Annotated in this window: 64 protein-coding genes, 1 riboswitch and 2 other annotated features (2 of these 67 cut by a window edge); of the genes, 20 read left to right on the forward strand and 44 right to left on the reverse strand. The window is 35.7% G+C overall.

From position 1 onward, the window contains the following. The 7 genes from AC1Q8M_RS21280 to AC1Q8M_RS21310 form a co-directional block, all read right to left on the reverse strand. A protein-coding gene (locus tag AC1Q8M_RS21280) for a methionine ABC transporter ATP-binding protein (protein ID WP_000601791.1) crosses the window boundary here: on the reverse strand, positions 1–433 show its 5' end (the start). The gene continues 593 nt to the left of window position 1, outside the view; only the first 433 of its 1,026 coding nucleotides appear in the window; its start codon is at positions 431–433; its stop codon lies off the left edge, out of view. A gap of 177 nt (positions 434–610) precedes the next feature. Continuing rightward, positions 611–718, reverse strand: a riboswitch (SAM riboswitch). 125 nt (positions 719–843) lie between these two features. Next, positions 844–1,188, reverse strand: a complete 345-nt coding sequence (locus AC1Q8M_RS21285) for a hypothetical protein (protein WP_098683842.1) — start codon at positions 1,186–1,188, stop codon at positions 844–846. Positions 1,189–1,340: 152 nt separating this feature from the next. Beyond that, on the reverse strand, positions 1,341–1,649 hold the full coding sequence (locus tag AC1Q8M_RS21290) for a thioredoxin family protein (protein WP_002025020.1): 309 nt from the start codon (positions 1,647–1,649) through the stop codon (positions 1,341–1,343). 3 nt (positions 1,650–1,652) lie between these two features. Further along, positions 1,653–1,997, reverse strand: a complete 345-nt coding sequence (locus AC1Q8M_RS21295; protein ID WP_000640870.1) for a toprim domain-containing protein — start codon at positions 1,995–1,997, stop codon at positions 1,653–1,655. Positions 1,998–2,487: 490 nt separating this feature from the next. Further along, positions 2,488–2,871, reverse strand: a complete 384-nt coding sequence (gcvH, locus tag AC1Q8M_RS21300; protein WP_000026896.1) for a glycine cleavage system protein GcvH — start codon at positions 2,869–2,871, stop codon at positions 2,488–2,490. Between the two features lie 41 nt (positions 2,872–2,912). Further along, a complete protein-coding gene (locus AC1Q8M_RS21305; protein WP_000218968.1) occupies positions 2,913–3,278 on the reverse strand; it encodes an arsenate reductase family protein in 366 nt (121 codons plus the stop codon). A 494-nt stretch (positions 3,279–3,772) separates the two neighbouring features. Next, complete coding sequence (locus tag AC1Q8M_RS21310) at positions 3,773–4,300, reverse strand: hypothetical protein (protein ID WP_000826910.1); 528 nt, start codon at positions 4,298–4,300, stop codon at positions 3,773–3,775. A gap of 144 nt (positions 4,301–4,444) precedes the next feature. On the opposite strand from AC1Q8M_RS21310, the gene AC1Q8M_RS21315 reads away from it, so the two are divergent. Further along, entirely contained in the window at positions 4,445–5,092 is a 648-nt protein-coding gene (locus AC1Q8M_RS21315; RefSeq protein ID WP_098365882.1) for a phosphatase PAP2 family protein, read from the forward strand. A gap of 65 nt (positions 5,093–5,157) precedes the next feature. Here AC1Q8M_RS21315 and AC1Q8M_RS21320 read toward each other — a convergent pair whose 3' ends face one another. The 10 genes from AC1Q8M_RS21320 to AC1Q8M_RS21365 form a co-directional block, all read right to left on the reverse strand. After that, entirely contained in the window at positions 5,158–6,171 is a 1,014-nt protein-coding gene (locus AC1Q8M_RS21320; RefSeq protein WP_000666168.1) for a PTS sugar transporter subunit IIC, read from the reverse strand. A gap of 22 nt (positions 6,172–6,193) precedes the next feature. Continuing rightward, positions 6,194–7,144 carry an L-lactate dehydrogenase gene (locus AC1Q8M_RS21325; protein ID WP_000820647.1) on the reverse strand — a complete coding sequence of 317 codons (951 nt, stop codon included), beginning with the start codon at positions 7,142–7,144 and terminating at the stop codon, positions 6,194–6,196. A 242-nt stretch (positions 7,145–7,386) separates the two neighbouring features. Continuing rightward, on the reverse strand, positions 7,387–7,638 hold the full coding sequence (locus tag AC1Q8M_RS21330) for a spore coat protein (RefSeq protein WP_001002982.1): 252 nt from the start codon (positions 7,636–7,638) through the stop codon (positions 7,387–7,389). Between the two features lie 13 nt (positions 7,639–7,651). Beyond that, positions 7,652–7,837, reverse strand: a complete 186-nt coding sequence (locus AC1Q8M_RS21335; protein WP_001180555.1) for a hypothetical protein — start codon at positions 7,835–7,837, stop codon at positions 7,652–7,654. A gap of 143 nt (positions 7,838–7,980) precedes the next feature. Continuing rightward, the gene (locus tag AC1Q8M_RS21340; protein ID WP_001232991.1) at positions 7,981–8,694 is read right to left on the reverse strand and encodes a CPBP family intramembrane glutamic endopeptidase; all 714 of its coding nucleotides are present in this window, start codon (positions 8,692–8,694) and stop codon (positions 7,981–7,983) included. 465 nt (positions 8,695–9,159) lie between these two features. Beyond that, the gene (locus AC1Q8M_RS21345) at positions 9,160–9,708 is read right to left on the reverse strand and encodes a TetR/AcrR family transcriptional regulator (RefSeq protein ID WP_098361537.1); all 549 of its coding nucleotides are present in this window, start codon (positions 9,706–9,708) and stop codon (positions 9,160–9,162) included. 3 nt (positions 9,709–9,711) lie between these two features. Then, positions 9,712–10,434, reverse strand: coding sequence for an MBL fold metallo-hydrolase (locus tag AC1Q8M_RS21350; protein ID WP_098365881.1), 723 nt, complete (start codon positions 10,432–10,434; stop codon positions 9,712–9,714). Between the two features lie 138 nt (positions 10,435–10,572). Then, positions 10,573–12,357, reverse strand: coding sequence for an acyl-CoA dehydrogenase FadE (locus AC1Q8M_RS21355; protein ID WP_000416293.1), 1,785 nt, complete (start codon positions 12,355–12,357; stop codon positions 10,573–10,575). Positions 12,358–12,702: 345 nt separating this feature from the next. After that, entirely contained in the window at positions 12,703–13,875 is a 1,173-nt protein-coding gene (locus AC1Q8M_RS21360) for an acetyl-CoA C-acetyltransferase (RefSeq protein ID WP_001206331.1), read from the reverse strand. Positions 13,876–13,896: 21 nt separating this feature from the next. Next, positions 13,897–16,278 carry a 3-hydroxyacyl-CoA dehydrogenase/enoyl-CoA hydratase family protein gene (locus AC1Q8M_RS21365; protein WP_000486359.1) on the reverse strand — a complete coding sequence of 794 codons (2,382 nt, stop codon included), beginning with the start codon at positions 16,276–16,278 and terminating at the stop codon, positions 13,897–13,899. 237 nt (positions 16,279–16,515) lie between these two features. Here AC1Q8M_RS21365 and AC1Q8M_RS21370 point away from each other — a divergent pair, with 237 nt between their 5' ends. Continuing rightward, the gene (locus AC1Q8M_RS21370) at positions 16,516–16,662 is read left to right on the forward strand and encodes a YuzL family protein (RefSeq protein ID WP_001096344.1); all 147 of its coding nucleotides are present in this window, start codon (positions 16,516–16,518) and stop codon (positions 16,660–16,662) included. A 97-nt stretch (positions 16,663–16,759) separates the two neighbouring features. After that, entirely contained in the window at positions 16,760–17,599 is an 840-nt protein-coding gene (locus AC1Q8M_RS21375) for a D-alanyl-D-alanine carboxypeptidase family protein (RefSeq protein ID WP_023523353.1), read from the forward strand. A 22-nt stretch (positions 17,600–17,621) separates the two neighbouring features. On the opposite strand, the gene AC1Q8M_RS21380 is transcribed toward AC1Q8M_RS21375, so the two are convergent. From AC1Q8M_RS21380 to AC1Q8M_RS21395, 4 genes are all read right to left on the reverse strand, one after another. After that, a complete protein-coding gene (locus AC1Q8M_RS21380; protein WP_000436780.1) occupies positions 17,622–18,539 on the reverse strand; it encodes a proline dehydrogenase family protein in 918 nt (305 codons plus the stop codon). Between the two features lie 311 nt (positions 18,540–18,850). After that, on the reverse strand, positions 18,851–19,096 hold the full coding sequence (locus AC1Q8M_RS21385) for a YusU family protein (RefSeq protein WP_001290594.1): 246 nt from the start codon (positions 19,094–19,096) through the stop codon (positions 18,851–18,853). 48 nt (positions 19,097–19,144) lie between these two features. Then, positions 19,145–19,447 carry an MTH1187 family thiamine-binding protein gene (locus AC1Q8M_RS21390; RefSeq protein WP_001018860.1) on the reverse strand — a complete coding sequence of 101 codons (303 nt, stop codon included), beginning with the start codon at positions 19,445–19,447 and terminating at the stop codon, positions 19,145–19,147. A 77-nt stretch (positions 19,448–19,524) separates the two neighbouring features. Beyond that, positions 19,525–21,525, reverse strand: coding sequence for a methyl-accepting chemotaxis protein (locus AC1Q8M_RS21395; RefSeq protein WP_000946363.1), 2,001 nt, complete (start codon positions 21,523–21,525; stop codon positions 19,525–19,527). Between the two features lie 186 nt (positions 21,526–21,711). Between AC1Q8M_RS21395 and AC1Q8M_RS21400 the strand changes: the two genes are divergently transcribed. Continuing rightward, on the forward strand, positions 21,712–22,470 hold the full coding sequence (locus tag AC1Q8M_RS21400; protein WP_053563419.1) for a TrmB family transcriptional regulator: 759 nt from the start codon (positions 21,712–21,714) through the stop codon (positions 22,468–22,470). Between the two features lie 146 nt (positions 22,471–22,616). Here the strand turns inward: AC1Q8M_RS21400 and AC1Q8M_RS21405 are convergent, their stop codons facing one another. The 4 genes from AC1Q8M_RS21405 to AC1Q8M_RS21420 all read right to left on the reverse strand — a co-directional run bounded on the left by AC1Q8M_RS21405 (position 22,617) and on the right by AC1Q8M_RS21420 (position 26,090). Then, a complete protein-coding gene (locus AC1Q8M_RS21405; protein ID WP_053563418.1) occupies positions 22,617–23,129 on the reverse strand; it encodes a tellurite resistance TerB family protein in 513 nt (170 codons plus the stop codon). 105 nt (positions 23,130–23,234) lie between these two features. After that, positions 23,235–23,408, reverse strand: a complete 174-nt coding sequence (locus AC1Q8M_RS21410) for a hypothetical protein (RefSeq protein WP_097912934.1) — start codon at positions 23,406–23,408, stop codon at positions 23,235–23,237. 79 nt (positions 23,409–23,487) lie between these two features. Then, positions 23,488–24,726, reverse strand: coding sequence for an MFS transporter (locus AC1Q8M_RS21415; protein WP_141505378.1), 1,239 nt, complete (start codon positions 24,724–24,726; stop codon positions 23,488–23,490). Between the two features lie 53 nt (positions 24,727–24,779). Continuing rightward, positions 24,780–26,090, reverse strand: coding sequence for an APC family permease (locus AC1Q8M_RS21420; protein ID WP_023523356.1), 1,311 nt, complete (start codon positions 26,088–26,090; stop codon positions 24,780–24,782). A gap of 65 nt (positions 26,091–26,155) precedes the next feature. Further along, positions 26,156–26,392, reverse strand: a binding site (T-box leader). A 166-nt stretch (positions 26,393–26,558) separates the two neighbouring features. Here AC1Q8M_RS21420 and AC1Q8M_RS21425 point away from each other — a divergent pair. Then, the gene (locus AC1Q8M_RS21425) at positions 26,559–26,786 is read left to right on the forward strand and encodes a hypothetical protein (RefSeq protein WP_098365880.1); all 228 of its coding nucleotides are present in this window, start codon (positions 26,559–26,561) and stop codon (positions 26,784–26,786) included. Positions 26,787–26,867: 81 nt separating this feature from the next. On the opposite strand, the gene AC1Q8M_RS21430 is transcribed toward AC1Q8M_RS21425, so the two are convergent. From AC1Q8M_RS21430 to AC1Q8M_RS21440, 3 genes are all read right to left on the reverse strand, one after another. Further along, the gene (locus tag AC1Q8M_RS21430; RefSeq protein WP_098836002.1) at positions 26,868–27,683 is read right to left on the reverse strand and encodes a hypothetical protein; all 816 of its coding nucleotides are present in this window, start codon (positions 27,681–27,683) and stop codon (positions 26,868–26,870) included. Between the two features lie 129 nt (positions 27,684–27,812). Then, a complete protein-coding gene (yidC, locus tag AC1Q8M_RS21435; RefSeq protein WP_000920524.1) occupies positions 27,813–28,595 on the reverse strand; it encodes a membrane protein insertase YidC in 783 nt (260 codons plus the stop codon). Positions 28,596–28,623: 28 nt separating this feature from the next. Further along, the gene (locus AC1Q8M_RS21440; protein ID WP_000394930.1) at positions 28,624–28,908 is read right to left on the reverse strand and encodes a hypothetical protein; all 285 of its coding nucleotides are present in this window, start codon (positions 28,906–28,908) and stop codon (positions 28,624–28,626) included. Between the two features lie 276 nt (positions 28,909–29,184). On the opposite strand from AC1Q8M_RS21440, the gene AC1Q8M_RS21445 reads away from it, so the two are divergent. Beyond that, a complete protein-coding gene (locus AC1Q8M_RS21445; RefSeq protein ID WP_000530043.1) occupies positions 29,185–30,078 on the forward strand; it encodes a YitT family protein in 894 nt (297 codons plus the stop codon). Between the two features lie 110 nt (positions 30,079–30,188). On the opposite strand, the gene AC1Q8M_RS21450 is transcribed toward AC1Q8M_RS21445, so the two are convergent. After that, positions 30,189–30,710 (reverse strand): GNAT family N-acetyltransferase, encoded by a 522-nt coding sequence (locus AC1Q8M_RS21450; RefSeq protein ID WP_098361541.1) that lies wholly within the window; start codon positions 30,708–30,710, stop codon positions 30,189–30,191. Between the two features lie 460 nt (positions 30,711–31,170). Here AC1Q8M_RS21450 and AC1Q8M_RS21455 point away from each other — a divergent pair, with 460 nt between their 5' ends. Then, complete coding sequence (locus AC1Q8M_RS21455; protein WP_001077773.1) at positions 31,171–31,557, forward strand: DUF3938 domain-containing protein; 387 nt, start codon at positions 31,171–31,173, stop codon at positions 31,555–31,557. 248 nt (positions 31,558–31,805) lie between these two features. Here AC1Q8M_RS21455 and AC1Q8M_RS21460 read toward each other — a convergent pair whose 3' ends face one another. From AC1Q8M_RS21460 to AC1Q8M_RS21480, 5 genes are all read right to left on the reverse strand, one after another. Then, positions 31,806–31,946 (reverse strand): DUF3985 family protein, encoded by a 141-nt coding sequence (locus tag AC1Q8M_RS21460; protein ID WP_000404758.1) that lies wholly within the window; start codon positions 31,944–31,946, stop codon positions 31,806–31,808. A 96-nt stretch (positions 31,947–32,042) separates the two neighbouring features. Beyond that, complete coding sequence (locus AC1Q8M_RS21465) at positions 32,043–33,095, reverse strand: zinc metalloprotease (RefSeq protein WP_002083694.1); 1,053 nt, start codon at positions 33,093–33,095, stop codon at positions 32,043–32,045. A gap of 42 nt (positions 33,096–33,137) precedes the next feature. Next, positions 33,138–33,845 carry a DUF3169 family protein gene (locus AC1Q8M_RS21470; RefSeq protein WP_000837722.1) on the reverse strand — a complete coding sequence of 236 codons (708 nt, stop codon included), beginning with the start codon at positions 33,843–33,845 and terminating at the stop codon, positions 33,138–33,140. Beyond that, on the reverse strand, positions 33,835–34,056 hold the full coding sequence (locus AC1Q8M_RS21475; RefSeq protein ID WP_000776173.1) for a helix-turn-helix transcriptional regulator: 222 nt from the start codon (positions 34,054–34,056) through the stop codon (positions 33,835–33,837). The genes AC1Q8M_RS21470 and AC1Q8M_RS21475 overlap by 11 nt, the downstream gene beginning before the upstream one ends. Positions 34,057–34,285: 229 nt before the next feature. Then, complete coding sequence (locus tag AC1Q8M_RS21480; RefSeq protein WP_000454754.1) at positions 34,286–34,900, reverse strand: DedA family protein; 615 nt, start codon at positions 34,898–34,900, stop codon at positions 34,286–34,288. A 401-nt stretch (positions 34,901–35,301) separates the two neighbouring features. Between AC1Q8M_RS21480 and AC1Q8M_RS21485 the strand changes: the two genes are divergently transcribed. From AC1Q8M_RS21485 to AC1Q8M_RS21510, 6 genes are all read left to right on the forward strand, one after another. Beyond that, positions 35,302–35,745 carry a DUF3978 family protein gene (locus AC1Q8M_RS21485; RefSeq protein WP_000388762.1) on the forward strand — a complete coding sequence of 148 codons (444 nt, stop codon included), beginning with the start codon at positions 35,302–35,304 and terminating at the stop codon, positions 35,743–35,745. Between the two features lie 30 nt (positions 35,746–35,775). Next, entirely contained in the window at positions 35,776–36,237 is a 462-nt protein-coding gene (locus AC1Q8M_RS21490) for a L,D-transpeptidase (RefSeq protein WP_000735058.1), read from the forward strand. A 364-nt stretch (positions 36,238–36,601) separates the two neighbouring features. Then, a complete protein-coding gene (locus AC1Q8M_RS21495; RefSeq protein WP_000148834.1) occupies positions 36,602–37,267 on the forward strand; it encodes a response regulator transcription factor in 666 nt (221 codons plus the stop codon). Further along, positions 37,245–38,687 (forward strand): sensor histidine kinase, encoded by a 1,443-nt coding sequence (locus AC1Q8M_RS21500; RefSeq protein ID WP_000201961.1) that lies wholly within the window; start codon positions 37,245–37,247, stop codon positions 38,685–38,687. The genes AC1Q8M_RS21495 and AC1Q8M_RS21500 overlap by 23 nt, the downstream gene beginning before the upstream one ends. A gap of 141 nt (positions 38,688–38,828) precedes the next feature. Next, positions 38,829–39,731 (forward strand): EamA family transporter, encoded by a 903-nt coding sequence (locus AC1Q8M_RS21505; protein ID WP_000357148.1) that lies wholly within the window; start codon positions 38,829–38,831, stop codon positions 39,729–39,731. A 67-nt stretch (positions 39,732–39,798) separates the two neighbouring features. Next, the gene (locus tag AC1Q8M_RS21510) at positions 39,799–40,053 is read left to right on the forward strand and encodes a hypothetical protein (RefSeq protein ID WP_098855487.1); all 255 of its coding nucleotides are present in this window, start codon (positions 39,799–39,801) and stop codon (positions 40,051–40,053) included. 41 nt (positions 40,054–40,094) lie between these two features. Here the strand turns inward: AC1Q8M_RS21510 and metG are convergent, their stop codons facing one another. Then, positions 40,095–41,729 carry a methionine--tRNA ligase gene (gene metG / locus AC1Q8M_RS21515; protein WP_098855486.1) on the reverse strand — a complete coding sequence of 545 codons (1,635 nt, stop codon included), beginning with the start codon at positions 41,727–41,729 and terminating at the stop codon, positions 40,095–40,097. Positions 41,730–41,779: 50 nt separating this feature from the next. Next, positions 41,780–42,050, reverse strand: a binding site (T-box leader). A gap of 114 nt (positions 42,051–42,164) precedes the next feature. On the opposite strand from metG, the gene AC1Q8M_RS21520 reads away from it, so the two are divergent. The 4 genes from AC1Q8M_RS21520 to AC1Q8M_RS21535 all read left to right on the forward strand — a co-directional run bounded on the left by AC1Q8M_RS21520 (position 42,165) and on the right by AC1Q8M_RS21535 (position 47,414). Beyond that, positions 42,165–42,983 (forward strand): class I SAM-dependent methyltransferase, encoded by an 819-nt coding sequence (locus tag AC1Q8M_RS21520; protein WP_098361543.1) that lies wholly within the window; start codon positions 42,165–42,167, stop codon positions 42,981–42,983. A 414-nt stretch (positions 42,984–43,397) separates the two neighbouring features. Continuing rightward, a complete protein-coding gene (locus tag AC1Q8M_RS21525) occupies positions 43,398–45,092 on the forward strand; it encodes a methyl-accepting chemotaxis protein (protein ID WP_098361544.1) in 1,695 nt (564 codons plus the stop codon). 212 nt (positions 45,093–45,304) lie between these two features. Then, the gene (locus AC1Q8M_RS21530) at positions 45,305–46,996 is read left to right on the forward strand and encodes a methyl-accepting chemotaxis protein (protein WP_097924567.1); all 1,692 of its coding nucleotides are present in this window, start codon (positions 45,305–45,307) and stop codon (positions 46,994–46,996) included. Between the two features lie 100 nt (positions 46,997–47,096). Then, complete coding sequence (locus AC1Q8M_RS21535; protein WP_000076418.1) at positions 47,097–47,414, forward strand: metal-sulfur cluster assembly factor; 318 nt, start codon at positions 47,097–47,099, stop codon at positions 47,412–47,414. Positions 47,415–47,464: 50 nt separating this feature from the next. Here the strand turns inward: AC1Q8M_RS21535 and AC1Q8M_RS21540 are convergent, their stop codons facing one another. The 7 genes from AC1Q8M_RS21540 to AC1Q8M_RS21570 form a co-directional block, all read right to left on the reverse strand. Continuing rightward, entirely contained in the window at positions 47,465–49,114 is a 1,650-nt protein-coding gene (locus AC1Q8M_RS21540) for a M4 family metallopeptidase (protein ID WP_033685825.1), read from the reverse strand. Positions 49,115–49,271: 157 nt separating this feature from the next. Further along, positions 49,272–49,970 carry a pirin family protein gene (locus AC1Q8M_RS21545; RefSeq protein ID WP_017657013.1) on the reverse strand — a complete coding sequence of 233 codons (699 nt, stop codon included), beginning with the start codon at positions 49,968–49,970 and terminating at the stop codon, positions 49,272–49,274. A 51-nt stretch (positions 49,971–50,021) separates the two neighbouring features. Beyond that, positions 50,022–50,432 carry a MarR family winged helix-turn-helix transcriptional regulator gene (locus tag AC1Q8M_RS21550; RefSeq protein WP_098361545.1) on the reverse strand — a complete coding sequence of 137 codons (411 nt, stop codon included), beginning with the start codon at positions 50,430–50,432 and terminating at the stop codon, positions 50,022–50,024. Positions 50,433–50,543: 111 nt separating this feature from the next. Next, positions 50,544–50,978 carry a DUF3920 family protein gene (locus tag AC1Q8M_RS21555; protein WP_000422799.1) on the reverse strand — a complete coding sequence of 145 codons (435 nt, stop codon included), beginning with the start codon at positions 50,976–50,978 and terminating at the stop codon, positions 50,544–50,546. Between the two features lie 136 nt (positions 50,979–51,114). Next, positions 51,115–51,708 (reverse strand): undecaprenyl phosphate transporter UptA, encoded by a 594-nt coding sequence (uptA, locus tag AC1Q8M_RS21560; protein WP_000900218.1) that lies wholly within the window; start codon positions 51,706–51,708, stop codon positions 51,115–51,117. 79 nt (positions 51,709–51,787) lie between these two features. Continuing rightward, positions 51,788–52,987: a cation:proton antiporter gene (locus AC1Q8M_RS21565; RefSeq protein WP_000380223.1), complete on the reverse strand. Its 1,200-nt coding sequence runs from the start codon at positions 52,985–52,987 to the stop codon at positions 51,788–51,790. A gap of 4 nt (positions 52,988–52,991) precedes the next feature. Then, positions 52,992–53,486: a cation:proton antiporter regulatory subunit gene (locus tag AC1Q8M_RS21570; RefSeq protein ID WP_001026075.1), complete on the reverse strand. Its 495-nt coding sequence runs from the start codon at positions 53,484–53,486 to the stop codon at positions 52,992–52,994. 409 nt (positions 53,487–53,895) lie between these two features. Between AC1Q8M_RS21570 and AC1Q8M_RS21575 the strand changes: the two genes are divergently transcribed. The 3 genes from AC1Q8M_RS21575 (at position 53,896) to AC1Q8M_RS21585 (ending at position 56,607) form a co-directional block, all read left to right on the forward strand. Continuing rightward, the gene (locus tag AC1Q8M_RS21575; protein ID WP_492334192.1) at positions 53,896–55,329 is read left to right on the forward strand and encodes an alanine/glycine:cation symporter family protein; all 1,434 of its coding nucleotides are present in this window, start codon (positions 53,896–53,898) and stop codon (positions 55,327–55,329) included. Positions 55,330–55,498: 169 nt separating this feature from the next. Next, positions 55,499–55,939: a Dps family protein gene (locus AC1Q8M_RS21580; RefSeq protein WP_001041895.1), complete on the forward strand. Its 441-nt coding sequence runs from the start codon at positions 55,499–55,501 to the stop codon at positions 55,937–55,939. Between the two features lie 470 nt (positions 55,940–56,409). Further along, positions 56,410–56,607 (forward strand): hypothetical protein, encoded by a 198-nt coding sequence (locus AC1Q8M_RS21585; RefSeq protein ID WP_000656311.1) that lies wholly within the window; start codon positions 56,410–56,412, stop codon positions 56,605–56,607. A gap of 107 nt (positions 56,608–56,714) precedes the next feature. Here the strand turns inward: AC1Q8M_RS21585 and AC1Q8M_RS21590 are convergent, their stop codons facing one another. After that, the gene (locus AC1Q8M_RS21590; protein ID WP_016079796.1) at positions 56,715–57,218 is read right to left on the reverse strand and encodes a DinB family protein; all 504 of its coding nucleotides are present in this window, start codon (positions 57,216–57,218) and stop codon (positions 56,715–56,717) included. A 414-nt stretch (positions 57,219–57,632) separates the two neighbouring features. After that, positions 57,633–57,671: the 3' end of a hypothetical protein gene (locus AC1Q8M_RS21595; RefSeq protein ID WP_016513205.1), read on the reverse strand. The gene runs 243 nt beyond the window's last position; only the last 39 of its 282 coding nucleotides appear in the window; the start codon falls outside the window, past its right edge; the stop codon is at positions 57,633–57,635.

Here is a 57,671-nt window from a genome sequence, read left to right on the forward strand (position 1 = left end):
GTCCCCCGCTCAGCTGAGATGGGTACGCGTCTCCTCTTCCTTCTAATCCAACAAGATGAATTAATTCATCAACACGTTTTCTTCTCTTCGTTTTATCAACACCTGCAATTTCAAGTGGAAACTCTATATTTTCACGTACAGTTCGTGACCAAAGTAAGTTAAAGTGCTGAAAAATCATTCCGATTTCTTGCCTTGCCTTACGAAGTTCACTTCCTGTAATTGCTGATATAACACGATTCGCAATTGTAATTTGGCCAGAAGTCGGTTTCTCTAACTGATTAAACAATCTGATTAAAGAACTTTTCCCAGCGCCGCTATATCCGATAACACCAAATATTTCGCCTTTTTCTATTTTTAAATTGGCGTTATCTACAGCAGTGACATCACCGCTTTTCGCCTTATATATTTTCCTTACATTCTCTAATAGAATCATGATGTTCACCCCTTTTTTGTTTAGATAGACTCCGCATTTTTTTATTTTTGATGCGTGTAGTCCACCGCTATCACTACTTTTATTATTTGAATGTCCTCCACATTCAAACAACAAAAAACCTTTCCGCTTTAGAGAAGCAGAAAGGTTTATATGCGTATATAACAACATTATCCCTCTCTCTCATCTCTCAAAGCATTCGCTTTGCAGGAATTGGCACCATTTCAACATAAGTTGACGGTTGCCGGGCTTCACAGGGCACAGTCCCTCCACCTCTCTTGATAAGAGAAATCAGATTCAATTTTCGTCTGATTTGAAATTTATGAAATTGTCTATATTTTATGACTTGAATTGTATCAATATACGCTCACCATGTCAACAGAAATTTTCGCAAAAAATGAAACTTCAGAATTTTAAGCACCTACTGACATCGGTTTACATATATGAAACATCGATTCCACTAATAACATCGTTCGGTACGTTCCTGAATATTGTACACGTCCATCATTCATTAACATTTGCAATCGTACATTTCCATTCACCAATTGCTCTATATCTTTTTCATCTAAGCAAATGATTTGTTCCGTTCCTCTTTCCTCTTGTAGCAGCTCTATATAATCTCTTGAAATTTGTAACGAACAACTTTCATCTCTAAAGCGGAAATTAACAGTTTTCTCCTCTTGTCTTAAAAGCGGCTCTAAATGATATTGACCATTAGCGTAATTTACAAATGATTGAAGCAAAGAATATAATTTCACCCTAAATCACATCCTTCATATCACTTTCTATTACATACCATTCCCTCTCAATAAAGAGCAATCCTGTTATTTTCGCTCGACAAATACTGTATCCATCCTGCATCTCGACATATTTCCCAAGAAATATGTCGAGGCGGCAAAAATTTTGCCGCCTACTTTAATTCCGTATATAAATATTCAACCGAATGAAATGCATATATCTTCTTCATCAGTGTCCCATTTTCAAAAACAAGTAAACAAGGTACACTTTCAATCCCATACTCTTTCGCTAAATGCGGAGCATAATTTAAATCTAACATCCCAATTTTGAGGCCTTCAATTGTCATCTCAACGACTGTTAACATCTTTTTTGCTAATTGGCATGTTCCACACATTGGAGTATATACATATAACACTGTTTTTTCTTCATTCTCTATTAGGGCTGTAGCTTCGGCTCCTGTCCAATCGATCACTTCTATCATTCCTTACCGTAAATATTCTGTATAAACGTCAATGTCGGCTCCCCATAATACATTTGCTAAGTGTGTAGATGGCGCAGTTGCCACTTCTCGGTACGAGCGATCAATATAGATATGCTCGGCTTGCGGAAATTCTTTTCGAAATTGTTTCCTTAACTTTTCTCCAGCATCATCAGCATCCACTAGCACATACACTTCCTTATCAAAAAACTGATCAACGAGCTCATCCATTTTCGACAAACCAATTGTACCATTTGTACAAACAATTTCCACTGGTTCACGAATAATAGATTCAATCTTTCTTCTATCTGATGTACCTTCTACAATAATGACTTTTTCCACATAAATCATATGTCATCACCCGATCACCATATACTATACAACCTTGAACTTAGTATATAGTATATTCGTTATTTTCATGTTGTTTCCTGTTTATTTTTGCAAAAGAAAAGCGAAACCGACTGTTTAGCCCTGTTGGCTAAGGTTCTTCCGTACAGAAGACGCTTTTTGTCTTCTCGTGCGGAAGGTTCTTAGACATGAAGGGCTAGGAGTTGGAGCTAGACAATGAAAAGCGCAAGCGGCTCATTTAGATTGTGATGGGGATGGAGCTTCTGACGTAGAGGCGCTTTTTGCCTTGTAGGAAGAAGCGAAGCCACCGAACAATCTAGTCGCTGGAGCTAGACAACGAAAAACAAAAACGGCTAGACCTGCATAAAGATTAAACGAAAAAGTTTTTTCAAAAAACGTTCTCCTACACGATAATTAGTATATGATTCTACATTCATTATTTTACACAAAATAAAAAAGGACAGCACAAAGGCTGTCCTTTAGTCGACTATAATTAGTCTTGGTTTGTCATTTCTGCATATTTTTCTGCAGTTAATAACTTCTCAACTTGGCTTGCATCAGAAAGTTCAACTTTAACCATCCATGCACCCTCGTATGGAGATTCGTTAACAAGTTCTGGTTGGTCACTTAATTCTTCGTTTACTGCTACAACTTTACCGCTTACAGGTGCGTATAACTCAGAAACTGTTTTAACAGATTCTACGCTTCCGAATGGCTCGTCAGCTTCGATTGTTGCACCTACTTCAGGAAGTTCAACGAATACGATATCACCTAGCTCACCTTGTGCAAAGTGAGTGATACCGATAACAACTTCATTACCTTCAGTTTTTACCCATTCGTGTTCTTCAGAGTAACGTAAATTATTTGGAATGCTCATGACTGTACCTCCAGTGAATGTATTAATTATGTAAAAATACCTTATTGGTACTTTTTCCACACACTTTCAAACTGCTCTTCGTTAAAACCAAGTGTTACATTCGTTCCATCTGTTACAATTGGACGTTTGATCAACATGCCATCAGATGCTAAAAGCTCATACATTTCGTCTTCGCTTGCATCTTTCAACTTATCTTTCAGACCAAGTTCACGGTAACGCATTCCACTTGTATTAAAGAATTTTTTTAATGGTAATTCACTTTTTTCATGTAAATTACGTAAATCTTCTTTTGATGGTGGATTTTCAACAATATGAATCATCTCATATGCTACATCGTTTGCCTCAAACCATTTCTTTGCCTTTTGACATGTGCCACACTTTGGATATGAATAAAATGTTACTGTCATAAATTCACCTACTTTTTTACTAACCTTTACCTTTATCATATAGAAAACGTTTTATTATTTCAAACCATTATTCGCTAAACTTTTACTTATTTCGTGATAATTTTTAATAATCCTGCGAATTTTTCTTATTTTTCCGCCATTTGTTAAGAAAAAAATAAATATATAAATTTTTTTAGATTCTGCACCAAACATATATCTTAAACAAGCGTTTGATTAATTTCTTATTTTTCTTTGTTAGCCTTTGAACTACATGAGTTTCTTTCTACCGAACATACAGCTTAAACAAACGTTTGATTAATTCTCCATTTTTCTTTCTTAACCTTTGAGCTGCATCGGTTTCTTCCTACCGAACATACAGCTTAAACAAACGTTTGATTAATTTCTTATTTTTCTTTCTTAACCTTTGAACTACATGAGTTTCTTTCTACCGAACATACAGCTTAAACAAACGTTTATTTTTAAAAAATAAGAAGCCTTTTTTACAGGCTCCTTCATCATCGACTTAAGTAATCCGAAATGGTTTGAAATACTACTATATACATATTATGAATATTTCGATCGGAAACAGTATCATTATATAATCCCATACCCCAATATTGACCTTCAGGGTTCCCCATATTTACAAACCCTTGCGTATACGTCATCGTTTTATCCTTTGGGGTATTATCATAATCTAAATCCTTGTTAGTAAAAATTAAATACGGTCTATCTTGCAAACCTATAAAAAATACCGGCTTCTTTAACGATAAAAATAAGTCCGTATACTGCTCCTTTGATGCCTCTTTAAAGTATTCTTTCATAACGAAAAAACCATCAACTTTTGCTGATTTCTCCTGCATTTCTTCTAACTTTATACTTTCAAACTTTACATTCCTAAACGTATCTTTCGGCTTTTCTCCAACAACTCCAATTACGAGTGCTCTTCCGTTATATTCTAATTTTTCTCCTTCGTTATTCTTTGCACACCCAGCACCTACTAGGCATAACAATATAAAAACTAAAAAATATGATAAACGCTTCATTTAGCACCCTCCCCCTTCTTTTTAGTCAAGTGACAAAAACGTAAGGTTAATTCAAGAAAATGTAAGTAAAATCGATAGCCCAATTCACGTTTCTATATTATAATCAATTGAATTTACTTACATTACTAAACATAGGAGATCAACATGAAGAAATTTAAACTTTCATCTTTTCTTCCGTTAAGTTATATACTTCTACTCGTACTCGTAAGTCCCCTTTACGACGTATTAAATAAATCGACTGTTCACGCAGTAGACGTTACAACTGTAGTAGATGATTGGATTCCATTTGTAAAAGCATTTATTATTCCTTATTTACTTTGGTTTCCATACTTATACGGCGCACTTATTTATTACTGCTTCGCTGACCGAAAGCAATATTATGTCACTTTAAGTAGTGTTATTTTTGGAAAGCTTGCTTGTTTTTCTATTTATTATTTTTGGCAAACAACTGTACCGCGTCCGACTGTCGTTGGAACAGATGTATTTTCTGAACTAGTTCGCTATATTTATAGTATCGACCAGCCAGTAAACTGTTTCCCTAGCATTCACGTTCTTACTACATTTGTAATTATGTTAGCTGCCTTTAAGCGTAGAGAACAACATGCTTTTGAATATTACATCCTTACTTTCTTCGGTACACTTATTATTTTATCAACGCTATTTACGAAGCAACATGCCCTTGTAGATGCCGTTTCTGGAATGACACTTGCAAGCATACTTTACTTCGGCGTTCAACTCTTATTGGCCAAAGAACCAATAAGAGTTCCAGTAAAACAAAATCATAGAATGTAACATGACAAAAAAGCAGACTGTGGCTTCTCAGTCTGCTTTTATCTATTATTAAGGAGATTTTCAATTTAAGATTGCGGTACAGTCATATCACCAGAATGAATACGACCTGCTTTTTTAAGAGCAATGTAAAGTATATAAGAAACAGCTACTGGAATGACGATATAAGTAATTACCATCGCCGGGAGAACTTCCCATCCTTCGCTGGAAATTAAATTAATTGGTGCGATAAGAGAACTTAATCCAAGACCTGCAATTTCTTTTCCTGCTTCCAGTTGGAAAATTAATGCGGATACCGGACCAACTATAGCACTGGCGACGACAGTTGGGACGAGAATCATTGGATTTTTAGTGATATTTGGCAACTGTACTTTCGGAGTACAAAGAGCTTGAGCTAATATGCCACCTAAATTGTTTTCTTTTGCTGAGATGACAGAGAATCCGATAAACTGAGCGACGCATCCGGCAAGAGCTGCACCACCTGCAACACCGTCTAAGCTAAGTGCGATCGCTAACGCAGCTGATGAAGCTGGAGAGATAAGTAATAGTCCCCAAACTACTGCAATGACGATAGAAGCGATAAACGGGCTACCAGCTGAGCTATCTTTAATGAACGCTCCAACTGCATTTAAAACAGGAGTAATATTATGAGATAACCAAATACCAACTAAACCAGAACCTAATATGGCCGCAAATGGAACGAGCATCATATCTAAAGCAGTTTTTCCGCTTAAACGTTTACCAATATATACAGCTAAAGTTGCTGTTAATAATGCACCGATTGGCTCACCTGTTTTAATAATTAGACCAGCTTCAGTAATTGAAATGGATCCGGCACCAATCGCTCCGGCTACCATCGCCGAGAAGATTACAAGACCGTTTGCACCGAGCATAAAAGCAATGCCGGCACCAATCGCTGGTGCCATTAGTGATTTTGCAACAACTCCGATTGTAATAAGCAACGGAATATCAACAATTCTTCCTATATTTTCGATTAGTAAACCAATTCCGAGGGATACGAAAATACCTTGTGCGATTCCAGCAGATGCTTTAAATACACGAGACATTATATATTCCTTCATTTGTTTCACCTTCTTCTATAAGTTAGTAACCAATTGTTTTCATATAATCACGTAAAATATCGTTTGATTTTGCGAATCGAGATTCTTCATCCTCTGTTAAATTGAGTTCTACAACTTCTCTTATACCGTCTCTAGTAATAATAGCTGGTACTCCTGTACAAATATCGTATTCACCGTACTCACCATCTAAAATGGCTGATACAGCAATGACACGGTGATCATCGTTAAAGATTGAACTCGCAATATACGCTAGAGAGTTTCCGATTCCGTAATAAGTAGTTCCTTTACGCTTATAAATTTCCCAGCCAGCTTTTGCAGTTTTCTCAACAATTTCATCTAAATTTATTTCTCCAAATCGTTCTTTTTGTTCTTCTAAAATTTGCAGAATTGGCTTTCCACCAACAGTTACATGAGACCAAGCAACCATTTGAGAATCACCATGTTCTCCTAATGAATACCCATGAATACTACGAGGGTCTACATGTAGCATTTCAGATAAAATTGTTCTTAAGCGAGAAGAATCTAGTGATGTACCAGTACCGATTACGCGATTTCTAGGTAATCCAGATAATTTCCAAACTTGATATGTAATAATATCAACTGGGTTCGATGCAAGTAAGAAAATACCATCAAATCCACTTTCCATTACGCCACCAACAACACTTTCCATAATCTTCGCACTCGCTCCTAAAGTATCTAAGCGACTTTGCCCTGGTTTTGGTGCTGGTCCTGCTGTAATAATGACAATGTCCATATCTTTGCAGTCTTCATAGTTTCCTGCATATACTTTTGTTCTTGTATTTGTAAAGTTAATGCAATGTGATAAATCCATTGCTTCCCCAACTGCACGTTCATGATTTATATCAATTAATAATAGCTCTTCGCAAATACCTTGATTCACAATAGAATACGCACAACTTGATCCAACTAATCCAGTACCGATAATTGCAATTTTTCTTGTATGTCTTTTCATAGCAATCTCTCCTAATTGATCATATAATCTATTTCTTTTGCTCTTTACACTCCTAATTATAGAGGTTCTCACGATAGAAACCATGGATACTTTGTGAAATATTGAACAAAGTTTTTGTCCTTTTTGTGAATTGTTATATTCCATTTTCGTCATATTTGTTACAACTGGAAAAATATTTATTATGTATTTATTGACATATACAAAAAGAAAACGAGCGAATAAATTCGCTCGTTTTCTTTTCACTATTGTTCCGCACTTAATTGACTTTTTAATTGCTGTACAATCATTGGATTAGCAGGTGCTGCCGGTTTGTAATAACTCTTTTGCTTTGCGTACTCATACATATTACGTTGGCGCGCCTCGTCTTGATTACGAATTTGAATTAACGTTTGATGTAACTGTTCATTATCAGACTGAGCAATATAATTTGCATAGCTTGTTAAACTTGCATTCAATCCTGCTAAATAATCATTTACCATATCTTTTTCATTCATCTTTCTCTTCCTCCTATCCTAGGAAAGTCATTAATTGCTGTTTCGTATTTCGTGCATCTTGCGCATCTTTTTGTAGCATTTGTTTCAGTTGTGGATCTGTACACGTCTGTGCATACTGCTCCAACTTGTTAATAATTGTTGCGTGTCCACCAATTAAATGACGTAAGTTTTCTACTTCAAGCTCTGTTAAGTTTTGCATATAACATACCCGCCTTTCTTTGTTCATTCATCATTAGTATTTGGTTCTTTTTGGATTGTATTCATCAACTTTTCGCACATATAAACAAAATAAAAGATGAATAGCTAGGCCATTCATCTTTTATGCTAAATATTCATTCAATTTTATAAAGAAACAATCATACTTATACTCACAAGTAGGTTCCATACAATATGTAAAATGATGCTAGGTAAAATAGATTGTGTTTTCTTATATAACATAGCAAATACAATCCCCATAATCATTGCCGTAACCGGAAAACCACCATGAAGAATCCCAAAGATAAAGGAAGAAATAATGATACCAACTAGAAAACTATATTTCTTTTCAAAAAATCGATACAAAATACCTCTATATAAAATTTCTTCTTTAATTGGTGTAATTATAGCAACACTTAACACATATATAATACTTTGTAGACTATTTTGAAGTCCTAAGCTCCCTAATTGATCTCGTTGCTGCTCTGCACTTTCAAAGCTAAACAACTCTAACATTACATACTGAGTTAATGCAATGATGATAAAACCTATTAATAAATACAAGTAGGTTTTCCCATTTTTTAAAATAGATACATCCCATATGTTCTTAATAAAATGAAGCACTGGTTTATACGCAAATAAAACAATAGTAACAACAGCTGCATCAAATAGAAGTAAATAATATCCCTCTAAATTAGCACGTAATACCTCTTCTCCAAAAATTCCAAGGGCTAAAGCAAGGAATAATCCCCCTAAGAGTGAGAACCCTAGAATGCTAGCAATCGTTACAACTAGATTTTTATATGTTATGTTATCTACTTCTCTTTCTGCATTATACGCGTCTAATACTGTTTTTCTCATACTATTCCTCCATTTGTTTTCATTACCTTAACAAAAACCCTTTAATACAAATATATAGATAATATAACAATTTTTTCAAAAAGAATAATATGCAATTTTACATATCATGAAAGCTTTGTATTATATAGTTTTTGGAATTAGATTACTATAGAATAATTATTAGATGAAATTCCAAAAATTTCTTATCTATCCACCATAACCCTCGCATCATATAAAATTTATTAGTTAAAGGAGCAATGAACATGAAAACACATGACTTCCTTACAGAAATCCAGAAGGGCTCTGAGCCTAGTCCATATCAAGATCCTATTGCTTTTATTTTCGTTTGCCTTTCCGTAGCTATATACACATTTTTCAAACCTGCTAAATAATATCATGTAATGAGAAAAAGCCTACCGCTCTTTTCGAATCATATGCACTAAAAAACCTTAGAATCACTTCTAAGGTTTTTGTTTGCCTCGTTTCTTATTCACGTAATCCTTTAATAAACGTTTCCAATAATACATGTAAACTTATATCCAGATCTAACGGCAAACCAAATCCGCCTTGCTGTTCAATCGAAGCAAATCCATGACAAATACTTCTGAATCCGCGTGTCGCATGAAGTGCATTCTCTCCTTCTAAGCCATACTGTTGTAAAACTCGAAGACAAAGCTTTACAATTTCGTCACCTGCTTTTCTTACTTCTTCATCTCGTAAAAAAGTTGCTTCATATAGTCCAGGATGTTTTCGGACAAATGCTACATACGCTTCTCCTAATGCATGAATTACTTCATCCATCTGTTTATCCTCGGCCGCTTCTTCCAGTTTGTTATGCAGCTGTTTTATTCCGTAAATACCAAGATTTTTCCGTACATCTTGTAACCCTTTTACATGATTATATAGTGAGGGCGAACGTATCCCTAACCTTTGCGCTAATGAAGCTAACGTTACTTCTTGTATTCCATTTGTATCTGCAATTTCTGCAGCTGTTTCTACAATTTTCTGCAATGTAAGTCCGATTCTCGGTGACATAAATTACCCCTCTTTCTTACTTTCTATATTCCGCTTCGCTTCCTTAATAGAAAGCTCTATGACGGCCCCTGGATTCTTTATCATTTTTCCGTGCCCTGCCGCAAGCAAGGAAGGTTCATATTCGCTTAGCTTCTGTGCACTTTGTAATGATATTTCTTTGCTCCACGTTGCCATCGCTGGAAACGGAAACCAAAATTTCATTTGTCCCGAAACAGCCATACCTCCTCTTGTTTGAAATGCATCCCCAACAATAAGAGCTTTATTTCGTACATCAAGAAACGACATGGATCCTGGTGTATGTCCCGGTGTCATAATTGCAAGAAGCGATCCAACTCGGTCGCCATCTTCTAATAAAACATCAGGTACCGTTTTTACTTTTTTAGGTACACCGCCTTTTATCGGTATATTCGGTTCATCCTTTTGTAACGTCGTATCTCCTTCTAACAGCTTTGCGTCCCGCTTAGAAATATGGACTGGAACATGAGGAAGTACTTCCTTTAATGCATCTAATGCACCGATGTGATCATCATGCGCATGTGTTAATACAATCTTATTAATTGGTTTTCCTATTTTCTCAGCCGCCTGTAAAATACCTTTTGCGCTATATGGCAAAGCCGCGTCAATTAAAGTTAAACCATCTTCTTCCTCTACAAAGTAACAATTTACAGGAAACGCTCTTGGCAAAAATGACAATTGATATAACGTTTTTTCATGTATCATCCTCATAGTCCCATCTCCCTTTTCACAAAAACTAATAGCATTAGTTTTATTATACTAATGCTATTAGTTTTATGTCACTAAAAATTTCTTTTTTTCAAAAAAAAGAACAGTAGCCGTATAAACGACTACTGTTCTTTAAAGATATTAAACTGTGTAACGCTCATCTTCTAAAATTTTCGCAGCGATTTCACGTTTCTTCGGAATTACGTTAAGTGGTGTGTGGCGAGTTAATTTACGTAATGATGATAACATCATGCGCAGCATGTCGCCGTTTTCAACTGCGATAAGTGTTTCTTTCGCATCTGCTTCGATCTCGTTAAATGCTTCTTGGCAGAATACTTCAGTGTATAACACTTTTTGTTTATTCTTTTCAAGACCAGTTGTTTTGATTGCTTTTTCTGTACGAAGAACAGCTGATTCCATTGCGTATAGATTGCTTACGATGTCAGCGATATTCACAAGAATTTCTTGCTCTTTATCTAATGCTTTACCGTATTTTTGAGCAGCTAATCCAGCTACCATTAAGCCGATTTTCTTCGCATTAGTTACTAAATACTTTTGAAGTGCTAATGGCTCATCGCCTACTTCTTCTGGCATCATCATCATTAACTCTTCTTGTAATTTTTGTGCTTTTTGAAGAAGTGGTAATTCACCTTTCATCGCTTTACGTAAGAACGTACCTGGTACGATTAGGCGGTTAATTTCGTTCGTTCCTTCGAAAATACGGTTAATACGAGAATCGCGGTACATTCTTTCAATCTCGTATTCTGCCATGAATCCGTAACCACCGTGAATTTGAACACCTTCATCTACTGTATAGTCTAATACTTCAGAACCGAATACTTTGTTTAAAGAGCACTCGATTGCATATTCAGCGATAGAAGCTGCTACCGCTTTACCGTCTTTTACTTCTTCTTCAGATAATGTGCTCATGCGGCTTTCGAATAAACCTACTGTACGATATACAGAACTTTCAGCTGCATATGTTTTTGCTGCCATATTCGCAAGTTTCTCTTGAATTAATGGGAAGCGAGCGATTGGTTGCTTGAACTGTTGACGTTGGTTTGCATATTGTGCTGAAATTTCTACTGCACGTTTTGCAGATCCAACTGTACCAACACCTAATTTATAACGACCGATATTTAAAATGTTGAATGCGATAATATGACCTTTACCGATTTCACCAAGTAGGTTTTCTTTCGGTACTAACGCATCTTCTAAAATTAACGTACGAGTTGAAGAACATTTAATACCCATTTTCTTCTCTTCAGGGCTTGTAGATACACCAGCGTATTCTTTCTCTACGATAAATGCTGAGAAATGCTCTCCATCAATTTTTGCATATACAACGAATACGTCAGCGAATGCAGAGTTTGTAATCCACTGTTTTTCACCGTTTAATACATAATGTGTACCTTCTGCATTTAAACGTGCAGTTGTTTTTGCGCCTAATGCGTCAGATCCTGAACCTGGCTCAGTTAATGCGTATGCAGCTAATTTTTCACCAGTTGCAAGTAATGGTAAATACTTTTTCTTTTGCTCTTCGTTACCGAATAATACGATTGGTAAAGATCCGATACCTACGTGAGCACCGTGAGTGATTGCAAAGCCGCCAGCGCGAGAGAATTTCTCTGCGATTAACGCTGAGCTTACTTTATCAAGACCAATCCCACCGTACTCTTCTGGTACGTCAGCGCCTAATAAACCAAGCTCCCCAGCTTCTTTTAAAAGACGAACTGAACGATCAAATTCATGTTGCTCTAAATATTCAAGCTCTGGAAGAACTTCATTTACGATAAAGTCCTCTGTCGTTTTTGCAATCATTTTATGCTCAGATGAAAAATCTTCTGGCGTAAACACTTGATCAATCGTAATCTCATCAACTAAAAAGCTACCGCCTTTAACCGCATTTCCTACTGTTTTTTCCATGAAAATTTCCTCCTTCATATTTTCATGAGCAGCTTCTCTCTTTTTGAAAGAAGCTGGCTCTCCCGTTTATTTTTTATAAACCTTTGTTGCTTCCATTCTTTGCTTTAGCGTCGTCTCGTTCTGAGCGAACTGCTTGCACTTTTTTTATAATCCAGTTCCAGTGGCTAGAACAGTCGGTCGTTTCACCCCTTCCTGTGAGGCAAAAAGCGCCTCTTCGTCAGGGCTTCCAACGCCCTCCTGTTCTGAGCAAGCCACCTGCACTTTTTTTATAATCCAGTTCCAGCGGCTAGAATGTTCGGTGGCTTCGCTTCTTCCTCACATTCTGAACAAGCCGCTTCCACTTTTTTATAGTAATTCAAATACTCCCGCTGCTCCCATTCCGCCGCCAATACACATTGTTACGATACCAAATTGTTCGTTGCGGCGTTTCATTTCGTGAATAAGAGATAGTGTTAGTTTTGCTCCTGTACAGCCAAGTGGATGTCCAAGTGCGATTGCACCACCGTTTACGTTTACTTTTTCTTCATCTAAACCAAGTTCACGAATAACTTGGATCGATTGAGAAGCAAATGCTTCGTTTAGTTCGAATAAGCCAATATCAGATAGCTCTAAGCCAGCTAGTTTTAACGCTTTTGGAATTGCAGCGATTGGGCCGATTCCCATTACTTCTGGTGGTACGCCAGCTACTGCAAATGAACGGAATTTCGCAAGTGGCTTCATGCCATCGCTCACTGCTTTTTCACGATCCATTAATAGTACAGATGCTGCACCGTCACTCATTTGTGAAGAGTTACCAGCTGTTACAGAACCGCGAACGTTAAATGCTGGACGTAATTTCCCTAAAATGTCTAGCGTCGTCTCTGCTCTTACACCTTCATCTTGTGCGAAAATGATTGTTTCTTCTTGCAGTTTATTGTTTGAGCCAACCGAGCGTAACGTCACATCTACAGATACTGTTTCATCAGCAAAGTTTCCTGCCGCTAATGCTTTGGCAGCACGTTGATGACTTCTTACTGCAAATGCATCTTGCTCTTCACGAGAAATTCCATATTTCACAGCAACTTGCTCTGCTGTATGTCCCATACCCATATAATATTCCGGAGCCGCTTCTACAAGGCGACTATTCGGACGAACAACGTGTCCCATCATTGGAACTAAACTCATTGATTCCGCTCCGCCTGATAATACAGCTTCAGAGTGACCAAGCATAATGCGCTCTGCTCCGTAAGCGATACTTTGTAAACCAGAAGAACAGTAACGGTTAATTGTAATAGCTGGAACATCGTAAGAAAGTCCTGCTAGTCCGCCGATATTACGAGCCATATTTAAACCTTGTTCTGCTTCTGGCATCGCACAACCGAAAATTAAATCATCGATTGGTCCTTCATAATTTGCACGCTTTAACGTTTCCTTTACTACTAACGCCCCTAGATCGTCAGGACGAACTGTTTTTAATGAACCCCTCTTTGCTTTTCCAATTGGTGTTCTTGCTCCCGCAACAATGACAGCTTCTCTCATGAACGATATCTCCCCTCGTTATTAGTTACGTAATGGCTTTCCTTTTACAAGCATGTGCTGCATTCTTGCTTGTGATTTCATCTCACTTACTAAGCTAATAAATGCTTCACGTTCTACATCTAATAAATACTGCTCATCAACTTCTGTTCCGTACGGCACTTTTCCGCCCGCAATGACATATGCAAGTTTCTTCGCAATGTGAAGATCATGTTCAGAAATGTAACCTGATAAATGCATTGCTTCTGCACCAAGTACAAGAGTTGCATATCCTGTTTCACCAACAACTGGTATCTTTTTACGAATCGGTGCTTTATAGCCCGCTTCATATAAAGCAAGTGCTTTCTGTTTCGCATCATATAGTAAGTGATCACCATTCACACTAATACCGTCTTTATCGCCTAAGAAGTTGTTCGATACAGCTTCTTGTGCTGATGTAGAAACTTTCGCCATCGCTACAGATTCGAACACTTTATTCGCAACTTTTTGCAGATCAAACTCTACACCGTTTGGCATTTTATTTAAGTGTTTAATGTATAGCTCTTTATTACCGCCTCCGCCAGGGATTAAGCCAACACCAACTTCTACTAAGCCCATATACGTTTCACTAGAAGCTTGAATGCTAGCTGCTGGTAAGCAAACTTCTGTACCTCCGCCAAGCGTCATACCGTATGGTGCTGCTACAACTGGCTTAGAAGAGTACTTAATTTTCGTCATTGCATCTTGGAAGTTTTTCACAACCAACTCAATTTCAAAGTAATTGTCGTCTTGTGCTTCCATTAAGATCATTGCTAGGTTCGCACCAACGCAGAAGTTCTTCGATTGGTTACCGATAACAAGACCTTTATAATTCTTTTCTACTTCATCAACAGCGTAGTTAATCATTTGCGTAATATCCATACCGATTGCATTGCTCTTCGAATGGAACTCTAAGCAAAGGATGCCGTCGCCTAAATCAATTAAGCTCGCTCCGCTATTTTTCTTTAATACACCATTTTTCGCTTTTAATTGCTTAAGAGAAATTGCTTTTTTATTACGCTCGATTAGCTTATATTCGCCATTATCGTAATAGTAGCTATCGCCGTTATCATGTTTATAGAAAGTAGTGAAACCTTTCTCTAACATTTCTTTCACCCAAGTAGGAACGACTACGCCGTTTTCTTCCATCTTTTGAACAGATTTTTCAACGCCAATTGCATCCCAAACTTCAAACGGTCCTTGCTCCCAGCCGAAGCCCCACTTCATCGCTTGGTCAATTGCAACGATATCGTCAGCAATTTCTTTATGAAGTTTTGCAGAGTATAAAAGAGTTGGTGTAATGATGTTCCATAATAACTCTCCTGCGCGGTCTTTTGCGTATACAAGCGCTTTCAATTTATTCGCTAATCCTTTTTCTTGTTTACTTAACTCTACGGATGCAGCTTTTAATTTTTTACGCGCTTCATATTCCATCGTTTCAGGATTTAGTTCTAAAATTTCTTTTCCTTGTTTTAAGAAGAAGCCTTGACCTGTTTTGCTTCCAAGCCATTTTTTATCAAGCATGTCATGCATGAAAGCTGGTACTTTAAATACATCACGCTCTTCTTCTTGTACGTTTTCATATACGTTATTTGCAACGTGTACGAATGTATCTAAACCGACAACATCTAATGTACGGAACGTTGCACTCTTCGGACGACCAATTAATGGACCTGTTACAGAATCAACTTCCCCAATGCTGTAGCCGCGTTTTATCATCTCTTGAAGAGTTACTAATAAACCGTACGTACCGATGCGGTTTCCAATAAAGTTTGGTGTGTCTTTTGCGATAACAACGCCTTTTCCAAGAACGTCTTCGCCAAATAGTTTCATGAAGCTTAATACTTGTGGATCTGTTTCTTTCGTCGGTATTACCTCTAGAAGTTTTAAATATCGTGGTGGGTTAAAAAAGTGTGTGCCTAAGAAGTGTTTCTGGAAGTCGTCTGAACGACCTTCTGCCATTTTTTCAACTGAAATACCTGACGTATTCGAGCTTACAATAGAACCTGGTTTACGAACAGCGTCTACTTTTTCAAATAATTTCTTTTTAATATCTAAGTTTTCAACTACTACTTCAATAATCCAATCTACATCAGCAAGAAGCTCAAGATCATCTTCTAAGTTACCTGCTTCAATCAGTGCTAGATTTCCTTTCACTGTCAGAGGAGCTGGTTTTTGCTTCAATAGTTTCTGTACAGCCGTATTACTAAAACGATTTCTCACACTTTTATGTTCTAATGTAAGTCCCTTCGCTTCCTCTTCTTTCGTAAGCGCAGGTGGTACAATATCAAGCAATAATGTCGGAATACCAATATTAGCTAAGTGTGCCGCAATTCCCGAACCCATTACGCCTGAACCTAGAACAGCAGCCTTTTTAATTTGGAACATCCAATTCTCCCCCTATTCTTGAATGAATGCTCATTCAATTTTTCGACATAAGTCGCAATCAATGAGTGAGCCTCTACTAATAAATATATGATACTGTTTAAATTTTCGCAATATATTTATTGATAAAATTTTCTGAAATAAATATTTTTCTTTCATTTGGCTATGCTATACATGTGTATTTTCTTTGTTTAAATGCACTTTTCCTTTTTATAATCTGACGAAACTGGAGGAATATATATGGCAAAACTTAAGAAGAACCCTTCAAAGGCTGGAATTAGTGCAGCTAGTGTAACTGGAAACGCAGGTCCACATAATCACGGTGTTGAAAAAGGACGCCAAGGTAATAACCAACAATATAAGAAGCATAATATGGGCGAAAAATAACGCTATATTTTTGGGCAGAGAACGTGGCATAATGATTAATGGCTGCTTTTTCTGCCCAATTTATTTGTACATATGGAAAACAAAAGAGGGAACGATGATGAAACGAACAATAGTTATGATTGTAATGATTGCTACACTATTTACAGGGATGATTTTCTTCTCTTATGCACAAAGGCAACAAGCCGTAAGAGCTGATCAACCTAACATTACTGGGCAATATGGGGTTACAATCGATGCAAACACAGGTGAAATTTTATATGGGAAACGCGAAGACGAACGTTCTTATCCGGCTAGTATAGCCAAAATGATGACAACCCTTCTTTTACTAGAGAATGTAAAAGAAGATGAAGAAATTACGGTTACAGAAAATGCAATTAAAACAGAAAGTCAAAGCAAGAAAATTAAACTTCGTGCTGGAGAAAAATTAAAGCGTGATGAGGCATTAAAACTTATGCTTATCATTAGTGCAGATCCAATAGCTGAATCAATTGCAGAACATATCGCAGGATCAAAAAATGAATTTGTGAAAATGATGAATGCTAGAGCAAAGGAACTTGGTACAAAGCATGCAACTTTCAAGAACGCAAGTGGTGCTGATGCAATTGGGAATAAAGTATCACCATATGACATTGCTATTATTACGAAAGAAGCATTAAAGTATCCAGTTGTTTTAGAATATATGAATTCAACACGTACAACTCTACATACTTCAGAACGCTCTCCAAACATCGCAAACTATGGACGAGAAGAACTATATGACGATCCATATGCGATTGGAAGTAAAAGCGGTCTATCAGCACTCGGCAAATATACAGTCGTAACAGTGGATGAAAAAGACGGTAAACGCGTCATTAACGTCGTATTATCTTCTACTCGCGCGCAACTATATCCTGATACGAAAAAAATGGCACATTACGCATTTCAGCAATTAAAATAACCAAGGAGTATTTTCTCCTTGGTTATTTTTTAACCATACCTTTTAATACGAACGCAACGTTTGCTGGACGCTCTGCTAGACGACGCATGAAGTAGCCATACCAGTCGTTTCCATAAGGTACGTAAACACGCATTTTGTAACCTTCTTTTACTAGCTCAAGTTGACGCTCATTACGAATACCATATAACATTTGGAATTCAAATTGATCCCTTGGAATGTTGTGTTCTTCGGCAAGTTTTTTTGTATATTCAATAATCGCTTCGTCATGTGAAGCAATTGCAGTATAATTCCCATTTAATAAGTGCATTTTAATAATTTTTTTATAATTGTCATCTACATCTTTCTTGTCCGGGAACGCCACTTCTTCAGGTTCTTTATAAGCACCTTTTACAAGACGTAAATTAGGATTATAAGCATTTAAATCTTCAATATCTTTTTCTGTACGATATAGGTAAGCTTGAATAACAGTACCAATATTATCGTATTCAGATTTTAATTGTTTAAAGATATCAATTGTTTTCCCGCAGCGTGTATAGTCTTCCATATCAATTGTAACGAACACACCATTTTCTTTTGCAGCTTCTAAAATACGGCGCATATTGTTCATTACGATTTCATCAGAGATATCTAATCCCATAGAAGTCATCTTTAAAGAAAGCTGCGAATCAAGACCTTCTCTTCCAATTGCACGGATCGCTTCAATCGATTGGTTAGCCATTTCATTTGCTTCCGCTTCATTATCAACGAATTCACCTAAATAATCGATTGTTACACAAAGTCCTTGCTTATTTAATGCCTGAATGGCAGCTGTCGCTAATTCAATCGTCTCCCCTGCGACGAAGCGACCTGCACCAAAGCGTAAACCGTACTTTTTAGCCAGTTTTGTTAGCGCTTTATTTTTAGATAAGAAAAGAAACGAATTTCGCATTAATTGTTCCATGTAATTCACCCCTATGACTGTAATTTATCTGTTTTTTACCCCTCTTCAAAATTATATCATTGTTTAAAATTATTGGATACAAATAATTATTTAGATAATTTATAAAATACTATAAAAACATTTAAAAACCTATATTCTCGCATGTAAATATGAAGGGAATATTTTTCGACATTTAGAAAAAACGGGTTTACTAGGGCAAAAATAGGCATACCGAAAATATTCGACATGCCTATAAAACCCTTAATATTCCATGTAAATTATATAAGGATATTAATAAAGAAAACTTGAGGTAGCATTCACCTCAAGTTTTCTCACTGCTCATTTCGCTTCTCTTCATTCAGCCTTTTAATATCCGTAATTAACTGCACCATCTCTTCTTTCGCATCTGGATATGTCTCATTCCAATGCTTCACTAAAGCTGGCATCGTCTTCGCTATGTAAGAATAAAGTGCCCACTTCTGCACCTGCTCTTTTCTCTCTTCATTGCTCTCTCCAAGTAATAATTCCGTGTATTTCTCTAACAACCCGTCAAATTGTTCATTAAACTTTTCACTCATCTTATTTACCTCCTATATGAAAAAAGCAGCGAAAATCGCTGCTTTTTCTTATAATTTTGATCGAACAGAGTTTAATTTCTTCTCCATTGTGCTTACTTTATCACGACGATCATCAATACGAATTGTTGTTGCAACACGCTGTGCACCTTTCGTATAAGGCACTTCATGCATTTGTTGAATTACTTCTAGAATGACAGGAAGATCTCCTTCAATAATTGTATTCATCGGTGTTAATTGATACTTCACGCGATCCGCATTTTTCTCTAGCACCTTTTGTACTTCTGCTACATATTCACTAACACTTGGATTACCTGTTCCTACTGGAATAATCGATACATCAACAATTGCCATAGTAGTCTTCCTCCTATAATCGTTTCTTATATATCCATTGTCTATTTTACCGAAATCCTCATCATTTTACTAATATGTTACTCTTCCACTTTAAACTGCTCGACTAATCTTTCTAAATCTCTCATATGTTCTGTCAAACTTTCCATCGTGTGAGCTACCTTTTCTAAATGATTCACCTGTGATTCCGTTGCAGCATGTACCTCTTCGGAAACAGCTGCACTTTCTTGACTCGTACCAGCAATTGTGTGCATTACCGCTGTAATTTCTCCTTGCTCGTAACCTATGTTATGTACCTCTTCTACAATTTTTTCAACTGAAGTACTAATCGTATTTACAACTGACATAATTGTGCGGAACTCCATTTCTGCCTCTGTCGTCACTTTATTTTGCACATCTGCAATGTCTTTCAATTTACTTACAACTTCTACAACTCTTTTTACTTCTACTTGCACATCACCAATCATCGTTGTGATTTCTCCGGTTGCCTCTTTTGATTGTTCCGCTAATTTCCGAACCTCTTCAGCAACAACCGCAAATCCCTTACCTTGCTCACCTGCACGGGCAGCTTCAATCGAAGCATTTAAAGCAAGTAAATTTGTTTGATCCGAAATGCCTTTTATAAGCTCAACAACATTTTGAATCGATCCAACTCTTTGTTCTAACTTATCCGATGCTTCTTCTGTATGAACAACAATCGAAGATGATTGCCCCCTCGTACGGATTAAATTCCTCATTGTATTTAATCCTTGCTTAGATGCCTCTTCCGCTTTGCCAGCCACTCCTTTTATTTCACCAACGGAGCTATTCATTTGTTCCACTGACTCCGCCATATTCTCGAGCTGAGCTGAAACTTCATCCACACTATTCGCAAGAGTAGAAGCTCCTCCGCTCACATCATCCATCGCTCCTGAAACTTCTCTACTAGCCGCTACTGTTTCGTTCGTTAAATAATGTAAACTATTCGTTGATTGTTGCACCGTTGATACGCTGTTTTTAATTTTACTTACCATTTCATTCATTTGTTCAACCATATCATTAAAGTGCTTCGTCAACTCTCCAACTTCATCTTTACTTGTCACTTTCATTCGCAGCGTTAAATCGCCTTCTGCTACTTTTTGCACGTGATTCTTTAATAGTTGCAGTGGTCTTGCTAATCTTCTTGAGAACAAGTAGGAAGCTACGATTCCAACTAATAAACTAATACATGCCATTATAATAACTGTATTTCTCGTACTATTTAGTAACCCATCGATCGTTTCTTTCGGATAAAAGATTCCTATCGTCCATTTCATCGTATCAAATGATTGACTATAAACTACTACATCTTCACCTTTTATTGTACTGCCCGCATATTTTGTTACCTCTTTATTCAAGCTCTTTATAAGTGGCTCTTTAGAAACATCTTTTCCTATCTTTTCTGGATAAACAAGAGCCATATTTTTATCATTTATAATAAACATTTCTCCGTCATTATTGTATTGAATATTGTGAAGCAACTTCTGAATCGTCCCAAGCGATACATCCATCGCAACAACGCCTAATACAGATCCATCTTGAGCTGTAATTGCTTTAGAAACACCTACACTTAACTTTCCTGTTGCAATTTCATAAGAAGGTTGTCCCCAATGGACCTTTTTTACATCAGCCTCTGAATCTTTATACCATGGTCTTGTCGTTGGATCATATCCTTCTGGCACTTGCCCACCTTCAGCAAGATTGGCACTTAATGTTTTTTTATCTTTCGTACCAATATATAAATCTAAAATACCAGGATGATTCTTTTTATACTCTGCAAACTCTTTCGTTAAAAACGCTTCCTCTTCCGGAGTAACCCCACCTTGAAGCATATTACGAATCATCTCACTGTTCGCGTAATACCCCATATCTTCATCCGTTCTTTGAACAAATGTCGTAAGTTGCTCTGTCACAAGATCCATCGCATTTTGAGAATACTCGTCTAAGGAACGCACTTCCTTTTCTTTCTGTAATTGATACACAGCTGTACCCAATATTACGAACATCATAGAAATAAGTACTGAAAACACTACCGCAATTTTTAAACGTAAACTTCTTAACATCTTCCCCCCAGCATCCCCTTCGCATTAAATTGAAATCTTATTAATCATTATATTAAGTATAATAGATAAAATTAAAAAATTGAAATTAATTCTCACCTTAATACAATTAGAAAACGAACTACCACTTGTGCAAAAACAAATAGTTCATTATCCTTAAAATATAATCTCATTCGTTCGGAGGGAACTATGTTACAAAAATTCGGTTTCTCACAATATGAAAGCCAAGCTTATGAAGTTGTCGTATCAAGCAATGAACCATTAGATGCTACAACAATTGTGAAGCATTCAGGTGTTCCAAAAGCAAAAATATATGAAGTACTAGCACGCCTAATCGATAAAGGAATGGTAATGGATTCTGTTTCAGAAAAGAAAAAATTGTATACAGCATTACCACTAAAACTAGCAATTGAAAAATTAACGACAGAATTCCAATCAAATATTAAAGAACTGGAAACAAACATATCAAAAAAATCATTTACAGATGACCGTGTGTGGAGCTTAAAAATGCAATCTTCTATTCGAGTTCAAAGTAAAGAACTCATTGAAAGTGCACAAGAATCCATCCGTATTTCAGCTTGGAATGATACTCTTTTAGAATATCTCCCTTTACTAGAACAAAAAGCAAAACAAGGCGTTCAAATCGAATCTCTTATTGTTGGAGAAGTAGAAACAGACTTAGAAAACATGCATTTTCTAATCCCAGCTGAAGAGCCTAATGCATTAGAGCGCTACTTGCTACTCATCGTTGACGATCGTGAAATTTTATTTGCTGGCGTAGAACAAGAGTCATGGCAAGCGATGAAAACAATGTCACAACCTTTCGTAAAGTTCTTTACAGAATTTTTCTATCACGACGTTGCACTTGCAAAGATTACCCAGAAGCACCACGATCTCTTTATGAAAGATGAGGAAATTAAGAGTTTGTTAATGAAGTTGAGGTACTAACACATTTCTAAATTAATTTCTTACATAAAAAGAAGCTGTACCGAAAGGAGTTTTTCATACTCTTTTGGTACAGCTCTTTTTTATCTCGATTTATGAGGGCTAATAATCAGTGTGGAATGAACCACTTCACTGATTAAAGTTTCACTTTATGCTTTCGCTAATTCAATTTTACGTAATTGGTTTTTCGGATGATTTTGATTTGTAAATACAGAACGGTCATTCTTTAATACGATTACTTCAAAGAATGGCTTAAATCGTTCTTCTGAAATATCAAAGGCTTGTAGAAACTTTCCAAACATCATTTGTTCTTCACGTTCAGCCTCCCCATCAGAAAGAGATGAATCAATTAAGTTAACAAGGATACACATTTTTTGTGCATCTGTAAGTGAAGGCGCTGCTTCTTTTAAGAATGTATCTAAACTATTTTTACGAACATACTTAATAGCCTTCTCAAGTAGGTCATCGTTATTTCCACCTACATAAATTGTGCCGCCTTTATTTTTACCACCTAAAACAGATAATAATTGTCCTAATTCTTCATTATCATATTCTCCATCTGCACCCATCATATAAAGTAAAGATGTAGCAAATGCAAAGTGTGGTTCCATCCCATTTTCCGTACGAGTTTTGTCTCCCTTAAACATATCAAATAAGCCCATTTTTAGCCCTCCTATATGAAAATATAATCTTCCTAAATATAACAGAAAGCGCTACAAAATAATGTGTCCGTTTTGTAAAGTTTACACTCTAATAAATCGGCTAGTTCACGATTTTTCTTTCTCTTTTATCTCCCTCAAAAGCTCAATGATTTTCTCATTTTGCTCCACTTGTTTCTCTGAATTTTGATAGATGCAACGAATCCAGCCTAATACAAAAACAGCTACAACTATCGGCAATAGTGTAAGTATTATACCGAATATCGAGAAATTAAACACCATTTTCCCATCACCTCGCTACATACCAATTCTCCATATTCTTACTAAAACCTGAAATTTTTTACAAATAAAAAAGAACCTATCAAACGATAGATTCTTCTTTCACGAACTGAGTAGAGCGTCCTCTCGTAATCGAGAAAATCGCGCAAAGCAGTGCTAATATAATAAAGCCACCGCCTACCCAAGCATTATATATAACAGATGATTTTTCAATAACAACTCCACCTACTGTTGAACCGAGTGCAATTCCTAAATGAAGCGCAGAGTTATTTAAACCTTGCTGAATACCAGCTGATTCCGGTGCAATTTCAATTAAATAATTTTGCTGTGCTGGTGAAATCGCCCAGCTCAGCATACTCCAAAGTCCCATCATAATGATGAAGAGCGGGAATGAGAATGTCATTAATGGCAACATGAAGATTGCACATGCAAATACGATAATAATCGAGATAATACTTTTCTTCGATCCCCATTTATCAGCAAGCCATCCACCGAATCCGCCGCCAATTACTGCTGCGATTCCGAAAATGAAGTAAAACACACTAATCCAATTTGCTTCAACATGCATGACATCTTTTAAAAACGGTGTTAAATATGCATACAATGTTAAATGCCCCGTTAAAAACAAAAATGATGTTAACTGTGCACTTACAATTTTTTTATCTTTTAAAGTAGCAAGTTGTTCTTTTATTGATAATACCGATGTCGGTGGTACTTTCGTTAAGAACAATGAAATACAAGCTATTGCCATAACTGTTAATACAGAAATTAATACAAATGGTGCACGCCATCCGTATGCATTTCCGAGTACAAGACCAAGTGGTACTCCAAGTACAAGTGATCCACTAATTCCCATAAAAATGATTCCAATTGCACGCGCACGAAAATGCGGTTCTACTACACTAGAAGCGAGTGTTACCGATAGCGCAATAATTAATGAACCACTTGCCGCACAAATAACCCTTGAGAACATTAGCATTCCGTAATTCACACTAAATGCCGAAATAATATTTCCGATTAAGAAAATCGATAATGCTCCAACATACAATGTTTTTCTTTCAAACTTCCCTGTCAAAGCTAATAAAACTGGACCTGACAAAGCAAATACTACCGAAAATATTGTGATAAGCTGACCAGCTGCGCTAATAGATACTCCTAAATCATTGGCAACTAAATCGAGCGTTCCTCCTATAATTAACTCAACCGTTCCGACTACGAAAGCCGCGATAGCTAAAATATAAACACGAAAATTCAAGTCTTTCCCCACGCTTTCTATTTTGGTTACTACGATTATAGTAACCAAAATAGAAAGTGGACGCAAGTATAATTTTTTTACAGTAAAAAAGGTAGGCGTATTATACGCCTACCCTTCCATCATTCTGTTTCTTTCTTCTTATTCAAGTACCAATACACCGGTAGTCCAGTAAAGACAATTCCAATTGATAAGAAACAACTTACTGGATCGTTAATAATCGCACTACCGATTACAAAGAACGAACCTAAAATCGCTACGATTGGTACGATTGGGAATAACGGTACACTATATGCACGCTCTTTATTCTTATTACGTTTTCTTAAAATGAAGACACCAATAAACGTCATTACATAGAAAATATAAATAATGAATACGGAAATCTCAGATAGCTTATTTGGATCACTAATAATCATTAAAATAATTCCTAAAATGATTTCAACAGTAATCGCATTTGCTGGTGTTTTAAATCTCGGACTTTCCTTTGCAATAAACTTAGAAAATGGAAGTTGCCCACGTTCCGCCATAGACATTGGAATACGTGGGAATGTTAAAATCTTTCCATTTAAACAGCCGAAAATAGAAACGATAATACCGATACTAATAATTTTCCCGCCATATTCTCCAAGTAACATACCCGCAGCTGTCGCTGTCGCATTTTCTCCAAGGTCTACAATTTTCGCTGCTGGTAATACATTTAATAACGCCAAGTTAATTAATACGTAAGCAGCAGTTACGATTAAAATCCCCACTGTCATTGCTTTCGGTAATAACTTTGTTGGATTCTTCATTTCTCCGCCAATCGAAGCAAGTAAAATCCATCCGTCATAAGCAAATAACGTTGCTAAAATTGCCATACCGATACTTTGATTTTCTGATATCGGCACTACTACGTTAAAGATATCGCTATTCCCTTTCCAAAAACCTAGCACGACAATTAATATGATCGGAATCATCTTCCCGATTGTCGTGATTGTTTGGACGATACCTCCGTATTTTGTTCCCATACTATTTATAACGCCAAGGAACACAACCGTTCCAATTGCAATTGGTAAATTCCACACTTTATCTAAATAGAAAAAATTAATCATTAAAGAACTAAAGTATAAACCTAATGTTCCGATAATAGCAGGTCCATAAACAATTGTTTGCATCCAACCTGATAAATATCCCCAAAAACTCCCGTAAATCTCCTCTAAATACGTATACAACCCACCATTTTTCGGGATTTGCGCTCCAATTTCAGCTACTGTTAAACCACTTGCTAGCGTCAACAGACCACCAATTACCCAAGCAAGAATGGCCATATTAGAACTCCCCGAGTAATCTAATACGCTCCCTGGTTTCATAAACACACCAGATCCAATAATCGTTCCTACTACGATAGAAAGTGCTACTGTTAAACCAATTTTGTTCTTCTCATCATGATGCATGCTGCGTATCCTCCTTCCAATCCTAGTGTGATGCAAAAATGAAATAAAAAAACACTCCTCCCTAAAAAAGGGACGAGTGTTGTATTCGTGGTTCCACCCTTGTTTCAATTCGTAAAGTAACACACTTCACCAATTTCTCAAGTCTAAATAACGGTTTTTGCCGGCAAGCAATTACTAGATGTTCGTTCACTGCTGCAGTTCAGAGGTGGTAATCCATTTTTCCGTATTAGGAAGCTCACAGCCAAAGGCTTCCCTCTCTGAGAATCGTAAAAAATTGATCGTGTCCTCATCATCACTTCTTGATGTCGAATTTTGTAGTTATTGTTCATTATATTGAATTGTTAGAAAAAATCAATATATTTTTTTATATAACATAGGAAATATTTCTCTTCTTATATTATAACAGAACATACAAAACTTCTCTAATTCCCTAAAAATGGTATAATTATTTTAGGAGGTGTACTAATAATGATTGCTGTCTTTTGTATCATCGCTACGTTTCTCTCTATTCTATTCGCTATCATGTATCGAAACAAGTATCCTGGTTATAGCATTTTAGCAGTAACTATTATACCAGCTGTTTCCTTCTACTTATTGGGTAAATATCAATATACGGAAGTGTTTATCGGTTTTGCAATCTTCTACTGCGTCTTCGGATACATACTAACAATAAAAAGAATTTCAATGCCACATTAAAAAGGACCGATTTCTATAAGTAGAAATCGGTCCTTGCACGTACCTTCCGGTTGCCCACACGAAAGATACGACTTCATTCGATTATTTATCTTCTTTTTTCATAAAAAACTTATGGTGCGGTAAATCAACATTCAATGCCTCTAATTGTTTCTTTTCATTGTCTAAAATCGCTTTTGCTTTTTCTTTTGTTGCTTCATCTAATCCTGCAAACATGTCTTCACGCTTCTCTTTCTCTGGAAGTTTCACGCCTAACTTCGTTAATTCTTCTTTTGCTTGCTCATGCGTTAATTTTCCGGATTTTTCTTGCTCAAAAATTGACTTCACTTTTTCTTTCGTCTGTTCATCTAAATTAGCAAGCATATCTTTACGCTTACCTTTCTCTGGCATTTTCACACCTAACTTTGATAATTCCTCTTGCGCTTGTTCACGTGTTAATTTTCCAGATTTCTCTTGCTCTAAAATGGACTTCGCTTTTTCTTTCGCCTGTTCATCTAAGTTAGCAAACATGTCTCCATGCTTACCTTTCTCCGGCATTTTCACGCCTAGCTTTGTTAATTCCTCTTTTGCTTGTTCACGTGTTAGTTTTCCGGATTTCTCTTGCTCTAAAATGGACTTCGCTTTTTCTTTCGCCTGTTCATCTAATCCTGCAAACATGTCTTTACGCTTCTCTTTCTCTGGAAGCTTTACACCTAGTTCCTCTAACTGTTTCTTTGTATCGTCCATAATTGTTTTTACTTTTTGTTTTGTAGCGTCATCCAAATCCTTTTTCGCCGTTTTTGCAGGCTGATCCACTGCTGGAGTATTCGTTGCCGCGAATGCCGGAATACCGACTCCTCCAATGATTCCGAATGATAAAGCACCTGCAATCGCTAAATACCCAACTGTTTTCTTCTTCATAGGAAATTTCCTCCTTCATATTTCTAATGCATGTACACTTTCGTATACAATGCCTATAGTAATGTCGGTTTCTTAACATTTCCTTAACGACTTAACAAAAAAACACCGCTCGTAATGAGCGGTGTTTCTCTATGCTTTTTGTAATTGTAACTCTTCACGTTCCATTATTTTTCTTAATACAATTGTTTGTGTCATTGTAAATAAGTTACCTGTTATCCAGTACAACACAAGTCCTGATGGCGCCGCAAACCCCATAAATAGAATCATTGCCGGCATCATAATTTGCTGCATCTTTAGCATCTGTACTTGTTCTCCAGGTGTAATATTCGATTGGAAAACTTTCATCTGAATAAATGTCGTTAACGCTGCAATAATCGGTAATATATGATATGGATCTGCATGTCCTAGGTTCACCCATAAAAACGAAGATGTGCGAATCTCTTCCGTTCTGCTAATCGCATAATACAAAGCAGAGAAAATCGGCATTTGTATTAATAATGGCCAGCAACCAGCAAGTGGATTCCAACCGCCTGATTTCATTAGTTCTGACATTTCTTTTTGATACTGCTTTTGTTTTTCAAGGTCTTTGCTTACATCACCGTACTTTTTCTTTAGCTTCTGCAGTTCAGGTTGCATTTTCTTCATTTTCGCTTGGCTGCGATATTGCGAAACAGCTAATGGAATCATTGCTGAACGAATAACGAGCGTCATAATAATGATAGCAATCCCAAAGCTAGCTCCAGGTATATGATGAGCAACAAATTGAATCATAAACGAGATTGGATATACAAAATAATGATCCCAAATCCCAGTACTATGTGCATCAATTGGGGCTGCATTACTGCAACCAGATAAAACAAAAACAAATAATAATGATAAACTAACGAGCACAGCTCGGTATGATTTTAACATGTTCATTCCTCCAATGTTTCGTAATTATTTAGCGAAACATTGGTGTATACGGACCGACCTCGTCATTCTCTTCACTTGATTCTTGTCTGCGTACAGAACGAATCATTCCATATTTATAAAAAATAGAAAATAGCGGTACATTTCCCGCACTATCTTCACATGTATCAACTAGCGCAAAAGCTCTTTGTCTACCGCTTGATGCTTGTTGACGCACAAAGCGAGAAACATTAGCAAGGAAGAAAACTTCTAATAAACAAAGTGCCGTCGTTACAAACGATATATATAGAATTGCATCCTGCAATAAAAATTCCATCGCTTCACATCCTTAATAAGGTCATTTTAGCACATTAGGCAAACATTCTCTATTTCCTTTTATTTTCAAAAAAGTATTTTGCATATTTTCTCAAGAAAATAATAATTAAGAAACGTTGTATTCGCTTTCTTTAGTATATTCACGCACCTCAATGAATAGGCTTGATTTATTAGAAATTTATAAAATTTTTGCATTATAATAAAACTATTGCCAGTTTTTGAAAAAACCTTTATTCTCTTCTTGTAATCAAAAATGAATATGGAGATGAAACATACTATGGGTCAACTAGGAGACGCCGATTACGTTCCCGACACCGCCTTTTTATCCTTCCCAGCAGCTAAAACATTTCACTTAGAATTTATGATACAGTTGGTTGTTATTTTTATAGCTTCTATTTTGTATGCAATTTCTATGAATATGTTTTTTATCCCGCATAACATGATTAGCGGTGGATTCGCTGGTGTAGGGATGATTATCGGTTATTTAATGCACTACAATATCGGTGCACTTATCTTTTTACTAAACATTCCTCTTCTTATTTTAAGTCACTTTTACTTAGGCAAGAAGACAACCTTTTTAACAGCTTACTTTGTAGCTGTATCATCGTTAGCGATGAACATTATCCCTGTACACCAGGTTTCAGACGATATTTTACTATCTTCTGTATTCGGTGGTGTAATCTGCGGAGCAGCTTCCGGAATCATATTCCGATTTGCTTCTTCAACAGGTGGCTTTGATGTTGTTGGATTGATTGTAGCGAAACATCGAGATATTTCAATTGGAGCAATCATCTTTGTATTCAACTTAGTCTTACTTGTTGCAGCAGGTTTTATTTTCGGATGGGATATTACACTTTATACGTTAATTAGCCGGTTTGTAGTCAGCAAAGTTATCGATGCTGTGCATACGAAACATATTAAATTAACGATAATGACAGTTACAGAAAAAGGTGAGGAAATAAAAAGCGCACTACTACATCACGGCATACGCGGGGTGACAATGGTAGACGCTGTCGGCGGCTATACAAACCATAAGAAAAAAATGATTTACACTGTCGTGACTCGCTATGAGTTAGGCGAAATGAAACGTATTATCCGTCAAGTGGATAACAAAGCATTTATGAACATTACTGAAACAGTTGAAATTGTCGGCCGTTTCAAACGCATATAAAAAAGGTTAATAAATTAAAGGGCATAACATATTAGTCATATATAATATGTTATGCCCTTTGTTATTCAACTCACGTACCTTTTAGCATAATAAAATCACTAAGTTTATTACTACAAATCGGAGGATAGCATCCCATATACAATACTATTTGTCCATTCATCTTTATTCCAAAAATCTTGTATGAAATGGGCTTCCTTTCTCATGCCTATTCGTTCACACAATTTTTGTGAAGCTGTATTACGTGCATCAAGATTAGCCTGTATACGATGTACATTAAATTCATTAAATAATTTCAATACCAAACTACTTACTGCTTCTGTCGCCAAACCTTTCCCAGCTACTTCATTTGAAAAACTATAACCAATCTCAACAGTGTCTTTCATATTTGTGTACCATACGGATAAATCACCAACTACTTTAGTTTTGTATATAACTGCCAAACTTAATATTGATTCTTTAGTAAGTACATTATTTGCTAACTTCTTATTAAATCTTTTCTGCATGTCTTCATGAGTCCACTTATTATGTAATAGGAACTTACATGTATCATCACTATTATAAATAACAAATACATCCTGTAAATCAGTACTCTTAAAAGGTCTAATTATTAATCTTTCTGTTGTGAACTCCAAGTTAGCTCTCCTCCCTTACATTCATACTATAAAACATTTTTTATAGTATTTAAGCCTCCTTCTTAGATCTCACCTTTATTACATATTTCATCATAATAAATTAAAATCCTTCTTCCACTAAACTGCACCGTTAATGGTATTTCCTTGCGCTTTTTATTTTTTACACTTATTACAAAATCAGATAATTCTATTATTATGTCTCTAAATGTGTTATAATGAAAGCAGACTCACAAAAAAAGAGTATATAGACTTGGAAGTTTCTCTTATTTTACAAGCAAAAAGAAACGAGCAGTCGGGTATATTTCAGACACCATACACGTAACGGTTTAAACAACCGATCATCTTAGTTACTCTTCAATGATCTTTTTATAAAAAGATACGTACAATTAAAACTCACTTCAATATACTATACCTACCTTTTTGACTTCCAAATCATCTTATTACATAAGGAGATGAACATATGAATCAATATATACGATATACAATAGCTGTCCTGTTTGCTATTATCGGCGGAACAATCTGCTTCTGGACAAACACACAGCTTGGAGAGAATATCATTTTTAATGGAATCGAAACACTTGTAAGCGCTTCAATTTTAGGTGGATACATTTACTTCCTCTTCAATCCAGAAGAAAATGCTCAAAAAACAATGTTATTAACAATGATCGGAATCGTTGGTGGATGTATTTCCTACTCAATGACAAACTATACATTACCACTTCAATTAAGCTCAGCTTTCTTCCACGGTCTATGGACTTGGTTCATTGCATTCTGCCTAGCAGACGTATTCAACCTATTACAAGACAATGAAGAAGATAGCGGTCGCCAAATCGAAAGTAACTCTTAAGCTGGAAGATACTCTTCCAGCTTTTTTATGTTGGTTTGCATATCCCCGCATCACGATAAAAAGAAGTTACCCTCACGGCAACTTCTTTTCCATATACCCCACTTCGTATTCACTAAAATATATCAACGATTTTTCAAATATATCTATCGTTTCTCCACTTATATCAACGATTTTTTCATTATATCGACGCTTCGACACAAGATATCGATTTACCGACAACCTTCGACACTCAAAACGCACAACATACCCTATCCCCCAAGCAACTTACTGCCGAACTCTACGATTAAAAAGATAATTAATAGGATCGCGAGTATCTTTAATGCTACATATGCTACTTTAAAAACAACATAAATGAGCAAGACTATCAAAATAATTGATAAGATTTCCATATTTACTTCCTCCAAGCTTTGCTCTTCTTATCTCATTTTACTCGCCCTAGGCTGTTTATGGAACGGCATAAGATGACATATAAAAAAGAGGATACCTCACCCATCGTAAGATACCCTCTCTTTCAGCTGCTTAAACCATTCTCTTTCTAATTGTAAATATCCCATCTCACTCTTCTCGGCGCTCTTTAATTCTTGATCAGCTTTCTTCATATAAGTACGGGACGCTTCCATATTGCCCTCTACATATTTAATAATTCCTTGTGTACGGTAATATCCACTTAGGTCCATTTTTGTAATAGCCTTTGCATGTTCCTTTGCTTCTTGCAAAGAAAGACTATCCATCTGATAAAGGGCTTTATATAAAAGATACCAACTATGAAAACTACTAACGAAAAACTTATTTTCTTTCGTTACAGGTAGTTGAACAATTCGTTCTATATACGGTATCGCTCTTTCCATTCCCTCTTGATCTGCACGAGCAAAAAAGACGAGCATAAGTCTACTCATTATCTCTCTTATCCCTTTATTCTCTTTTATTTTCTCCTCACTCAATTCTACTAATCTTTCATCCCAATCTTTCGGTCTTTTATAACTAAATAACTCACTCGATATTTGAATCTCATATAAGTGATTTCTAGCTCTTTCATCATCTTTAATTAAAATAAGAAATTGCATCCCATCACTCATAAGCATTCCTTTTATTGGCACAATTGTAACCGCAAAGATTGCAAAATGGAAAAAGGAAAAATATAAAAGATATTGATAATAACTCACCATGTATATGTAACCGGAAGTAATACCAAATAGTAAACTCGTAATCGGTCCACCTAAAGTGAGCCACGCCCACTTTTTCGACAGATTCGGTGTCTCTATAGAAGGTGGTACTAGTGTTGCAACGCCTCCAAAGTACGCCCATAATTTATTTTCTCGAATACGTAATTTTCCCTTTTCTTTTTGAATAGTAATGGGTCCTACTGTCATAAATTTAAATGTTAAACCACCTATTACACCAAATACTACATGTCCTAGCTCATGAATGGCTAACACTAACAATGAAATTCCAACTATTGCCCATAGGTTCAAAATTACTTCTAATTTCCCAGTTCGGATTACTCCGTATAAAATGGACAGAATTAGCGCCACTGTCATTGAGCCAGCTGGCCTTCTTAAAATATCCACCTTTTTCTCCCCTTAATAAATCATTTTTCTCTGCATTTCGTACATGAACTTCCCGAGATGCAATATCCAAATAAATGAGATTAAACCAATTAACACAAAATCGATATCACTAGCAGCTGTATATATAACGGCAGCCCACCATACATATGCCAATATTGTATTCGTAAATTCATACGCTTTATATCCAGCCTCATGCACAATGTGCTTTAATCCTTCATCTGCATTTTTCGTCCACATTTTCATAGATTCCATATACGTTACACCTTGTTCAGGATATAGCTTGTTATAACGATTTTTTGTTATGAGTCCGATAATTACTACAGTAGTTAAACAAAGAATAGAAACTACTAAATTCCACACCGCAAATGAAACATTTGTATCCTGCAACAGTGCACGTCTACATGTAATAACTGCATATACAAACCATGCCTGCGTAACTATATCACCTACACGTAAATATATACTTATAATGCCTAATTTTCTGCCTTGTACGCTCTCTTCTTCATCGCGTGCCTCTGCTAACATACGTGTATTCTTCCAAGTATAGTACATCATTAAGATTCCAAAAATAGTACATATACCTATAAATGTATTAGATGATAATTTTCTCGGTTCATCCGAGAGTAAATTTAAAGCTATATAAGACGTTAAAAAGCCACCCATCATACTTACTGCTATTTTCCCCACAGAATCAAATTGTTTTTTTCGCTTACTCTTCATCGTCCTCTTCCCCCTCTACTAACGTAAATATTTCCTCCACTGGTACATTGAAAATTTGTGCGATTTTTAAAGACAATACAATAGATGGTGCATAATCCCCACGTTCAATTAAACTAATCGTTTGCCGTGATGATCCAATCACTTTTCCTAAATCCCCTTGTGATAAACGATGCTTTGCTCGCAATTCCCTCACTCGATTTTGAAGCTTCATGTCTTCCCTCTTTTTCATTTATTTAATTAAAATTGTAAATAATACCCTTATTTTTGTCAATTATAATTGTCATTACGACTATAATAATTGACAAGATACTTATTTCTTATCCTGTATCAAATTCCTATAAAGAATGTAAAATGTGCATTAAACATAGTCTTAACAATAAAATAAAAAAGCAGTGCTTTTGCACTGCCTTCCTAAATTCTGACATAGAATGGATTTCATATTAGCTTGCGTTTTGTAGTAATACTCGTTTTAACTGCTTACGGAAACGAATACCTAACGTAACCGCTACAATCACAATAACTCCAAAAATGATTTTACCGATATGACCTTCTAGCACTCCAAAGATATCATGTAAATTTCCACCTAACCAGTAACCACCGATTAAGAAGAATGATACCCAAAATAGAGCGCCTGAATAAATTGTAATGGCAAAACGACGGAATGGTAAATTAATAATTCCTGCAAAGTATCCTGTGAAATGACGTACACCAGGAATAAAGAAACCAATAAAAATTAAGAAGTACCCATACTTATCAAACCACATTCTCGTTAAGTCAATTTTTCTTTGTGTTAAAAATACGTATTTCCCATACTTTTGAATGAAAGGCATACCTAATTTATTTCCTAAAAAGTATTGAATCGTCATTCCTACACTTGTCCCAATAAAGGATAGAATAATTAAAATCGGTAAACTTAAATCACCCTTATGTGCTAAAAATCCCGCATATGCTAACGTTGGCTCTCCCGGAAACGGAAGTGCAATATATTCTAACAGCAAACCTACAAGTACAACATAGTACCCGTATTGCTGAAATAATTCATGAATCCATTCCATGTCATCTCTCCTTTCAATCACGTACAACTTCTTACTATTATTGTATAAAAAAATTGTCGAAATAACTATCACAATAGCTTACATTTTTATTACATTTTTGTAAGGGTCACACTAATGATTTCCGTTCTTTATTAAGTAGCTAAAAGCATTTTTCAAGTCGAGATAACAAAAAGACGCATTAATAATATGCAAATTTTATCCATTTTTTAACACTGAAAAACCTTTCTTATTTTGTTCTCAATAAAAAACCACCACAAACTCATGCTAACTTCATATTAGCTTCATATACGTATTGTAAGATTATATCGGAATTTGTTGAAAAATTTAACTAATATATGACTAAGCATTAATTTGAATAAATATAAGTCGTTTTTCGAAATTGAAAAAAGGGTGAATACGAAATGGAAGCATATAAAATGCACGATTTTATTAATACAAATGTTGAATCTCATCAAAATGAAACCGTTTTTAATTTACACATATGTGAAACAAGTGAATTTGACGTAAGTTTAACAAAATCTACAACACTATCTTTTATCGTTTCAAAAAAGAATATTAAAATTGTCACGAAAAAATGGACTAACTCAAACCAAGAAAGCATGATTGGCAAAAGCTACATCATTCCAACGAAAGCTTTTCACTATTTCTTACCAATTATTTCTGAAAATGAAGATGAGCTAAATATTCAAGTTCAAAGTTTTGGACTACGTGGTGAGCTTTTATTGAACGAAAGATTACTTATTGATAAAAACAACAAACACAACAGCAAAATCACTACATTCTTTGAAACATTAGATGAAAATGTAAATAAAGCATTACGAGGATTACAACTTCATTGTATGTAAGACTATTACGATAGTAAAAGGAGAATAACAATGAAAAAATTATTATTAAGCGCACTATTATCATTAGGATTTTTAACTCTTCCATTCGCTAGCGCAGAGGCCGCTACAACGAAAGATCAATTAATTGTAGACACTCAGTTAAATAAAATGGATTATTATCAGGATGGAAAATTTATAAAAAGTTTTACTGTCGCTACTGGAAAAGCTGCAACGCCTACACCTAAAGGTACTTTTCAAATCGTAAATAAAATTAAAAACCGCCCTTATTATACAGGCAAAATTAAAGGCGGGGATCCACGTAATCCACTTGGTGACCGTTGGCTTGGATTAAATATGGCAGGAACTTACGGAACAACTTATGCGATTCACGGAACTAACAATAATCAAGCAATCGGCAAATGGACAACACTTGGTTGTATTCGTATGTATAATAATGATATACACTGGTTATTTGAGCGCGTTCAGCAGCAAGCTACTGTCACTGTCAAATAGCCTAAAAACAAGATTTATGTGTAGCCAAGAATTTTATGTCTTGGCTTATTTTATTTATTCATTTACAGTAGCAAAACAACTGTATTTACATATATAATAGGAATAGATTTGATTAGCTAATATCTAAACATTGATAAACGTAGATATTAAAATTATACAGTTATAATGTTTTATAAATTTTATAATACATACTATAATAGAACTACTGTAATTCTGAACTATTCAGTAACACTAAACTATTCCCCTTGCTACCTTCATGATTATTTTATAGCGGGGGCTTATTATATGTATAAACAATCTGAGTCACTCGAAAAATGATGAATTCGAATATTGCAGTAAAAAGCGTTATTTAGGAGGTGTTACTATGACGCATATACTGGTGATTGAAGACAACCCAGATATACAAGAACTTATTCGTGAATTTCTAATGGCACAAAACTTTACCGTTGATGTAGTTGGTGCTGGAACAGAAGGTATTCTTCTTTTCCAAAAAAATTCATATGATCTTGTCCTCCTCGATGTAATGTTACCAGATATAGATGGCTATAGTATTTGTAAAATTATGCGAGGACAATCTGATGTACCAATCATTATGTTAACAGGCTTACATAATGAAGAAAGTGAAATTAAAGGATTTGAGTTAGGTATTGATGACTATATTACGAAACCGTTCCATTACACTGTATTTATTAAGCGTGTAGAGGCTGTATTAAGAAGGGCAGCAACGAAGGAAGCAGAAGCTGCAACTATACTACAATTCCATGAATTGATGTTAAACTCTACAGCATATGCAGCTTATGTTCATGGTAATCAAATTGAATTGACAACAAAAGAATTTGAAATTATTTATACTTTACTGCAAAATCGAGGAAAAGTATTATCAAGAAGTGATTTGTTGAATAAGGTATGGGGCTATGAACATTATGGTGATGTAAGAGTTATAGATACACATATTAAAAACTTAAGAAAAAAATTAGGAATTACTTATATTAAAACGGTGAAAGGTATTGGCTACAAAATCGAATCGTAGTAAAGACAACATCACCAAAAATATTTTCATCAAAACCTTATTATTTTGTATTCTTTTATCACTTTGTCTTTATCAAATTATTTACTTTCTAGCTTCAAACTACGATAAAGAACGTTTTGCGAAAGAAAATGGAACGCCGACTACAGAACAGGCGGATTCAGATAAGCAAAACGATCAAAGTAAAACGAATCAAAATAAAGCTGTGTCAGAAGGGAACATTTCTAATTTCCAATCTTCTATTGTAGATTATAAATCTCTTTCTGCAGCTATCAATCACCTTTTGCAGCCTAGCCAAACTGCAAAAGCAAAAGAACATACACAAAACCTTTCGGGGAAAAATAGCACTTCTAATCAGCTTACAGAAGCAGAAAAGAAAGCCGCTAATAATGATGCCTTACATACACAAAATGCAGCAAGTAAAACAAATGATACAAATGATAATCCAAAGTTAGCAGATGCGTTGCAGCAGTTAGCTCCACAGGTTGGCGCGACAATGCTTGCATTATCTCTACTCGGATCTTTAATGTACGCAAAACTAATTGCTAAACCTTTTCAATATATGAGCGATGCTTTAAAAGATATTATGAATCTTGATTTCTCAGATAAAAAGCTACTTAACAAAAATACAGATCAAACAGATTTTAATTTGTCAGTAGCCGCTTCACAAGTACCAAATATTGTGAAGAATTTACATGAAAGCAATCAAGATTTAAGAAATGAGCTCAAGAAGGAACAACAATTAGAACAATCTCGTAAAGAATTTATGTCTATGGTATCCCATGAATTAAAAACACCCATCGCAGCCGTTATGGGACAACTAGATGGCATGATTCACGGAATTGGAGCTTATAAAGATAGAGATAAGTATTTGAAACGTTCCTACGAGATGATGCAAGACATTAACATATTAACGGAAAAAATGTCGGAATTATCCAAAATACAAAACCCTCAATTTAAACCGAATTTAGAAGTCATTTCTTTATCTAATATTATTGAGGATGTTATAAAGAAAGTAGATTACTTTGTATCTGTAAAACAATTAAATGTACAATCTAATATTAAACACGACGTACAAATTTTAGCTGATCCTAAATTTATTCAAACTGCTATTTTTAACATTATTTCAAATGCAATTCATTATACAATTGACCATCAGCACGTATATATAAAGCTTTATGAAAAACCAAACGGTTACGCATTAGAAGTATTGAATACAGGTTCACAAATTGATGAAGATAAACTTGCTCATTTATTTGAGCCTTTCTATCGCGCAAACCCTGATAAACACGGTTTAGTACAAGGTAGTGGTCTTGGATTATATATCGTGAAACAAATATTAGATAAACATCAGTTTCCTTACGGGATACAAAACACAGCTCAAGGTGTAAAATGCTCCATTGTATTCCCAAAAGCAATGTAACATTCACTATAATTACATACCCCAAACTCATACTTCATGTGTGAGTGGCGGAATTTTGTAGAGTGTCTTACTCTGTTTCGTTCGCCCGTTATCCTTATTTGGATAGCGGGCGTTTTTTATTACTTAAAAGGAGGATTTTTTATGGATAAGTTTAAATATTCATTGCTCGTTTTATTCGGTGCTTGCAGCTACGGCATACTTTCAACTATTTTCAAACTTGGATTCATAAATGGATTTTCAGCACATCAACTATTAGGGGGACAATATGTCTTCGGATGGATTGGACTATTTCTACTCGTTCTTTTCTTTTCACGTCATAAAGTAACAAAAAAACAATTCTTTTCATTACTAACCGTCGGAACAACAATGAGTATGACTGGGATTTTCTACGCTATTTCTGTAGAAGAACTACCCGCATCTATCGCTGTCGTCCTACTCTTTCAGTTCACTTGGATTGGTGTCATTATCGAAGCGATTGCAAATCGAACCTTTCCAAGCCGCGATAAGATCATATCTATCCTTATTTTATTTGCTGGTACATTGTTTGCAGGTGGTGTATTTGAAGGCCTCGGACAAAGTTTTTCTACGAAAGGGATTATCTTTGGACTATTAGCTGCAGTCTCTTTTTCATTCTATGTTTTTGCAAGCGGACGCGTTGCTACAGATGTTCCCCCTTATACGAAAAGCTTTCTCATGACAACAAGTGCGACTCTTATCGTATGTCTATTCTTCCCACCAACCTTTTTAACAGATGGTGCCCTCCAAGCCGGTCTATGGAAATATGCTTTCTTCCTCGGATTATTCGGCGTTGTTGTACCTGTCATTTGTTTTTCAATCGGTGTACCAAAGGTTGGAACAGGACTCGGTACAATATTAGGTGCAGCTGAATTACCAACTGCTATTATCGCTTCTATTACACTTGTACATGAAGTCGTAACATTCATGCAGTGGATTGGTATTATTTTTATATTGGTTGGGATTTTCACTCCTCAGCTGCTTACGGCTAGGAAAGAAAGGAAACACAATCGCGTGCATAGCGCTTGAAAAAATATAGAATTTATATAAAAGATATAACTGCAATTAAAATAAGTAAATTTATCTGGAGGTATAAATGACTATTTTAAGCATCATATTTTTTGCTATTATGTGTATCTTCTTCCTAATAAGATATATGAAAGAAAAGAAATTTTACGATTTACTTCTCATTCCCGTTTGTATATATGCAGGAGCATTGAAAACTCCTTTCGTAGAGTACTTAAACTTTAATACTACATTTAAAATAACGTATGATATTGCAGCTATTATTCTTGTAATCCTTGCCGTACTTTTCTTTTTGAAAGATAAGAAAGAGAATCATACTGCATAACAAAAGACCTTTCATTTACTTGAAAGGTCTTTTTCTATATTTCACTTTACCGCTCCATATAGCTTCCCTACCTCATGCTCAATTTGTTTTACATCGATTCGCTCAAATAGTGGCTGCACGCTATCAATTCTACTTGGCAACGTATTTTGCGGTTCCCAATTTCGTTTAATAATCGACAATGTGCTTCTAACTCTTTCACTTGAAAATGGTAAAAACGGTTCAAGGAGATTTGCAAAATTAGCGATAAGATACACACAGTTATAAATCGTTTCTTCACACGAAACTGGATCATCTTCTCTTTGTTTCCAAGGCTGCTTTTCATCAAAATATTTATTTGCAAAACGTACTGCATCAAATATTGTCTCTAACGCCACCTTAAATTTAGTTTGCTCAATCGCCTCTCCTACATTTTTATATAATCCTTCTACTTTATCTTTCAGCTCTATATCAATAGTCCCCTTTGGTACAGTGCCATCATAATATTTTTCAATAAACTTTAATGTGCGGTTCACGAAGTTTCCATATGCTCCTAACAATTCACTATTATGACTGTAAATAAATTCACGCCATGAAAAATCAGTGTCACGATTTTCTGGTGCATTTACTGTTAAGAAGTAACGGATAGAATCTGGATCATAGCGTTCTAATATGTCAGGCACCCATACTGCCCAGTTTTTACTTGTAGATAATTTTCTTTTTTCAACTGTTAAATATTCATTCGAAACGATATGACGCGGGATTGCTTCTTCCCCTATTCCAAGTAATACCGCTGGCCAAATGACGGAGTGAAATGGAATATTATCCTTGCCGTGTACATAATATGTTTGCACATCGCTATTCCAAAACTCTTGATCATCTTTTCCTGTTTCTTCAGCCCAATGTTTACTCGCTGAATAATATCCTGCCACTGCTTCAATCCATACGTAAATTTTTTTATCTTCATACCCTTTCACTGGAATTGATACCCCGATTGGTAAATCTCTTGATACAGCCCTATCTTGTAATCCTTCCTTTACATATCTTTCCGTTAATTGAATTGCATTATCACGCCATGTTCCTTTTTCTTTTGCGATTTCTACAACTTTTTTAATTTGCTCCTGAAATGTATGCAATGTAAAATAGAAATGCTCTGTTTCCTCTACAGATGGCGTACTACCACATAACTTACATTTCTTTTCTAACAAATCAAGAGGATCTAAAATAGCAGAACAAGCATCGCATTGATCTCCTCTTGCTGCTTCATGGCAATATGGACATATTCCTTCTACATAACGATCCGGTAAAAACTGCGTACACGTTTCACAATACGCTTGTTCCACTGTTTTTTTATAAATATAGCCTTCTTCTAATAAACGTAAAAAAACTTTTTGAACAGTTTCATGATGATGCTCGCTATCGGTACGTGTATAGCAATCATACGTAAAACCGAGATCACGAAAACATCGCTGAAATTCTTCATGATACTTATTAGCAATTTCTTTTGCTGTCACACCTTCTTGTTTTGCTCTAATTGCAATCGGTGTTCCATTGCAGTCACTCCCTGAAACATACAGCACATTCTCACCTTTTGCCCTGTAATAACGCGCTAAAATATCTCCAGGTAATAAACTCGCAATATGGCCAAGGTGTAACGAACCATTTGCATACGGCCAAGCGCCTCCAATAAAAATACTCATCTTATATTCCTCCTTTAAAATATAAAAAGCCCCGCCCCTATCTTAAAAAAGATAAGGGCGGGGCTGTATAAACAGTCGCGGTACCACCTTATTTCGCCAATCACTCACATAATTAGCCTTAACAAGTACGGAGCTCTATGCTCTTATACTGTGGTTTTGATAACGAGTACCAACTCTCGTCGCCGCCTACTATTATCATTTGATAAGTTCAGGACGAAGCTCAAAGGCCATTGTTCAAATGAATATTCTTGCTTCTTCTCAGCTACCGAAGCTCTCTGGAAAGAATGTGTTCATCCTACTTTTCCTTTTCAACGCTTTTACGTATAACAAGTATTTTACGACTTAATCACAGAAAAATCAAACTTTTATCCAGAACGAAAAGGAAATCCCATCCTCCCGCCGAATACCTATACGTTCACAAAAGGAGTGATAACATTGAACCAAAAACAACTAAGCACTATAAATGAAAAAAGCTGGAATACAGCTGCCTATGAAGCTTGGACGAATCGCCATGGGGCGCCGGAGGTTTATGCGAAAAAAATTATGGAAAATCCCACACGCGAAGTAGCACATTATTTACCTTACATACAATCTCCAAAAGGAAAACGTATTATTAATTTACTCGGCTCAAAAGGAAATAAAGCTATTGCTCTCGCCCTTTTAGGCTCTGACGTAACAGTTGTTGATATTTCAGCAAGTAATGCAAAATATGCAAATGAACTTGCTGCCGCCGCAGACGTCTCTATTCATTACATCGTTTCTGATGTACTAGATGTAAATCTCTCCAAATCATTTGATATCGTATTACTGGAGCTTGGTGTACTTCATTACTTTCTAGATTTAAAACCACTTTTCAAAAAAATTTCTCAACTACTAAAGCCAGGTGGGATACTTATCCTTCGCGATTACCATCCAATATACACAAAGCTATTAGGAGTTGACCATCCATCATTTCGAGCAAGTGGAAATTATTTCGATGAAGAATTAATTGAAGATGATGTTGCTTATAGGATCCTTCTTACAGAAGCACAGAAAGAATCGCTACCTAAAACAACCATCCGTCGCTGGACGCTAGGAGAAATTATTACAACACTTGCGGAAGAACGTTTTAAAATTGAAAAACTAGTTGAAGAACATGGATCTCATCAAAGATGGGTCTTCCCTTCTACTGCACCAGAAGGAATCGAAGAACGTATCCCTGGTCTATATACAATAATTGCGACAGCATGCAAAAAAGGATCCCTTCACGGATAGGATCCTTTTTGCATGCTCACGCATATAAGTTGAGGTTGGAGATTACCATAATTCTGTAGAATAGGACACAAGATATTTCAACATTTCGTCTCTGACTTACGTCGTCAAAAAGGGGTATGACCAACATAACGAAGAGTAATGTTTTTAGTTGATACTGATAATCGTTATCAACTAATTAGAAGTATACATGATGTCATTTCAAATTTCAATAGCATTTCTAATATTTATTTATGAATTTTATGATATGCAAATGTATACATTTTAAGAACTTTTTCTAATACCAATCTGACTTCTTCCATTATCTGCTATAATTTTTATTGAACAGATTAATAACTTCATAATAATGTTTTTATTAATTTCGTTTTAAATATCAATAAATCATAATAAACAGTTTAAATGAGGGTAGGGGTAACGATGAAATATGTTAGTATTCGAAAAAAACTACTGTTCACACTCTTAAGCATTTCTTCTTTATTTAGCATTGCTCTTATTGTTATTCTTTCATTCGCCATGAATCAAGCAAGTGAAATCGAAACGTTAAAAAATGATGTATCGAAAAGAGCGACGATTTTAAAAGAACGTGGCGATTGGTTCCAAGGACAAGTTGCTGGTTTACAAGAATATTTGCTATCACATGATCAAAAAGGATTAGATAAGTTCAACCGAGAAGGGAAAAAATTAGCTGATACTAGAGAGAAAGTAACAAGTGACAAAAAGCTCCCAGAAGGAATGAAAGAAGCCATTTTAATGGGAGGAAAATGGCGTAGCGTCATAGATAATGAGGTACTCCCTCTTGCGCGTGAAGGAAAATGGGACGAAGCATCTAGAATTGCTTTAGCACAAACAGATTATGTAAATGATCTTTTAGGTCGTTTTAATAAATATACAAATGAAGAAAATGAGAAACGTGACGCATTAATTGCTGATGTCGAGTCTTCTTCATCACTTATTCAATATATCATTTTCTTCTCACTCATTACATGTACATTAACGTCTATTTTATTAGCATGGTGGTTCTCTGGTAAACTCGTTAAACCAATTCGACAAATTGATGAGAAGTTAAAAGAATTAGCTTCTCAAGATGGAGATTTAACGGCTAGATTACACGTAACGAGTAAAGATGAAATTGGTGACATTGCAAATTCCTTTAATCAAATGCTCGCTAACTTACAGCATATAATAAAACAAGTTCAACAAACATCAACAAGTGTAAAAGAAGCTTCCGAAAATGTATTTATTGAAACAACCGCTTCTATGGAAAATACCGCAAGGGCCCAAGAAACTATGAATGCTCTTGAACACAATATTCGTTCACAAGTTTCTAGCATTGAAGAAAGTTCAACCGCAATGGATGACATGGCAACGAGTGTTCAGCGTATCGCTGAGTCCGCCTCTTCTGTTACTAGTTTAGCTGTCACAACTTCAGAAAAAGCAGATAATGGGAATAAAGTCATTGAGAAATCTATTACACAAATGCATACAATTAACGAAGCCGTTAACGCTACATCACAAGTTGTTGAGCGACTCATTACACATACAAATCATATCGATACTGCACTTCAATCTATTTCGAATATCGCCGAGCAAACAAATTTACTCGCTTTAAATGCTTCTATTGAAGCAGCTCGTGCTGGTGAACACGGCAAAGGATTCGCTGTTGTTGCCGATGAAGTTAGAAAACTTGCTGAACAATCTCAACTAGCCGCAACTGACATTAACCATTTACTGCATCAAATTCAAGCCGATACAAAAATAGCAAATGACATGATGACACAAGGCCAAGCAGAAGCTTCTGAAGGAATTACGGTTATTCGTACCGCCGGATCTTCATTCTCAGAAATTGTTAACCACATTAACAAAGTCTCTACGCAGATGCAAGAAATGTCTGCAACTGCTGAAGAGATGGCTGCAAGCTCTGAAGAAATGAATGCAGCTTTAAATAATATCGCTTCTATTTCAAACGAAGTTGCTGCAGAAACATCACAAACAGCACATTCGGCTGGTGATCAAGTAAACAAAATGAGTATCGTGGCTAACAAATCATCTGAAATGAAAACAATCGTACAAGAACTTGAAGTTCTCGTTTCTCATTTCAAAACAAACGCTTAAAGTGAAAATGACACGAACTCAAAGGTATAGGAAAGCAAGTTTTACAGTCTCTCTTTTTTCACTTTAAAATATCTCTTTCTATCTCTCATTCCGTCTGCTATAATTCCTAAAGGAAATAAGAAAGCTTTATTCCAACTGGAGTAAAGCTTTCTTTCAATTTTTTACATTTATTAATTCTAATACTAAGATTTCAAAAGGAGGCTTTTTATCATATGAATTTTGTAAGTATCAGAAAAAAACTTATGTTCATGATGGGAACGATTTGCGCTTTATTCGGTATCGCCTTAGCATTTATTTTATTTTTTGCTATTGACCAATCTCGTAAAGCTGAAACATTACAAAAAGAAATTTCTCCACTGGCAACAGAATTAAAAGAGCGTGGAGACGCTTATCAAGTACAGCTCTCTGCTTTAAGAGGTTATTTACTACAACATGATCAAGCCGAATTAGACAAGTTTAATGAAATGAGTAAACGTCTTGAGGATTCAAAAGATAAACTTCTTTCTAATCCAAATGCTTCTTCGTCCGTAAAAAGCACAATGGAATTAGGGTCTACTTGGAGAAAGTTCGTTGAGGAAAAAGTATTCACTCTTGCAAAAGAACAAAAATGGGAAGAAGCTTTACAAGTAGCTTCTTCAGAGAACGGAACTGTCTATAAAGTAATTGGTGACTTCACAAATTACAGCAATGAACAAGCTAAATTACGTGAACAATCTATTGAAAAAATTGACCAATCTGCACTCTTAATCGAATATGTTATTTTCTTATCACTTGTTATTTGTATTGTCGCTGCAATTATTCTTGCATGGTGGTTCTCTGGTAAACTTGTGAAACCAATTCAACAAATTGACACGAAGCTAAAAGAATTAGCCTCTCAAGAAGGTGACTTAACGGCACGTCTACAAGTAAATAGCAACGATGAAATCGGTGCTATCGCAAAATCATTTAATAAAATGTTAGAAAACCTACAACATATCATTAATCGTGTTCAAAAAACATCAGTGGAAGTACAAACTGCTTCTGAAAATATGCTAGAAAAAACGAATACATCACGTGAGGCGACAGTAAGAGTCCAAAGCTCGATGTCTAACTTAAATGCAAGTATTCAATCACAAACTTCTAGTATGGAAGAAAGTTCAACTGCAATGGACGATATGGCAGTAAGTGTTCAGCGTATTGCTGAATCTGCTTCATCTGTAGCGGAACTTGCTGTTGCCACATCTGAACATGCTAGCGATGGAAGTACCGTTATCCAAAAATCTGTTTCACAAATGACAACGATACACGAAGCTGTAAATGCTACGTCAGAAGTGGTTGAACGTCTAATCACTCATACGAAATATATTGATACTGCTGTACAATCTATTTCTAATATTGCTGAGCAAACAAACTTACTTGCTTTAAATGCTTCTATTGAGGCAGCTCGTGCTGGCGAGCAAGGAAAAGGATTTGCTGTCGTAGCTGACGAAGTTCGAAAACTTGCTGAACAATCTAAAACAGCTGCAACAGACATTAATCAATTACTACATCAAATTCAAAATGATACAGAAACTGCTAGCTCTATGATGTCTCAAGGCCGTTCTGAAGCATTTGAAGGCATTAATGTTATTCGTGAAGCTGGTACTTCTTTCTCAACAATTGTAGAACAAGTAAATAAAGTATCTACTCAAATGCAAGATATATCAGCAACTGCTGAAGAGATGGCTGCAAGTGCTGAAGAAATGAACGCTTCACTTAATAACATCGCTTCTATCTCGACTGAAGTATCCAGCGAAACTGCCGCAACGGCACAATCTGCTGAAAAAAAAGTTATCGTTATGAATGAAATGGCAGTAACTGCTGGAAAAATGAAACAAACAGTTGAAGAGTTAGATCAACTCGTATCTCATTTTAAAACAGAATAGATTTTCAAAAAAATATCCCCCTTTCAAAGAGGGATATTTTTTTGAGCTCATTTCCGTTATAATGAGAATCGATATCATTAAATTGTAGGAGGGGCTGCTTATGTCACAAGAAGCATTTGAAAATAAATTATTTGCCAATTTAGAAGCTGTTATTGACCCTGAACTAGGTGTTGATATCGTTAATCTTGGATTAGTGTATGATGTTACAGCAGATGAAAATAATAATGCTGTCATTACGATGACTATGACTTCTATCGGTTGTCCAATGGCTGGGCAAATCGTATCAGACGTTAAAAAAGTATTATCAACGAACGTACCTGAAGTTAATGAAATAGAAGTAAATGTCGTTTGGAATCCACCGTGGTCGAAAGAACGTATGTCACGTATGGCGAAAATCGCATTAGGCATTCGCGACTAGCGGGATAAAGAAAAAAAAACCTGACACTCTAGTCAGGTTTTTTTCTCTTATTATTTTACGCCTACTGCATCATAAGCTTTCGTTACAGCTTGTACAGCTTTAGAGTTTTTACCATATAAATCTTCAGCTGACTGAAGTGCAGCTTGACGCATCATTTTGAAGTCAGAGTTTGCAGTTAAATATTTCGTAAGCGCACGGTAGTAAATTTTTTCTGTCGCTTCACGGCCCACTCCAGTTACTTTCACACCGTAATGATCTCCGCCTTCAGATACTAAATAAGCAGCTTTATTATTAATACTACTGTTAATGTGAACGCCGCCATTATCAGCTGTTCCAGTATAACGTTTACTATAGTGATCTGGGTAACCTTCACTTGGTTTTAATGGGTTTGGAATAGATGCTGGATCTTTTAGTGAACGAAGTGCATCGCCTGGTTTATCAGGTGTATAAATGTCAGCACCTAAATCCCAGCTTTTCTTCTCAACCATAACACCCATAATGTCAGATAACGATTCATTTAACGCCCCTGACTCATTTTTGTAAACAAGGTTTGCTGTATGTTCAGTTACAGCATGCGTTAATTCGTGACCGATAACATCAAGTCCAGCAGATAATGGAATGAATGTTTTTCCATCGCCATCACCATACATCATTTGCACACCATTCCAAGCTGCGTTATTCCAGGCTGTACCTACGTGAACAGTAGAAATAAGCTTCGCACCTTTATCATCGAAAGAGTTACGATTAAATGTCTTTTTGTAGTAATCATATACTTTTCCTGCATTTACATGCGCATCAACTGCAGCTTTATCTTCGAAGAACTTAGATTTACTTTCAACTTCTTCTCCTGTATATCCAAGCCATTGTGAGAATAAATTAAACCAGTTCTCGTCCATATTTTCTGCATCAAATGTATGAACACCTTGTCCTCGTTTACCATCAAACAAGTTGAATTGTCCTGTTTTCGTATCTTGAGCAATTTCAAATGATTGTCTAGCACCTAATACTCCGTAACCAAATCCAGTAATGTTATCTACAGCGTTATATTTCTCAATAACATTTCCATTCGTTGCATCAACAAAATAATGCCAATATCCTGGAGCTGGTTTTGAAATCGATGCCTTAACTAAGTATGCAAGGTAGTAATTACCGTCCTTTTCATATACAAATAAATCTTTTTTCACACCGTCATAACTCTTTACTTTACCAATTTCTTTCTCAATATCTGCCTTAGCAATTGTTTCTGCTTGTTCCGCAGTAATGCTTGCAGCTGCAGGAATATTTTTATCATCTAAATTCGGAATAACTTGTCCGAAGAATGCTTTTACATTATTCTCTTTATCAAGTGTAACAGTTTGATCAGAACCGTACACAGGAATGTTATTATGTTTCTCAACTAGCTTTACATGTGTCGTATCAGATTCAGCGTCTTTTTCTTCCCCAACGATATTAAAATGCTTTTCAATATTTCCTGCTAATTTAAACATATCTTTCTTACTCTCTAAGTATTGAAAGACCGTCTCTTTTTTATCTAGCCCTTCCGGTGCTTTCCATTCTTCACCTATGTATGCAGGTGTTTTAAATTCTTGATGATATTGAATTTTTTGTTCTTCCGCTTTCGTTGTCGTTGCCCCAAACGCTCCAAATCCCCCGGCGATAACAGTTAACGCTAATGCTGATGAAATGACTTGCTTTTTCACTATAACATTCCCCATTCCCATAAAGATTTTTGACACTTTTATACAATTCTGATTTTTACAACCGATACCTCTACCAAAAAATTGAGAAACATTTTTCAGACAATTCCAATCAAAAAAAGAGGACATCCTATCGGATGTCCTCTTTTTTTTACGCATTTTATTGTTTTTTCAATTCAATTGCTAAATAGTGTGATTGCTCTTTCGCTTGAATGTGAATATCTTCTTCTACCGCTTCTGCTGCATCACGCATAACAAGATTTTCACCATTGATTACACTGCTTCCTTCAATTTGTACAAGGTACAATTGACGGCCTTCTTTCACTGGAAAATGAATTTCTTTTCCAGCCTCTAATGATAAGGAGTATAAATTCGCATCTTGGTGAATTTGAATTGGTGCATTTCCTTCTACTGAAGATACCATATGAAACCATTCATTTTCGCGCTTGCTCCAATCAAATTTAAACTCACCATAGTTTGGTTTATGATCCGCACGGTCTGGTAAAATCCAAATTTGTAATAAACGCAGCGTTTCATCGCCTAAATTATGCTCGCTATGAAATACACCCGTGCCAGCACTCATATATTGAACATGTCCACGCTCAATCGTTCCGCGATTTCCCATGCTGTCTTCATGTGTTAAAGCACCATCTACAACGTAAGAAATAATCTCCATATCACGGTGCGGATGCATATCAAAACCAGTTTGTGCCGCTACTAGATCATCATTAATAACACGTAACGCTCCGAAGTTCATGTTATTTGGATTATAGTAATTGGCAAAAGAAAAATGAAAATGTGTATTTAACCAGCCATGATTTGCTCTGCCCATATTTTTATGATCAACTTTTCTAAACATATCCTTCACCTCATACTATCTCGAATTCGAGATTTATTTTAAAATTTTTTCTTACTGTAACTTTTTTAGTAGTGTTAATAATTGCTTTTGTTCCTCTATATTTAAATTATGAAACTTCTCTGCTTGGAACGTTTCTTGAGGTGGGACGATTTCCTCATATAAAGCTCTTCCCTTTTCTGTTAAAGAAATATATTTCGTAGTACTCTCTTGTTCACGCGAAATCCATTCAAGCTGCTCCATTTTATTTAAAAGCTGCGTTACATTTCCTTTCGTAACAAATAGCTTATTTCCAAGTTCTTGCTGCGTTAAACGATCATGTTCTCCAACTTGAGCTAACACATCAAACTGGGCGGCAGATACATTCCATTTCTTCAAATGCTGATTCGTCTCACGAATACTCTTATTATAAAAACGTGATAAACGAAACCATAATAGTAGCCCTAGTCTATCTTCTGTTTTCATTTCATCACCTCGCTCGTTTCATACCATTAGTTTAGAACTAAACTTTATAAAAGTCAAATACTTATTTTTAATAAGTACAAAGAAAGCACAGCACTATTTCTCCACTATGCTTTACATTAACTTTCTACTCTTATATTCATCCAATTTCCTCTCCGCGAACTTCCTCGCATCTTTTTCAATCCACCGCTCTTCGTACCGTTCACTTCCCACATACAATATATCTCTCTTATGCTGCATCGCATGGCGGAATTCATGCAGTAGCGTTTTGAGAACTTGCTCATACTCTTCCCATATACAAACGAAAATTAATTGCTTTTCTTTATGATAAAAACCACCTACTGGGAATAGGAACTCTTCTTCCTCTTCTCCTAATGATAGAAGCACATCGTTTGCATCACACGTATCACAAAAAATAACGGGCGTTTTACATACTTCAATAAGAGAAAACAAATCCTCTCTCAACTTTTTGACATCCCAAGGAAGCTCCGAATCCAACACATACCAATTCTCTACCTGTTGATATACATTTTGAAACTGGAGTTCCATTTCTCTTTATTCCCCTTTCCAAGCACCCTTTTTCTATATGTATGCCACAATATGGTAAATATTAAACGTATTCTTTCATCCTTGAAAAAATGCCAATAAAAAAGAATCTACGTCGACATAGATTCCTTTTCTGTAATCACTTTTTTTTCATCATTTTTTTTAATACAAAATAACTAATTGCACAAACAATAGCAGCAAGTGCAAAGTATTTCACATATGGCCCCGCAACTTTATTAATACTTTCCCACTCTGTTCCTAATTTAAAACCTAAATATACAAACACAATGGACCACGGAATAACAGCTAATGTAGTTAGCGTAATAAACTTAGCATGTGACATTTTCGCAATACCCGCTGGTATCGAAATAGCATGACGCACAACCGGAATAAAACGTGCGGTAAAGATAACGCCAGTTCCATAACGATTAAACCAATCTTCAGCATAATCAATATGTTTCTTCTGAATTAAAATATATTTTCCATATCGCTCAAGAACAGGTCTTCCCCCATATCGACCAATCCAATAAATGAATAGTTGTGCAATTACACCACCAATTGTACCGAACGCGACAGCGCCCCAAAATGTAATGCTTCCTGTTGATACTAAATAACCTGCATAAGACAATACGATTTCACTTGGAATAACCTCTAGCATTAATCCAAGCATAATTCCCCAATAACCAAGTCCTTCTAAAAAAACTAAAACCGAATGAATCAACTCTCCTAACATCATTTACCTCTCTTTACTGTTTTCATTACAAAAATAAAAGTACAAGCAGGAAATATCTTGTACTTTTATTTTTTTAAATTTAGTTAGTCTTCGTATCCCACTTAAAGATTTTATTTAAGAATTTATATACATTCTTCGACTCTTTTGTCAAAAGTGGGCCTAAAATGGATAGTATAAGCACGTATAGTGCTGAGAATGGTTTCAGTACTGACATTAAACCACCGGCGATACCGATATTAGCCATAATGATGGAGAACTCTCCTCTTGAAACGATTGTTAATCCGATATTTGTTGATGCTTTATGAGATAATCCAGCTTGTCTTCCTGCAATCATCCCTGCTACAAAGTTACCGATTATCGTAAGAAGGACAGCACCTAACGTTAACCATATCGCTCCGCCTAATGAGAATGGATCAATACTTAACCCGAAGCTGAAGAAGAAAATAGCTCCGAAAAAGTCTCTAAATGGAACAACAAGATGTTCAATTCGGTCACTATGCTCTGTCTCAGAGAAAACTAACCCCAGTAGAAGTGCTCCAATTGCTTCTGCAACGTGAATTGTTTCTGAAAAACCAGCAATGAAGAATAACGAAGCAAATACTACAATAATAAAGATTTCATCTGAGCTAATATTGAGCAATTTATTTAATAACGGCGTAGCCTTTCTAGCTACTATAAAGAATAGAAGCATATATCCTAAAGCAATTCCAATTGAAGTAAGGGCACCTAAGAAGGAAGCGTGATCCCCTAGTACTAAACCAGAAACAACTGATAAATATACAGCAAGGAATATATCTTCAAACATAATAATTCCTAAAATTAATTCGGTTTCATTATTACCAGTTCTTCTTAAGTCCACTAACACTTTAGCAACGATAGCGCTAGAAGAAATCGTAATAATACCCGCAATAATTAAGATTTCTAGTAATGGGAATCCCATTATAAATCCGTATAACAAACCAAGTGAAAAGTTAATTAAAATATAAATCGTTCCACCAATCGCAATAGAGCGTCCAGATTTAATTAGTTTTTTCATTGAAAATTCTAATCCTAGATAGAATAGAAGGAATAGAACCCCAATCCGTCCAAGGAAGGAAATTACACTTGCACTTTCAATAAATTTGAGATCGATAACACCTATTGTCGGTGCATGCGGTCCTACTAACATTCCAAGAACGATTAGAAAAGGAATTACTGAGAATTTAAACTTTCCAGCAATTACTGCTGCAATTGCCACTAAAACTAAAGCTGTACCAACTTCAAAAATTAACGTATCCATCTAATCAGTCCCCCCTATTTGAAAGTAATTCATTAATGATTTTTTTAATTTCTTCTCTCTCACCTGAAACTACAAGCATATCTCCTTCTTCAATTACTGTTTCTGGTCCTGGATTAAATAGCTTCTTCATGTTCTTCTTCATAACTGCGATTATCGTTACGCTATATGTTTTTCTTATTTCAAGATCGCCAATTGTTTTTCCGATTGCTGGAGCTGTATTCTCCACTTTGAACCACTCAATCGCTAAACCTTCAAAAACCATCTCAACATTTTCTAACGCCCTAGGCTTATATACCATTCCACCTAATATTGCCGCGATTTGTCTTGCCTCTGAGTCACGTAGTGAAATACTTGAGATGCTTTCTTCATGGTCTGAATCAAAATGATACATTTCTCTACGACCATCATCATGAATGACAATTACCATCTTTTCATTACCTTTTGTAACGATTTGAAACTTATAACCAATACCCGGAAGTTCACTTTCTCTAATATTCATTTTTAGCTCCTCCATAACTTATTTATTTTAATTTTCTGTTTTTCTGTCTTTTATTCATCCAATCAGCTTTAGAAATTCTAACCACTCAGGATATTTGTGATTTGGAAATCTTTTATTGTAATAATAAGTGGACCCTAAAAAGATACTTAAAGATGTAATGATAAAAAATATATTACTTCTCATTTTCAAACTCTCAAGGCTTACTTTCAATAAAGAATCTTCTTTCAAATTATCCCCACTTTCCCGCTTTAAATTTAGTTTTTTAAAATGTAAATAATTCTAAAAATATTACGATGTAACATAATCATAACACAAAAATTACTTAAGTAACATGATTTTTTAGAAAAATTGATTCTCGTATATTTTTTGCATATAATTTTCTTATTACGAAAAAAAGGAAGTGTATTATATGGTTGATATCTTTAGCAGATTCCTTGAGGTAACGAATAATATTTTATGGTCATATATTCTTATTGCAATGCTAATCGGCTTCGGTCTTTACTTCTCTTTTAAATTAAAATTTGTCCAAATTACTCATTTCAGTGAGATGGTCAGCTTAATTAGTAAAGGCTTTAATCGAAAAGAAAAAAAGAAAGATAGCATCTCTCCATTCCAAGCATTTTGCTTAAGTGCAGCAGCACGTATCGGTATCGGAAACTTAGCTGGCGTAGCATTAGCAATTTCAATGGGTGGACCTGGCGCAATATTTTGGATGTGGTTTATCGCGATTATCGGAGCAGCTACTAGTTTCGTAGAATGTACACTTGCGCAAATTTATAAAGTAAAAGATGGAAGTAAGTTCCGTGGTGGACCAGCATATTACATGGAAAAAGGGTTAAACAAACGCTGGATGGGCGTCTGGTTTTCACTTCTTATTACAGTTGCGTACGGATTAATTTTCAATTCAGTGCAAGCGAATACAGTAACAATAGCGTTTGAAAATGCTTTTGGACTAGAGCGAACAATCGTAGGAGCTCTATTAGCTGTATTAGTTGCAGTCATTATTTTTGGTGGTATTAAAAGTATTTCACGTATTACCGAAATGATTGTTCCTCCAATGGCAATCGTTTATATCGGTGTGGCTGTTTTTGTTGTTATAAAAAACTTCAATATGTTACCAAGCATTTTCATGGAAATATTTAATGGTGCATTCGGATTAGATCAAGCCATTGCTGGTGGTATTGGAGCAGCAATCAAGTTCGGTATTCAGCGCGGTTTATTCGCTACAGAAGCAGGAATGGGTAGTTCTCCTAATGCAGCCGCAACATCTGATGTATCTCACCCTGTAAAACAAGGACTTGTTCAAGCGTTAGGCGTTTTCGTAGATACATTCTTAGTATGTACATCAACAGCATTTATCGTATTATGTTCTGGACTTTACAAAGGATCAAATTTAGAAGGCATCGAATTAACACAAAACGCATTAAGTTCACAAATTGGACCGTGGGCAAGCACTTTCTTAGCGATTATTATTTTCCTATTCGCTTTCAGTTCACTTCTAGGAAACTACTATTATGGTGAAACAAATATCGCATTCATTAAAGAAAGCAAAACATGGTTAATGATTTATCGTGTTGCAGTTGTCGGAATGGTATTCTTCGGATCAATCGCTGCTCTTAAAACAGTTTGGAGTTTAGCTGATTTATTCATGGGACTAATGGTATTCACAAACTTAATTGCCATCTCATTCCTTAGCAAATTTGCTTACGCTGCATTAGTAGACTATTTGAAGCAAAAGAAACAAGGCAAAGATCCTGTCTTCATTGCAAACTCTATCCCTGGCTTAAAGAATACAGAGTGCTGGGATGGACAGGATGTAGAAGAAAAACAAAAGGCTGTTTAATAAACAAAGGCCCTATTACTTCACCGTAATAGGGCCTTTTATTTATAACAGTTCATAATTTGTTCAAATTAATTCCAGCAAAAGGGTTGATTTATAGACATTACTAGATTATAATAATTATAAATTAGTAATTGATATCACATAACAACTCAAAAGGAGATTGATCATAATGAACAAACAAGTAATCGAAGTATTAAACAAACAAGTAGCAGACTGGAGCGTTTTATTCACAAAACTTCACAACTTCCATTGGTATGTAAAAGGACCTCAATTCTTCACATTACACGAGAAATTCGAAGAACTTTACACAGAATCAGCTACTCACATCGATGAAATTGCAGAACGTATTTTAGCAATTGGCGGCAAACCAGTAGCAACAATGAAAGAATACTTAGAACTATCTTCTATTCAAGAAGCAGCATACGGAGAAACTGCAGAAGGGATGGTCGAAGCAATCATGAAAGACTACGAAATGATGCTAGTCGAACTGAAAAAAGGCATGGAAATCGCTCAAGATTCTGACGATGAAATGACATCTGACCTACTACTAGGTATCTACACAGAACTAGAAAAACACGCTTGGATGCTACGTGCGTTCTTGAATCAATAATAGACTTTAAAGCGGAAGCGGCTCGTTTAGAACAGGAGGGTGTTGGAACCCCTGATTACGAGGCGCTTTTTGCCTCGAATGAAGGAGTGAAACAACCGACTGTTCTAGCCGCTGGAGCTGGATATCATTAAAAGCGGAAGCGGCTCGTTTAGAGTCGCTTTTTTATGTAATGGTCGCACTTAACGGTACACGAAATTATATCAACGATTTTTCAAATATATCGATCATAACTCGCAATATATCAACGATTTTTTCATTATATCAATCATTACCCGCAATATATCAACGATTCGACAAAGGATATCAATTTGCCGACAAATCAAGACAATATCAGCGCCCCTCTCCCCTACTTTTATCAATATATTACAATCTCATCTATGTTAAAATATAGGAAACACCCTTTAGTATCATAGATCCAAAAAGCTTTTCCAAATTCATCATTTACTACTTAAATGACGGGAGTGGTTTAGTTGAAAGACTACTTAATTAGAGCATTTTTTGCGTTGATAACAGTTGGGATTCTCTTACTTATAGCTAATATTTTCAATATACGTGTCGAGGTTAAAGACTATGCTTTCCTCGTTGTCGTAGCAATTGGTGGCGGCTGGGGTGGCTGGTACCTGTATAAAAAACAAAATAAAAATAACAATAAAGGCATTCCGAAATAATATGGAATGCCTTTATTCTATATTACATAATTAAACTTAAACCAATAATAAAAGCAGTCCCCAAAAAATATCATAAAAACCCATATTCTATGGTAAATAAAAAGAATTCATTTTGAATATAGAAACAGTCCAAAATCTTGCATAACAGAGGTATAACCCATTTGCCGCAACATTGTGGCTATATTCCCACGGTGATATGCTCCGTGGGTGACGACGTGTAGTATTGTTTCAGAAACCGTCGTATCTAGGTGCCCAGCATATGGATTATCAACCTCAACCACTTTTTCATAATCTTGTTGACTACTTAAAAGTACTTTATATCGTTTAGATAATTCATAAAAACTAGTTTTCATTTCCTCAATATTTTTTGTTTCCAGCTGCTCTCTCAATTGGTCTGTGTGTACCATTGCATCACTCATGCTTTTACCAGAAATAATCTCAAACCAGGCTAAATCTGTGAGGTATATGTGAGACATTACTTTTGCAACCGAAGAAAAACCACTCTTAACTTCCTTATGGAAAATGTCTTGCGGTAGTTCTTTTAAACGATTTAAAATAACTTCATTTGCCCATAAGTGGTAGTTATACATTTTTAATACAGAACGCCCCATGCTCATCTCTCCTCCAATTTTCATTTTAATGATTAGATTATGATACATAGCTGATTAAAAATTTCCAAAGGATTACATCTATAAAATTTATTCTCATTTCGATTAAAAAAACCTCTACTAACTACATAAAAACATTAGGTATCTTCCACAATCTGATCCTTTAACGGAACAATTATATATCACTCAATAATTCCTTACTCACCCTTTATTCAGATGTTCTTTTTTAATTCATCAAAACATCCCTCCATCTACTTCCCCTCTTCAAACGCTTCCACATCTCACTATCAATATATTGAACCAAATTAAAAACACATGCTTTTTTAAAATAAACTTTCATGTGTTTCCAAAGACATCTATAAAAAACAAAGCAATCAAAATGATAAAGGCATTCCAAAGTAATATGGAATGCCTCTTTTATTGCCTTCTGTAATAAATAATGAAATTCAGGCCACT

The sequence above is a fragment of the Bacillus sp. GW823-FHT06A10 genome, from assembly GCF_058795375.1.

Bases quoted from the DNA above. Each gene is read 5' to 3' on its own strand.
- AC1Q8M_RS21485 (WP_000388762.1), top strand. From the start codon at position 35,302: ATGGAAGCATATAAAATGCACGATTTTATTAATACAAATGTTGAATCT.
- AC1Q8M_RS21555 (WP_000422799.1), bottom strand. From the start codon at position 50,978: ATGGAACTCCAGTTTCAAAATGTATATCAACAGGTAGAGAATTGGTAT.
- AC1Q8M_RS21575 (WP_492334192.1), top strand. From the start codon at position 53,896: ATGGTTGATATCTTTAGCAGATTCCTTGAGGTAACGAATAATATTTTA.
- AC1Q8M_RS21505 (WP_000357148.1), top strand. From the start codon at position 38,829: ATGGATAAGTTTAAATATTCATTGCTCGTTTTATTCGGTGCTTGCAGC.
- AC1Q8M_RS21290 (WP_002025020.1), bottom strand. From the start codon at position 1,649: ATGATAGAAGTGATCGATTGGACAGGAGCCGAAGCTACAGCCCTAATA.
- AC1Q8M_RS21495 (WP_000148834.1), top strand. From the start codon at position 36,602: ATGACGCATATACTGGTGATTGAAGACAACCCAGATATACAAGAACTT.
- AC1Q8M_RS21470 (WP_000837722.1), bottom strand. From the start codon at position 33,845: ATGAAGAGTAAGCGAAAAAAACAATTTGATTCTGTGGGGAAAATAGCA.
- AC1Q8M_RS21385 (WP_001290594.1), bottom strand. From the start codon at position 19,096: ATGAGTGAAAAGTTTAATGAACAATTTGACGGGTTGTTAGAGAAATAC.
- AC1Q8M_RS21310 (WP_000826910.1), bottom strand. From the start codon at position 4,300: ATGAAGCGTTTATCATATTTTTTAGTTTTTATATTGTTATGCCTAGTA.
- AC1Q8M_RS21410 (WP_097912934.1), bottom strand. From the start codon at position 23,408: ATGGTGTTTAATTTCTCGATATTCGGTATAATACTTACACTATTGCCG.
- AC1Q8M_RS21350 (WP_098365881.1), bottom strand. From the start codon at position 10,434: ATGAGGATGATACATGAAAAAACGTTATATCAATTGTCATTTTTGCCA.
- AC1Q8M_RS21340 (WP_001232991.1), bottom strand. From the start codon at position 8,694: ATGAGAAAAACAGTATTAGACGCGTATAATGCAGAAAGAGAAGTAGAT.
- AC1Q8M_RS21330 (WP_001002982.1), bottom strand. From the start codon at position 7,638: ATGAATGAAAAAGATATGGTAAATGATTATTTAGCAGGATTGAATGCA.
- AC1Q8M_RS21400 (WP_053563419.1), top strand. From the start codon at position 21,712: ATGTTACAAAAATTCGGTTTCTCACAATATGAAAGCCAAGCTTATGAA.
- AC1Q8M_RS21445 (WP_000530043.1), top strand. From the start codon at position 29,185: ATGGGTCAACTAGGAGACGCCGATTACGTTCCCGACACCGCCTTTTTA.
- AC1Q8M_RS21420 (WP_023523356.1), bottom strand. From the start codon at position 26,090: ATGCATCATGATGAGAAGAACAAAATTGGTTTAACAGTAGCACTTTCT.
- AC1Q8M_RS21395 (WP_000946363.1), bottom strand. From the start codon at position 21,525: ATGTTAAGAAGTTTACGTTTAAAAATTGCGGTAGTGTTTTCAGTACTT.
- AC1Q8M_RS21490 (WP_000735058.1), top strand. From the start codon at position 35,776: ATGAAAAAATTATTATTAAGCGCACTATTATCATTAGGATTTTTAACT.
- AC1Q8M_RS21550 (WP_098361545.1), bottom strand. From the start codon at position 50,432: ATGAAAACAGAAGATAGACTAGGGCTACTATTATGGTTTCGTTTATCA.
- AC1Q8M_RS21305 (WP_000218968.1), bottom strand. From the start codon at position 3,278: ATGACAGTAACATTTTATTCATATCCAAAGTGTGGCACATGTCAAAAG.
- AC1Q8M_RS21440 (WP_000394930.1), bottom strand. From the start codon at position 28,908: ATGGAATTTTTATTGCAGGATGCAATTCTATATATATCGTTTGTAACG.
- metG (WP_098855486.1), bottom strand. From the start codon at position 41,729: ATGAGTATTTTTATTGGAGGCGCTTGGCCGTATGCAAATGGTTCGTTA.
- AC1Q8M_RS21580 (WP_001041895.1), top strand. From the start codon at position 55,499: ATGAACAAACAAGTAATCGAAGTATTAAACAAACAAGTAGCAGACTGG.
- AC1Q8M_RS21480 (WP_000454754.1), bottom strand. From the start codon at position 34,900: ATGGAATGGATTCATGAATTATTTCAGCAATACGGGTACTATGTTGTA.
- AC1Q8M_RS21455 (WP_001077773.1), top strand. From the start codon at position 31,171: ATGAATCAATATATACGATATACAATAGCTGTCCTGTTTGCTATTATC.
- AC1Q8M_RS21405 (WP_053563418.1), bottom strand. From the start codon at position 23,129: ATGGGCTTATTTGATATGTTTAAGGGAGACAAAACTCGTACGGAAAAT.
- AC1Q8M_RS21320 (WP_000666168.1), bottom strand. From the start codon at position 6,171: ATGAAGGAATATATAATGTCTCGTGTATTTAAAGCATCTGCTGGAATC.
- AC1Q8M_RS21380 (WP_000436780.1), bottom strand. From the start codon at position 18,539: ATGGAACAATTAATGCGAAATTCGTTTCTTTTCTTATCTAAAAATAAA.
- AC1Q8M_RS21545 (WP_017657013.1), bottom strand. From the start codon at position 49,970: ATGTTTAGAAAAGTTGATCATAAAAATATGGGCAGAGCAAATCATGGC.
- AC1Q8M_RS21325 (WP_000820647.1), bottom strand. From the start codon at position 7,144: ATGAAAAGACATACAAGAAAAATTGCAATTATCGGTACTGGATTAGTT.
- AC1Q8M_RS21570 (WP_001026075.1), bottom strand. From the start codon at position 53,486: ATGAATATTAGAGAAAGTGAACTTCCGGGTATTGGTTATAAGTTTCAA.
- AC1Q8M_RS21335 (WP_001180555.1), bottom strand. From the start codon at position 7,837: ATGCAAAACTTAACAGAGCTTGAAGTAGAAAACTTACGTCATTTAATT.
- AC1Q8M_RS21365 (WP_000486359.1), bottom strand. From the start codon at position 16,278: ATGTTCCAAATTAAAAAGGCTGCTGTTCTAGGTTCAGGCGTAATGGGT.
- yidC (WP_000920524.1), bottom strand. From the start codon at position 28,595: ATGTTAAAATCATACCGAGCTGTGCTCGTTAGTTTATCATTATTATTT.
- AC1Q8M_RS21465 (WP_002083694.1), bottom strand. From the start codon at position 33,095: ATGACAGTGGCGCTAATTCTGTCCATTTTATACGGAGTAATCCGAACT.
- AC1Q8M_RS21525 (WP_098361544.1), top strand. From the start codon at position 43,398: ATGAAATATGTTAGTATTCGAAAAAAACTACTGTTCACACTCTTAAGC.
- uptA (WP_000900218.1), bottom strand. From the start codon at position 51,708: ATGTTAGGAGAGTTGATTCATTCGGTTTTAGTTTTTTTAGAAGGACTT.
- AC1Q8M_RS21430 (WP_098836002.1), bottom strand. From the start codon at position 27,683: ATGAAGAAGAAAACAGTTGGGTATTTAGCGATTGCAGGTGCTTTATCA.
- AC1Q8M_RS21295 (WP_000640870.1), bottom strand. From the start codon at position 1,997: ATGATTTATGTGGAAAAAGTCATTATTGTAGAAGGTACATCAGATAGA.
- AC1Q8M_RS21345 (WP_098361537.1), bottom strand. From the start codon at position 9,708: ATGTCACCGAGAATCGGACTTACATTGCAGAAAATTGTAGAAACAGCT.
- AC1Q8M_RS21390 (WP_001018860.1), bottom strand. From the start codon at position 19,447: ATGGCAATTGTTGATGTATCGATTATTCCAGTAGGAACAGGTAATCCA.
- AC1Q8M_RS21535 (WP_000076418.1), top strand. From the start codon at position 47,097: ATGTCACAAGAAGCATTTGAAAATAAATTATTTGCCAATTTAGAAGCT.
- AC1Q8M_RS21530 (WP_097924567.1), top strand. From the start codon at position 45,305: ATGAATTTTGTAAGTATCAGAAAAAAACTTATGTTCATGATGGGAACG.
- AC1Q8M_RS21590 (WP_016079796.1), bottom strand. From the start codon at position 57,218: ATGGGGCGTTCTGTATTAAAAATGTATAACTACCACTTATGGGCAAAT.
- AC1Q8M_RS21460 (WP_000404758.1), bottom strand. From the start codon at position 31,946: ATGGAAATCTTATCAATTATTTTGATAGTCTTGCTCATTTATGTTGTT.
- AC1Q8M_RS21510 (WP_098855487.1), top strand. From the start codon at position 39,799: ATGACTATTTTAAGCATCATATTTTTTGCTATTATGTGTATCTTCTTC.
- AC1Q8M_RS21315 (WP_098365882.1), top strand. From the start codon at position 4,445: ATGAAGAAATTTAAACTTTCATCTTTTCTTCCGTTAAGTTATATACTT.
- AC1Q8M_RS21425 (WP_098365880.1), top strand. From the start codon at position 26,559: ATGATTGCTGTCTTTTGTATCATCGCTACGTTTCTCTCTATTCTATTC.
- AC1Q8M_RS21355 (WP_000416293.1), bottom strand. From the start codon at position 12,357: ATGGAAAAAACAGTAGGAAATGCGGTTAAAGGCGGTAGCTTTTTAGTT.
- AC1Q8M_RS21370 (WP_001096344.1), top strand. From the start codon at position 16,516: ATGGCAAAACTTAAGAAGAACCCTTCAAAGGCTGGAATTAGTGCAGCT.
- AC1Q8M_RS21475 (WP_000776173.1), bottom strand. From the start codon at position 34,056: ATGAAGCTTCAAAATCGAGTGAGGGAATTGCGAGCAAAGCATCGTTTA.
- AC1Q8M_RS21360 (WP_001206331.1), bottom strand. From the start codon at position 13,875: ATGAGAGAAGCTGTCATTGTTGCGGGAGCAAGAACACCAATTGGAAAA.
- AC1Q8M_RS21565 (WP_000380223.1), bottom strand. From the start codon at position 52,987: ATGGATACGTTAATTTTTGAAGTTGGTACAGCTTTAGTTTTAGTGGCA.
- gcvH (WP_000026896.1), bottom strand. From the start codon at position 2,871: ATGAGCATTCCAAATAATTTACGTTACTCTGAAGAACACGAATGGGTA.
- AC1Q8M_RS21375 (WP_023523353.1), top strand. From the start codon at position 16,760: ATGAAACGAACAATAGTTATGATTGTAATGATTGCTACACTATTTACA.